The organism is Nonomuraea salmonea (assembly GCF_042428605.1).
Classification (GTDB): domain Bacteria; phylum Actinomycetota; class Actinomycetes; order Streptosporangiales; family Streptosporangiaceae; genus Nonomuraea; species Nonomuraea salmonea.
Map to the genome: position 1 here is coordinate 1 of NZ_JBHMCF010000021.1, position 53804 is coordinate 53804.

39 protein-coding genes, 1 pseudogene and 1 CRISPR repeat array are annotated in these 53804 nt (G+C 68.2%); of the genes and pseudogenes, 16 read left to right on the forward strand and 24 right to left on the reverse strand.

Annotated elements, in window-relative coordinates; all coding sequences use genetic code 11:
• Positions 1-146 precede the first annotated feature (146 nt).
• The 8 genes and pseudogenes from ACFFR3_RS21940 to ACFFR3_RS21975 all read left to right on the forward strand — a co-directional run bounded on the left by ACFFR3_RS21940 (position 147) and on the right by ACFFR3_RS21975 (position 12109).
• Positions 147-752, forward strand: a complete 606-nt coding sequence (locus tag ACFFR3_RS21940; protein ID WP_345408425.1) for an NADH-ubiquinone oxidoreductase-F iron-sulfur binding region domain-containing protein — start codon at positions 147-149, stop codon at positions 750-752.
• The gene (gene fdhF, locus ACFFR3_RS21945) at positions 749-3442 is read left to right on the forward strand and encodes a formate dehydrogenase subunit alpha (RefSeq protein ID WP_364382451.1); all 2694 of its coding nucleotides are present in this window, start codon (positions 749-751) and stop codon (positions 3440-3442) included. The genes ACFFR3_RS21940 and fdhF overlap by 4 nt, the downstream gene beginning before the upstream one ends.
• 88 nt (positions 3443-3530) lie before the next feature.
• Complete coding sequence (locus tag ACFFR3_RS21950) at positions 3531-4436, forward strand: universal stress protein (RefSeq protein ID WP_364382448.1); 906 nt, start codon at positions 3531-3533, stop codon at positions 4434-4436.
• A gap of 49 nt (positions 4437-4485) precedes the next feature.
• Positions 4486-5328 carry a universal stress protein gene (locus ACFFR3_RS21955; protein ID WP_345408429.1) on the forward strand — a complete coding sequence of 281 codons (843 nt, stop codon included), beginning with the start codon at positions 4486-4488 and terminating at the stop codon, positions 5326-5328.
• A 283-nt stretch (positions 5329-5611) separates the two neighbouring features.
• Complete coding sequence (locus ACFFR3_RS21960) at positions 5612-8326, forward strand: cation-translocating P-type ATPase (RefSeq protein ID WP_364382444.1); 2715 nt, start codon at positions 5612-5614, stop codon at positions 8324-8326.
• Between the two features lie 440 nt (positions 8327-8766).
• Positions 8767-9501, forward strand: a complete 735-nt coding sequence (locus ACFFR3_RS21965; RefSeq protein ID WP_345408435.1) for an SDR family oxidoreductase — start codon at positions 8767-8769, stop codon at positions 9499-9501.
• Between the two features lie 83 nt (positions 9502-9584).
• The gene (sigJ, locus tag ACFFR3_RS21970) at positions 9585-10553 is read left to right on the forward strand and encodes an RNA polymerase sigma factor SigJ (RefSeq protein WP_345408437.1); all 969 of its coding nucleotides are present in this window, start codon (positions 9585-9587) and stop codon (positions 10551-10553) included.
• Between the two features lie 371 nt (positions 10554-10924).
• Positions 10925-12109: pseudogene (locus ACFFR3_RS21975) on the forward strand (IS3 family transposase).
• A gap of 572 nt (positions 12110-12681) precedes the next feature.
• Here the strand turns inward: ACFFR3_RS21975 and mobF are convergent.
• Positions 12682-17835 carry a MobF family relaxase gene (mobF, locus tag ACFFR3_RS21980; protein ID WP_379483750.1) on the reverse strand — a complete coding sequence of 1718 codons (5154 nt, stop codon included), beginning with the start codon at positions 17833-17835 and terminating at the stop codon, positions 12682-12684.
• 177 nt (positions 17836-18012) lie between these two features.
• On the opposite strand from mobF, the gene ACFFR3_RS21985 reads away from it, so the two are divergent.
• Positions 18013-18234, forward strand: coding sequence for a hypothetical protein (locus tag ACFFR3_RS21985; protein WP_379483751.1), 222 nt, complete (start codon positions 18013-18015; stop codon positions 18232-18234).
• Positions 18235-18246: 12 nt separating this feature from the next.
• On the opposite strand, the gene ACFFR3_RS21990 is transcribed toward ACFFR3_RS21985, so the two are convergent.
• Positions 18247-18624 (reverse strand): hypothetical protein, encoded by a 378-nt coding sequence (locus tag ACFFR3_RS21990; RefSeq protein WP_379483752.1) that lies wholly within the window; start codon positions 18622-18624, stop codon positions 18247-18249.
• A gap of 126 nt (positions 18625-18750) precedes the next feature.
• Between ACFFR3_RS21990 and ACFFR3_RS21995 the strand changes: the two genes are divergently transcribed.
• A complete protein-coding gene (locus tag ACFFR3_RS21995; RefSeq protein ID WP_345408452.1) occupies positions 18751-19137 on the forward strand; it encodes a hypothetical protein in 387 nt (128 codons plus the stop codon).
• 113 nt (positions 19138-19250) lie between these two features.
• Positions 19251-19613 carry a hypothetical protein gene (locus ACFFR3_RS22000; protein ID WP_379483753.1) on the forward strand — a complete coding sequence of 121 codons (363 nt, stop codon included), beginning with the start codon at positions 19251-19253 and terminating at the stop codon, positions 19611-19613.
• A 306-nt stretch (positions 19614-19919) separates the two neighbouring features.
• Here the strand turns inward: ACFFR3_RS22000 and ACFFR3_RS22005 are convergent, their stop codons facing one another.
• From ACFFR3_RS22005 to ACFFR3_RS22060, 12 genes are all read right to left on the reverse strand, one after another.
• Positions 19920-20210 (reverse strand): hypothetical protein, encoded by a 291-nt coding sequence (locus tag ACFFR3_RS22005; RefSeq protein WP_379483754.1) that lies wholly within the window; start codon positions 20208-20210, stop codon positions 19920-19922.
• Between the two features lie 60 nt (positions 20211-20270).
• Positions 20271-20735, reverse strand: a complete 465-nt coding sequence (locus tag ACFFR3_RS22010) for a single-stranded DNA-binding protein (protein ID WP_379483755.1) — start codon at positions 20733-20735, stop codon at positions 20271-20273.
• 76 nt (positions 20736-20811) lie between these two features.
• A complete protein-coding gene (locus tag ACFFR3_RS22015; protein WP_345408456.1) occupies positions 20812-21012 on the reverse strand; it encodes a hypothetical protein in 201 nt (66 codons plus the stop codon).
• 315 nt (positions 21013-21327) lie between these two features.
• Positions 21328-22500 carry a Rossmann-fold NAD(P)-binding domain-containing protein gene (locus ACFFR3_RS22020; RefSeq protein ID WP_379483756.1) on the reverse strand — a complete coding sequence of 391 codons (1173 nt, stop codon included), beginning with the start codon at positions 22498-22500 and terminating at the stop codon, positions 21328-21330.
• 308 nt (positions 22501-22808) lie between these two features.
• Positions 22809-23903 carry a DUF4192 domain-containing protein gene (locus tag ACFFR3_RS22025; RefSeq protein WP_379483757.1) on the reverse strand — a complete coding sequence of 365 codons (1095 nt, stop codon included), beginning with the start codon at positions 23901-23903 and terminating at the stop codon, positions 22809-22811.
• Between the two features lie 20 nt (positions 23904-23923).
• Complete coding sequence (locus tag ACFFR3_RS22030) at positions 23924-24583, reverse strand: hypothetical protein (RefSeq protein ID WP_345408460.1); 660 nt, start codon at positions 24581-24583, stop codon at positions 23924-23926.
• Between the two features lie 76 nt (positions 24584-24659).
• Entirely contained in the window at positions 24660-25523 is an 864-nt protein-coding gene (locus ACFFR3_RS22035) for a hypothetical protein (RefSeq protein WP_379483758.1), read from the reverse strand.
• Positions 25520-25975 carry a hypothetical protein gene (locus tag ACFFR3_RS22040; RefSeq protein WP_345408466.1) on the reverse strand — a complete coding sequence of 152 codons (456 nt, stop codon included), beginning with the start codon at positions 25973-25975 and terminating at the stop codon, positions 25520-25522. Before ACFFR3_RS22040 ends, ACFFR3_RS22035 begins: the two co-directional genes overlap by 4 nt.
• 20 nt (positions 25976-25995) lie before the next feature.
• The gene (locus ACFFR3_RS22045; protein ID WP_379483759.1) at positions 25996-27138 is read right to left on the reverse strand and encodes a DUF932 domain-containing protein; all 1143 of its coding nucleotides are present in this window, start codon (positions 27136-27138) and stop codon (positions 25996-25998) included.
• 19 nt (positions 27139-27157) lie between these two features.
• A complete protein-coding gene (locus ACFFR3_RS22050) occupies positions 27158-28000 on the reverse strand; it encodes a hypothetical protein (protein ID WP_345408470.1) in 843 nt (280 codons plus the stop codon).
• 153 nt (positions 28001-28153) lie between these two features.
• Positions 28154-29704 (reverse strand): ParB/RepB/Spo0J family partition protein, encoded by a 1551-nt coding sequence (locus ACFFR3_RS22055; RefSeq protein WP_345408472.1) that lies wholly within the window; start codon positions 29702-29704, stop codon positions 28154-28156.
• A 107-nt stretch (positions 29705-29811) separates the two neighbouring features.
• On the reverse strand, positions 29812-30273 hold the full coding sequence (locus tag ACFFR3_RS22060) for a hypothetical protein (protein WP_379483760.1): 462 nt from the start codon (positions 30271-30273) through the stop codon (positions 29812-29814).
• 772 nt (positions 30274-31045) lie between these two features.
• On the opposite strand from ACFFR3_RS22060, the gene ACFFR3_RS22065 reads away from it, so the two are divergent.
• Together ACFFR3_RS22065 and ACFFR3_RS22070 are read left to right on the forward strand one after the other, a co-directional pair.
• Positions 31046-35662, forward strand: a complete 4617-nt coding sequence (locus tag ACFFR3_RS22065; protein ID WP_379483761.1) for a hypothetical protein — start codon at positions 31046-31048, stop codon at positions 35660-35662.
• A 9-nt stretch (positions 35663-35671) separates the two neighbouring features.
• Positions 35672-39154, forward strand: a complete 3483-nt coding sequence (locus tag ACFFR3_RS22070; RefSeq protein WP_379483762.1) for a hypothetical protein — start codon at positions 35672-35674, stop codon at positions 39152-39154.
• Between the two features lie 557 nt (positions 39155-39711).
• Here the strand turns inward: ACFFR3_RS22070 and ACFFR3_RS22075 are convergent.
• From ACFFR3_RS22075 to ACFFR3_RS22120, 10 genes are all read right to left on the reverse strand, one after another.
• Positions 39712-40977 (reverse strand): lanthionine synthetase C family protein, encoded by a 1266-nt coding sequence (locus ACFFR3_RS22075; RefSeq protein ID WP_379483763.1) that lies wholly within the window; start codon positions 40975-40977, stop codon positions 39712-39714.
• On the reverse strand, positions 40974-43814 hold the full coding sequence (locus ACFFR3_RS22080) for a lantibiotic dehydratase (protein ID WP_379483764.1): 2841 nt from the start codon (positions 43812-43814) through the stop codon (positions 40974-40976). The genes ACFFR3_RS22075 and ACFFR3_RS22080 overlap by 4 nt, the downstream gene beginning before the upstream one ends.
• Before the next feature lie 42 nt (positions 43815-43856).
• Positions 43857-44042: a hypothetical protein gene (locus ACFFR3_RS22085; RefSeq protein WP_345408490.1), complete on the reverse strand. Its 186-nt coding sequence runs from the start codon at positions 44040-44042 to the stop codon at positions 43857-43859.
• Positions 44043-44114: 72 nt separating this feature from the next.
• The gene (gene fxlM, locus ACFFR3_RS22090) at positions 44115-45353 is read right to left on the reverse strand and encodes a methyltransferase, FxLD system (RefSeq protein WP_345408492.1); all 1239 of its coding nucleotides are present in this window, start codon (positions 45351-45353) and stop codon (positions 44115-44117) included.
• A gap of 101 nt (positions 45354-45454) precedes the next feature.
• Complete coding sequence (locus ACFFR3_RS22095; RefSeq protein WP_379483765.1) at positions 45455-46348, reverse strand: M48 family metalloprotease; 894 nt, start codon at positions 46346-46348, stop codon at positions 45455-45457.
• A gap of 84 nt (positions 46349-46432) precedes the next feature.
• Positions 46433-47527 carry a methyltransferase gene (locus ACFFR3_RS22100; protein WP_345408496.1) on the reverse strand — a complete coding sequence of 365 codons (1095 nt, stop codon included), beginning with the start codon at positions 47525-47527 and terminating at the stop codon, positions 46433-46435.
• On the reverse strand, positions 47524-48528 hold the full coding sequence (locus ACFFR3_RS22105; RefSeq protein WP_379483766.1) for an ABC transporter substrate-binding protein: 1005 nt from the start codon (positions 48526-48528) through the stop codon (positions 47524-47526). Before ACFFR3_RS22105 ends, ACFFR3_RS22100 begins: the two co-directional genes overlap by 4 nt.
• A 269-nt stretch (positions 48529-48797) precedes the next feature.
• Positions 48798-48968, reverse strand: coding sequence for a hypothetical protein (locus ACFFR3_RS22110; RefSeq protein WP_379483767.1), 171 nt, complete (start codon positions 48966-48968; stop codon positions 48798-48800).
• A gap of 159 nt (positions 48969-49127) precedes the next feature.
• The gene (locus ACFFR3_RS22115; protein ID WP_345408502.1) at positions 49128-49439 is read right to left on the reverse strand and encodes a hypothetical protein; all 312 of its coding nucleotides are present in this window, start codon (positions 49437-49439) and stop codon (positions 49128-49130) included.
• A complete protein-coding gene (locus tag ACFFR3_RS22120; protein WP_379483770.1) occupies positions 49436-50263 on the reverse strand; it encodes an SAM-dependent methyltransferase in 828 nt (275 codons plus the stop codon). The genes ACFFR3_RS22115 and ACFFR3_RS22120 overlap by 4 nt, the downstream gene beginning before the upstream one ends.
• A 314-nt stretch (positions 50264-50577) precedes the next feature.
• Here ACFFR3_RS22120 and ACFFR3_RS22125 point away from each other — a divergent pair, with 314 nt between their 5' ends.
• The 3 genes from ACFFR3_RS22125 to ACFFR3_RS22140 form a co-directional block, all read left to right on the forward strand.
• The gene (locus ACFFR3_RS22125; protein WP_345408504.1) at positions 50578-51795 is read left to right on the forward strand and encodes a helix-turn-helix domain-containing protein; all 1218 of its coding nucleotides are present in this window, start codon (positions 50578-50580) and stop codon (positions 51793-51795) included.
• 26 nt (positions 51796-51821) lie between these two features.
• Positions 51822-52670: a bifunctional diaminohydroxyphosphoribosylaminopyrimidine deaminase/5-amino-6-(5-phosphoribosylamino)uracil reductase RibD gene (ribD, locus tag ACFFR3_RS50260; RefSeq protein WP_446686052.1), complete on the forward strand. Its 849-nt coding sequence runs from the start codon at positions 51822-51824 to the stop codon at positions 52668-52670.
• 178 nt (positions 52671-52848) lie between these two features.
• Positions 52849-53144: a CRISPR direct-repeat array (repeat unit 30 nt; unit sequence GTTGCGATCCCTCCAGGGGTGATGAGCGAC).
• A gap of 138 nt (positions 53145-53282) precedes the next feature.
• Positions 53283-53804: transposase (locus tag ACFFR3_RS22140; protein ID WP_379483769.1), on the forward strand; the 522-nt coding region annotated here is incomplete at its 3' end.

Here is a 53804-nt window from a genome sequence, read left to right on the forward strand (position 1 = left end):
CCTGCCATCTCATGCAGCGCAAGCGATCAAAGGGACATCAACTCGCGAACCGCCCTCTCATATCAGGGCTCGAAGGCGAGCGTGGCTGCGCCCGGCCACGCCCGCCGTACCCGACGCGGCACGGTCTGTGGGACGCCCCCACCGTCGTGAACAACGTCGAGACGCTGGCGGCGATCCCCTGGATCGTCGAGCACGGCGGGAACGCCTACGCCGCACGCGGCACGTCGTCGGAGACCGGCACCAAGCTCGTCTGCCTGTCCGAGCGCTTCGCCCGGCCCGGCTGCTACGAGGTCGAGCTCGGCACGCCCGTGCTCAGGATCGTCGAGGAACTCGGCGGCGGCCTGCGCGAGGGCTCGGACCTGACCGTCGTCCAAGTCGGCGGCCCTCTCGGTGGCTTCCTCGCCGCCGATCAGCTGGACGTGCCGCTGTCGGAGACGGATCTGGCCGCTCGCGGAGCAGCGCTCGGACATGCCGGGCTCGTCGCCTTCGACCAGCGGATCGACCCCGCGGACGTGCTGCGCCACGTGTGGGAGTTCGCCGCCGCCGAAAGCTGCGGGGCCTGCTCGCCCTGCCGGGTCGGGTCGCGGCGCGGCCTGGAGGTCGTCCGGGACAGCCGGCCGGGCGAGGAGTACGAGCGGCTGCTCCGCGTCATGGGTGAGGCCAGTCTCTGCGCCTTTGGGCGGCGCGTCCCGGCAGCCGTGCACAGCCTCGTCCGTGCCTTCGGCGACCGGCTCGCGGGGTGGGACGGATGAGAGTACGGGTCGGCGCAACGACCGCGCACGTGGCCGAGGACGCCTCGGTCCTCGACGCCGTGCGCGCGGCCGGGATCAGCCTGCCCACCCTGTGCCACGACGACCGCCTGACGCCGGCCGGCTCCTGCCGCGCCTGTCTGGTGAGGGCCGGCGGCAAGGTGGTCGCCGCGTGCGTGACCCCGGCCGCCGAGGACGCCCCGATCGAAGTCGACGCCGACGATCTGCGCGGCCTGCGCCGCGAGGCCGTGGAGGTCATCGTCTCGGTCCTGCCGCCGCGCGCCCTGGACGACGAGCACGGCCGCAGCGAGCTGGCCGGGGTCTGCCACGACCTCGGCGTCGCGCCGGACACGGCCCGGGGAGCCGGCGGCCGGGGCCGCGACGACAGCCACCCGTACGTCCGCCTCGACCGGGACCTGTGCATCGCCTGCGGCCGGTGCGTGCGCATGTGCGCCGAGGTCCAGGGCACCTTCGCCCTCACCCTGGTAGGACGGGGCTCCGACACGGTGGTCGCGCCCGGCACGGGAGGGCCGTGGGCGGAGTCCGAGTGCGTCGCCTGCGGCGGCTGCGTCGACACCTGCCCCACCGGCGCGCTCACCGAACCCGGCCTGTCCGGCGGCGACCGGACACCGGAGCTGCCGGGTACCCGCACCACCTGCGGCTACTGCGGGGTCGGCTGCTCCCTGGACGTGCTCACCGGCGGCGATTCGGTGACCGCCGTGCTGCCCGCCCGCGACGGCCCCGTCAACCGCGGCCACGCCTGTGTCAAAGGCCGCTTCGCCCACGGCTTCCTCCGCTCACCCGACCGGCTCACCCGGCCGCTGCTGCGCCGCGACGGCCGCCTGGAACCGGTGAGCTGGGAGGAAGCCCTCGACCACGTGGCCCGGGAGCTGCGCGCGGCGGTCGCGGCGGGCGGCCCCGGCGCGGTGGCGGCGATCTCCTCGGCCAGGGCCACCAACGAGGAGAACTATCTGCTGCAGAAGTTCATGCGCACGGTGATCGGCACCAACAGCGTCGACAACTGCTCACGGCTGTGCCACGCCCCGTCGGCGGCCGGCCTGACCGCGGCGTTCGGCCTGCCGGGCGGGACCGACCCCTTCGAGGACGTGGAGAGTGCCGACTGCCTGCTGTTGGTGGGCGCCAATCCGGTCGAGGCGCATCCCGTGGTCGGCGCGCGACTGCTCCAGCGTGTGCTGCGCGGGGCGCGGCTCGTCGTCGCCGACCCGCGCGCGGTGGGCCTGGCCCGTCATGCCGACGTCCACCTGCGTCCCCGCCCTGGGACCAACGTCGCCCTCTTCCACGCGATGGCCCACGTGATGCTGGCCGAGGGCCTGATCGATGAGGAGTTCCTGCGCGAACGGTCGGCCGGCCTGCCCGAGCTCACCGCGCTGCTCGCCGGCTACTCCCCCGAGCGCACGGCCGCCGTCACCGGCGTGCCCGCCGCCGATGTCGTCGCCGCCGCGCGCCTGTTCGGCCTGGCGGAGAGACCGGCGATCCTCTACGGGCTGGGCGTCACCGAGCACCTGCACGGCACGGACGGCGTACGCGCCCTGTCCAACCTGGCGATCCTTCGAGGAGCGGTCGGAACCGGGCGGGGCTTCGGCGTGAACCCGCTGCGCGGCCAGAACAACGTGCAGGGCGCGTCCGACATGGGCGCGCTGCCGGACCTCCTGCCCGGGTACGGCAAGGTGACCGACGCCGACGCCCGCCTCCGCGCGGAGCGCGTCTGGGGTGTCCTCGTCCCGCCCCGGCCCGGCCTGCGGATCCCGGAGATGTTCGCCGCCGCCCGCTCCGGAGAGCTGCGCGCCCTGTGGATCCTGGGAGAGGACGTGTGCGCCACCGACCCCGACAGCAACCAGGTCGTCCAGGCCCTGGAGAGCTGCCCGCTGGTGATCTGCGACGAGCTGTTCCTGTCGGAAACCGCGCGCAGGGCCGACGTCGTGTTGCCCGCCGCGTCCTGGCTGGAGAAGGACGGCACGTTCGTCAACTTCGACCGCCGCTTCCAGCGGGTACGGGCCGCGCTCGCCCCACCGGGAGCGGCACGGCCCGACTTCGAGATCATCCACGCGGTCGCCGCGGCGCTCGGCGCCGACCTCGGCTGCGCCACGCCCGCCGAGGCCCTGACCGAGTGCGGCCGGATCGCCCCCGTCTTCGCGGGTCTCTCGCACGAACGGCTCGACCGGGAAGGAGCCGTCCCCTGGCCGTGCCGCCATCCCGACCGGCCCGGCGAGTCCTCGCTCTACCGGGAACGGTTCGCCACGCCGGACGGGCTGGCGCACCTGAGCGCCGCACCGTACCTGCCGCCCGGAGAGGAACCCGACGACCGCTACCCGCTGGTCCTGGTCACGGGACGGCGCTGGGCGCACTACAACTCCGGCGGCATGACCCGGCGTACGGACAACCTCCTGCTCGACCCCACCGACCGGCTCGACGTCCATCCCGTCGACGCTTCCCGCCACCGCCTGGGCGACGGCGACCGCGTCACCGTGCGCAGCCGCCACGGGGAGGCGCACCTGACCGTCCAGGTCAGCGACGACATGACCCCGGGCCAGGTGTTCTGCGCCTTCCACTTCCCCGCGAGCGGCGTCAACGCCCTCACCTCGGATCGCGGCGATGCCGCGACGTCGTGCCCCGAGTACAAGGTCACGGCGGTACGGCTGCTCGCGGGTGAAAGGGCAGGGCAAGCGAGATAGACCCAGAGTTTTCCGGTGGGTGAGGCTCATCCCAAGGAGCGGCGGGAAGGCTCACTCGGCAGAGACCATTCCTCTCCTGGAGGCGGCGGTGCGTGATGACCAGGCCGACCGGCCCATCCTGGTCGGCTACGACGACTCGCCCGAGAGCCGTGACGCGCTGCGCTGGGCGGTCGAGGAGGCACGTTTGCGCAAGCTGCCTGTGCTGGTCTGTCACGCCTTGCACTGGCCCTACGCCCTGAGGCCGGTTGCCCGGGAGGTCATGACACAGATCGAGCAGGCCGCCCTCGGTGTCGTCGACGAGGGCGTGCGCCGCGCCAAGGAGCTGGCTCCGGAGGTGGACCTCCAGCCGGTCCTGGGGAAGGGCACGCCCGCGGCGGTGCTGCTGGAGGTGGGGCGCGGGGCGGAGCTGACGGTGCTCGGATCCCGTGGGCAGGGTGGGTTCGACGGGCTTCAGGTGGGATCGGCCGCCGTGCAGGTGCCCGCCCACAGCGTCGGGCCAGTCGTCGTCGTACGTCCGTCCCTCCAGCCACCCGGCGGCCAGGACGCCCGCGTCGTCGTCGGCCTCGACGGCTCGCCGCCCAGCCTGGCGGCCCTGGACTTCGCGCTGGACGAGGCGGCGTTGCGCGGCGGCAGCGTGACGGCCCTGTGCTGCTGGTCCGACTGCGGGTCGGCGTCCTGGCCGGAGCCGCTCCCGTTCGTCGACTCCAACGCGCTGCGCAGGGGCGCGGAGGCCCGGTTCAGGGAGGTGGTCTCCCACCTGGCCGCCAGACGCCCCGAGGTGACGGTGTTCACCGAGTTCGTGACCGAACGCCCCCAACGTGTCCTGGTCGACTCGACGAAGGACGCCACGCTCCTCGTCCTCGGCAACCGGGGGAACGGAGCTCCCGCCTGCCTGCTGCTCGGCCCGGTCACCCAGACCGCGCTGCTCGAATCCTGGTGCCCGGTCGCGGTGACCCCCGCCGAGGTGCTGAACCCACGACTGCCGCCCGGATGAGCGGCGAGCAGGGCGGCGGTAGGTGAAGGGCTGAGGGGAGACGGAAGAGATGGCCGGACGGATCGTGGCGGGCGTGGACGGCTCCCCGCCCTCGATGGCGGCGGTCGAGTGGGCCGCGGCTGACGCCCGCAGACGCTCGCTGGAGCTGCGCCTGGTGCACGTGTGCGAGCAGTGGGCCCGCGACGCGGGGACGGCCGAGTACTGTGCCGGGATGCTGGAATCGGCGGCGGACCGGGCACGCGGCCTGGCTCCGGAAGTGGAGGTCGGCACAGAGATCCTCGCGGGCCCGGTGGTGGATGACCTGGTGATGGAGTCGGCGGGAGCCGACAGCTTGGTGCTGGGCAGCAGAGGGCTGGGCGGCTTCGCCGGAATGGTGCTCGGCTCCACCAGCCTCGCGCTGGCCGGGCACGCCGCGAGCCCGGTCGTCGTCGTCCGCGAGGCCGCCACGGTGCGGCACGGCAGAATCGTGGTCGGCTACGACGGAGGGCGGTCCCGGGCTGCCATGGAGTACGCCCTGGCGCAGGCACGCGCCCAGGACGCGGAGCTCCTGGTGCTCTACGCCTGGCGGCCGCCGATCCTGTCCTCGTACGCCACCGCCTACAGGGTGCTCAGCGAGGGCTTCGAGCAGGAGGCGCGCGAGGCCGCCGAGCAGGTCGTGCCGTGGCGGGAAGGAAACCCTGACGTGCGGATCCTCGACGATCAGGTCTGCGACCACCCCGTGGCCGCCCTGCGGAACGCGTCCTCTACGGCCGACCTCGTCGTGGTGGGATCGCGCGGGCTGGGCGGGTTCACCACCACGATGCTGGGCTCGGTCAGCCATGGCGTGCTCCACCACGCGGTGTGCCCGGTGGCCGTGGTGCCTCCTCCCGGGGGCGCCCACGAAGCTCGCTGAAAAGCGACGGTCCGGGCCCTTGCGCCGTACGGCCTGGTCAGAAGTTCACGGCACGACCGTGCGGCCACTGCCACCCGTGGGCAAGGGTCAAGGGCAGTCCCCTCAGTAACGACGCACGCCCGTGGTTCGCCGTCCACTGCCGCTTCTTGGCGCGACGAAGGTCTTCGCCCTTCTACCTGGGGGCACTCATCCCTGTGAGGTGTCACCCGACGATCAGCCGGCCTCGCCCGGCCCGTCATCGGGGGAACGCCACGGCACCGGCCGCGCGACACTGGGGCGAGGGATGAGCCAGGCGGAGGAGCCGCCTTCGGCACGACAGGTCGATCCGACCGAACGGTTGGATCTGCTGCTGCGTGACCTGCGCAGCAGCCGTTCAGGGCTGTCCTCACGCGAGGCGGCACGGCGCCTGATCCACTACGGCCCGAACGAGCTGCGCCGCCGTGGCGGCCGGCGCTGGCCGCGTGAGCTGGCCCGGCAGTTCACGCACCCGCTGGCCCTGCTGCTGTGGGTGGCCGCGGCGCTGGCCGGGACGGCGGGGATCACGACGGTGGCCGTGGCGATCGTGATCGTGATCCTGATCAACGCCGCCTTCGCCTTCGCGCAGGAGATCCAGGCCGAACGTGCGGTCGAGGCACTGGCCGCGTACCTTCCGGTCCAGGCCAGAGTCCTGCGGGACGGGCGGCCGCAGACGATACCGGCCTCCGGGCTGGTTCCCGGGGACGTGCTCCTGCTGGAGGAGGGCGAGCGCATCTCCGCCGACGCCCGGCTCATCGACGGCGGCATCGAGGTGGACCTGTCGATGCTCACCGGCGAGGCCGTGCCGGTGTTCCGCTCAGCGGACGCGGTGGACACGCAGGCGCCGCTGCTGCAGGCTCGCGATCTCGTGTTCTCGGGCACGATGTGCACCGAGGGCCAGGCGCGTGGGGTGATCTTCGCCAGCGGGATGCGTACCGAGCTCGGGCGGATCGCGGCGTTGTCGGAACGCGTGGAGCGCGAGGAGAGCCCGCTCGAGCGTCAGGTCCGCAAGGTGGCGTGGCTCATCGCGGTGATCGCGGTGGCCACGGGGGCGGCGTTCATCCCGGTGGCGGCCTTGGGCGCTCATCTGCCGCTGCCGGACGCGGTGGTGTTCGCGGTGGGACTGCTGGTGGGGAACGTGCCGGAGGGACTGTTGCCGGTCATCACGCTGGCGCTGGCCCTCGGTGTACGGGACCTCGTACGGCGCGGAGCGGTGGTGAAGCGGCTGAGCGCGGTGGAGACGCTGGGTTCGACGAGCGTGATCTGCACCGACAAGACGGGAACGCTCACGGAGAACCGCATGCGGGTCACGACGGTCTGGACCACGGCCGGAACCTACGACCCCGAGAACGGCGGGGACGCCGGCGACGAAGCCCTCGGCGACCTGACCGCCGTCATCGCGGCCTGCAACAACGTCCAGCGTGACGATCGCGGCACTTTGAGAGGGGACCCGACCGAGGTCGCGATGCTCAGGGCGGCGGAACTGCTGGCCCCCGCCGGGCACGCCGGAAGCAGGGGCACGCGGCTGTGCCAGTTCCACTTCGATCCCGTGCTGAAGCGGATGTCGACCGTCGACGACCGCGACGGCGAGGTGCGGGTGAACACCAAGGGAGCCCCTGAGGCGGTCCTGCCGCTGTGCGGAGCCGTCATGGAAGGCGGCCGGACGCTGCCGTTCTCCCCCGAGCGGCGGCGCGACGTCGAGCGGGTCGTCGACCTCCAGGCCGGCAAGGGCCTGCGGGTGCTCGCCGTCGCCACCCGCCCTCTCGGCGCCCGCGAGACCACGCCTCGACGCCGTGAGGACGTCGAACGCGACCTGACGCTGCTCGGCCTGGTGGCGATGCACGATCCGCCGCGTCCGGAGGTCGCCGAAGCGGTGGCGCACTGCCACGCGGCCGGGATACGCGTCATCGTGGTCACCGGTGACCATGCCCTGACCGCGGCGGCGATCGCCCGGCAGGTGGGGATCGTCGGTGATGATCCCGTCGTCGTCTCCGGTGAGCAGCTCGACCGGATGAGCGAGGACGAGCTGGACACGTTGCTGCGAGAGCACCGCGAGGTCGTCTTCGCGCGCAGCTCGCCCGAGGCCAAGCTGCGCATCACCGACGCCTTGCGCGCCGAAGGACACGTCGTGGCGATGACCGGTGACGGGGTCAACGACGCGCCGGCGCTCCGCCGGGCGGACATCGGCGTGGCGATGGGCCGCGCGGGCACCGACGTGGCGAGGGAGGCCGCCACTATGGTGCTGACCGACGACAATTTCGCCACCATCGTCGCCGCGGTCCGGTCGGGCCGCCAGGCCTACGACAACATCCGCAAATTCATCTGCTACATCTTCGCCCACACCACGCCCGAGATCGTCCCGCTCCTGGTGTTCGCCCTCGCCGGAGGAGCCGTACCCCTGCCGCTCACAGTGCTACAGCTCCTGGCCTTCGACGTGGGCACGGAGACGCTGCCCGCGTTGGCGCTCGGCCGCGAGCCGGCCGAGCCCGGACTCATGCGGCGCCCGCCGCGCAGACGCTCAGAAAACGTCATCCGCGTGTCGATGCTGCTGCGCGCGTGGCTGTTCCTCGGCGTGATCTGCGCTGTCCTGTCCATGAGCGGGTTCTTCTTCGTGCTGTTGCAGGCCGGGTGGCGTCCCGGTGCGCCCACCGGTCCTGGCAGCCCTCTCCACCACGCCTACCTCCAGGCCACCACGATGACCTTCTTCGGCATGCTCACCGGCCAGATCGGCACGGCCTTCGCGGCCCGGACCGACCGAGCCTCCCTCCGCTCGGTCGGCGTCCTGTCCAACCCCCTGCTGCTGTGGGGCATCGCCTTCGAACTGCTGCTGGCCGCCGTACTGATCTACACCCCGCCGTTCCAGGCGCTGCTGGGCACCGCCGCTCTGACGCCCGGCATGCTGGCCTTCGCCGCGCCCTTCCCGCTGATCGTCTGGGGGGCGGACGAGGCGCGTCGCTGGCTGCTGCGCCGGCACGAGCGCTGACCACGTCCACCGCGCAGGGCTTCAGCGCCTGCGGAACGCCGGACGGTGACGCGTCGCCGTGCTGAAACGATGGGCTCTGCGGTGCGTGGAGTGAGCGGCCGTGCGCCCTCCACCCGGGAGGGCCGCGGGGCGGGCCCGGTAGAAGTGGCTCCACGGGCCCCTGTACGCGCTGGTCGACGTCAACGAAAGGATCTAGGCCAAGCTAGAACGGACCCAGCTGCCACCGCCGAGGGAAAGGCTCTCAGTCCGAACACTCCCTCCACAGAGGGCCGACAACTGGCGCAGATGGTTGCGCAGCGCCCTGATACCGACCAACCCGCCCGCGAAGAACCTTCTCGTACGCGACACCTGAGCACCCTGCTACGCAACCTCACATTTGTCCGGCCTGCGTCGTCATGTTGGTGAGGGCAGCGACCAGTGCCCCGGAACGGAGTGCGGAAATGAAGGTTTTCATCGCTGGTGGGCGCGGCCGTGTGGGGTCCCGCCTCGCCGACGACCTGGAGGCCAAGGGCATCGAGGTGGTCCCAGGAGGGCTTGAGGACGGAATCGATGTGATCTCTGGCAAGGGGCTCGCCGAGGCTCTGGTCGGAGTCGGCACCATCGTGAACGTCCTCAACACCCCCCTCTTCGATGCGGAGGGGGCGATCTCGTTCTTCGAGGGAACGATCGACAACCTGACCGCGGAGGGCAAGCGGGCGGGTGTGCGTCATCACATCGTGCTCTCCATCGTCGGCGTCGGAGAAGGTGACGCATCTGAGGTCGGCTACTACCTCGGCAAAGTGGCGCAGGAGAAGGCCGTGCGATCGGCTTCGATCCCCGCCACCATCATTCGGGCCACTCAGTTCCACAGCTACATTCCTGTCCTCATCGACCAGCACACCGTGGACGGAAAGGTGCTCGCTCCGAGGTCATTCATCCAGCCCGTCGAGCTGGACGAAGTCGTCGATCTGCTCACCGAGGCCGTCACGACGCTGGAGCCGGGAAGCGTGGTCGAGATCGCCGGACCCGACCGCTTCTACCACGACGACCTCTTCCGTGCCACTCTGGCCCATCGCGGAGACCATCGTGAGGTGGTGACCACAGACGGACAGGAGCCCCTCGATGCCATGGTTCCGCGCGGCGCGTACCGGACGGGCACCGTGCGGTACCCGATTGCAGGGATCCCCACCGCCTGAATGCGATGATGAAGGAAGGGGGGAACGTCTGGCCGCCGGCACATAGGTCAGGCGTGCTGCGCTCCGATGGGAAAGGTTGCCCCATGCCGGAGGATACTCCTGCCGAATCAGCGGAGTTCGGAGGAGCCGAGCGTGACGAATCACGGGCTCTCGATTCGGTCATAGCGGAGCGACATCGTCTGCTGTCGCTGGCGTTCCGCATGATGGGCACTTTGGCCGATGCCGAGGACGTCGTGCAGGAGACATATGCGAGGTGGTACCGCCTCGAACCCGAGGAACGCGACGAAATCGCCACACCTGCGGCATGGCTGATGCGAGTGGCTGGCCGCATCTCACTCGACCTGCTGGGTTCCGCGCGTGCACGGCGGGAGACGTACGTCGGGCAATGGCTACCGGAGCCGGTTCCAGCTGACCTTTTCGCAGGCACCGCACAGGCGCCACTGGATTCCAGTCAGTTCTCCGCTGATCCGCTTGAACGGGTCACCCTCGATGATGCCGTCAGCATGGCTTTGCTGACGGTCCTCGAGGCCATGACCCCGGCAGAGCGACTGACGTTCGTGCTGCATGACGTGTTCGGGGTCCCGTTCGACGAGATCGCTGGTGTCGTAGGTCGTTCAGCCGCAGCAACAAGGCAATTGGCGACGTCCGCTCGCCGCCACGTTCGACGAGGAAGACGCGCACAGGTTTCTCCACGCCAGCATGATGAAGTGGTTCGGGCATTCCGTGATGCGACTGTCGGCGGAGACATCGAGGATCTGCTCCGCTTGTTGGCTCCAGACGTCGAACTACGAGTAGACGGCGGCGGCTTCGTCAACGCCGCACCTCAGGTCATCCGTGGGTCCGATCACGTAGCCCGGTGGTTCATGGGAGTGCTGCGCAAACAGCCCGCCCTCCGTCTTGAGCGACGCGATACAGCTGACGGTCTCGGTTACATCATTCGAAATGAAGGACATCGATACGGCCTAATCACCTTCGACGTCGGTGACGAGTGCGTCACGAACGTGTGGTTGATGCTCAATCCAATGAAGCTGACGTATTGGTCGCTCGACTGACAGGTCATCTCTTTGGTAAGCCGGCGGTGTGATGCGCCCGTCACGCAGCCATCGCCGCAGGTGGTGGTATTGGCGGCGCCATCACCGAGCAGGTTACCAAGCCGCGCTCCACCTGCCGCCGCACACGGTCGGATCAAACGTCGCGGCAAGTTCGGGATCAACTCGCGCCTCGAGCCCACCAGGCTCCCCCTCGAACACTGCTGGGACCGGTGGCCGCCGGCGCTGTCCATCGATCCACGGGCCACGCGGGTGATTCGTCACAGGGAGCTCGGGCGCCATGGCGGGGCGGCGGTTGAAGGGCACTTCCCCCTGGTTGGTGGACACGCTGATACTGGATCTTGCTTGATCCAGAGGAAGCGAGAAGACCGCCGATGGCGTTAAAGCACTACTCGGATGAGTTCAAGGGCGATGCCGTGGCCTTGTACGAGTCCACTTCAGGCGCGACCTACAAAGGCATTGCTGCTGACCTGGGCGTGAGCCGGGGCAGCCTGCGCATGTGGGTGCTGCGGTCGGGCGCCCTGCGCGGTGAGGAGCCGACCAGGCCGCCGACCGGCCCGGATACCGGCCGCACCCGGCACGTCGCCGGGGCGGACGGTGAGGACGGTGAAGCCACGCAGCGGATTCGGCAGCTGGAAGAGCGTGTGCGGGCGCTGGAAGCCATGGAGAAGAAGCTCACCACCGAGCGCGACATTCTCCGTAAGGCGGCCAAGTATTTCGCCGGGGAGAGGCACTGGTGAACCGCTTCCAGTTCGTTGACGACCACCGGGACACCTTCGGGGTGAAGCGGTTGTGCCAGGTGATCGGTCTCAATCGGGCCAGCTACTACAGGTGGCGCGCGGCCGCCGGCCGCCGAGCTACGCGCCAGGCCGCCGATATGGCCCTGGCGGCGCGGATCCGCGCGGTGCATGCCGAGTTCGACGGCACTTATCGGCTCTCCGCGCGTCACCGCCGAACTCCGCGGCCAAGGGATGGTGATCAACGCCAAACGCGTTGCTCGGGTGATGCGGGCCTGCGCCAGCGCGTGCGCACCACCATTCCCGAGCCGGGCCGCAAGTACATGGGCAACATCACCTACCTGCCGCTCGGCGACGGGACCTTCCTCTACCTGGCCACCGTGCTGGACTGCTTCAGCCGTCGGGTGGTGGGCTGGCCGATCGCGGGTCACATGCGCACCGACTTGGTCGCCGACGCCCTGGAGATGGCCGCGACTACCCGGGGCGGCCTGGCCGGCTCTCTGTTTCACAGCGATCATGGGGCGCAGTACACCTCCAAGGACTACGCCACCCTGTGCCGCTGGCTGGGCGTCACTCAGGCCATGGGCACCGTCGGCACCAGCGCCGACAACGCCGCCTGCGAGAGCTTCCACGCCTCTCTCAAACGGGAGACACTCCACGGCTCCACTACGGTGACGCCACCACCTGCCGACGCACGGCGTTTCGATGGCGGACCCGTTACAACACCCGCAGAAGGTATTCGGCCAACGGGCACCTCACAGCCCCATCGCCTACGAACAGCTACATCATCGAAGATCGACTAGCTTGACGCTGGCTGCATGACATCCCACCGCGCGTCCACTTCCGTGGGGAAAGGCCCCGCCTGTCCTCCCCACGCGTCGAACACCTGTTAAAGACCGCCTCGGCCGTGCTCTGATCCGCACAGCGAGGGATGAATCCCGCATCAGTTGCGCCACAGCGCGCTGACCCCATCTGGTCCAAAGCCAGCCGGACCGCGCCTGAGCTCCAGGCCAAGTCCCGCCACCAGCACCTGGCCGGCCTCGGCCGCTACATCCGCCTGGGCGGGGAGATCTCCGTGAGCGGGCTGGCACGGTCTTCACCGACGATGTCGCGACGCACTCACCGCGCGGGGGCGAACTCGCCGCATCGACAAGGTCCTCAGCTTCATGCAACAGAGTGAGGTCCAGGGGCCGCAGGCTCAGCACCTGATCACTGACCTGCTGGTGGAAATAAACGGCGATCAGGCGGCTGCCTCGTCGTACTCGCTCGTGCTCTACTACCGCGACGGCCAAACACCCCACTTCGTCGGCGCGGAAAGAAACGCCGACGGCGATCGGTGGTCATGGCGCGGCGGTTTCAGAGATCGGCGGGTGATCAGCTGGCCTCCGCAGCACTTACAGTCCCCGGTCGCGATCGGGATGATCTGCCTGCCGTCCTGGTGGCCGACGGCCATCTACGCGGGTTCGGCTCCCCACTCGGCCCGCCGCCTCGAGGGTCTCTCGCGAATCGGCGGGCAGCCTCTGCTGACCTTCGGTACGGGCAGCTTGTTCGGCCTGGCGCCGGTCGTCAGGCAGCTGGCGGCGCCGCTCAGTCTCCTCGAGAGCGGCCCTCAGGAGGCGGTCGTGGCGGCTCTCATCGCGACGCGCCTCTTCGACGTGCCGTCGCAAGGCTTCGCCGTCGGCATCACAGGCCTGACGCAGTTGTTGTTCCCAGCTGTGGTCGAGTTCGGCGGCGCGTTGGCGGATGCGCGGCCATACGCCTGGAGGAGGTGCGTGTTCGGCGGCGGTGCGGGCGGCCTGCTCGGCCGCCGGGTGGCTGCGCCTCACATTCCCAATCTGCTCCTGCAGGCGTGCGTGATCTTGCTGGAGCTGGCCGAGTTCGTTTTCGAGTGCGGTACGCCGGGCGCGTGAGCTGGGCAGCAGGCGTCCAGTGGTATCGAGTTCACGGCGGATCTGGTGGGCGCGCTCGATGAAGGCGTCGCTCTGCCGGGTGAGGTCTCGCAACCGCTGGGCCATGTGGTCACGGTGCTGCGCGGCCTGGAGTGCGGTGTCGATGTGGTGGAGTCGTTCTGTCAGGTCAGCGCGGCGCTGGTGGAGCTCTCGTTCGCGGGGGCCGCCGCCATGTTCCGTCCAGCGGGCGAGGTTCTCCTCTGCGGTGATCATGGCGGTGTGCAGGGCTTGGCGACGTTGATACAGGTCGGCCACGCGGGCGGCGAGGTGCTGGTCGCTGAGCAGGCCGATCCCGTCCGGAGTGGCGGCGAGGGTGGCGATGAGTTCTTCCCGGCGCTGCCGGGCACGGTGCTGGTCACGGGCCATCTGCTCGACGTGCCGGCGCTCTGGCGACAGAGTGGCGCGGCGCGCGATCTCCTGCTGGACCGCGTCCAGCTCGGCCCGGATCTCTTGCCGAGTGGTGCGAGCTGTGACGATGTCCTGTTCGGCGGCGCGGATGTCGGCGCGACGACTGCGTTGCAACAAGTCGTCCCAGTGGCGGGTCAGTTGGGCGTGCTGGTGGCGGATCAATGGCCAAACGGTACGCGGTGGCACCTGGGTCTCGGCGTGGCGAGCCTGCTCCCGTACCGGCCGGTACGTCTCCTGGCTGCTGTGCTCCTCGGCGCGGGCCTGCCCGGCGTCCTGGGGCTGCTCTTGTGCGGTGGTGGCGGCGTCGATGCGCTGCACGAGTCTGGTGAGCTCCTCGCGTTTGGCGATGAGCTCGCGTTCGGCGGGGCCGCCGCCGCTGGCCGTGTAGGTGCGGACGCGCTCCTCGGCGGTGACCAGGTCGCGGGTGACGGCTTCGGCGCGGGTGAGCAGGTCGGCCGCGCGATCGGCGAGCTCCGCCTCGTCGCGCAGGCCGACCTGGTGGGGGGTGTGGGTGAGGGCGAGCAGGGCGCCGGCCTGGCGCATCTCGGCCACGGTGTCGTCGCTACGGGACGGGGCCGGTGCGTGGTCGCGGCTGGTTGCCGAGCGTTCGGTGGACGGGGCACGCATGCCCAGTGTCTGCTGTGCGGCCCGCCAGGCCAGGTCGCGGTCCGTGACGAGGGGGCCGGGGCGGTGGTCGGCGAGGAGGGAGGTGCCGTAGGCCTCTCCGTAGGCGGCGATCACTCCGGCGCGGGCGATCCATTCGTGGCGCAGTAGCGGCTCGTCGGGGACCTCACCGAGCTGGCGCAGCGCCCACTCGGGTGGGGCTTGGGCGGCACGCCGGCCGAGGTATTCGGTGCGCTGGTCCATGCGGTCGGCCACCTCGAGGGCGCAGCTGGCCAGTTCGGGGTCGTCGATGTGCGGGGTTCGCTCGTGCCAGGTCTGCGGGACGTGGTCGGTGCCGCGGTCCTCGTCGCGCATCAGGCGGGCGATGCGGTGGCGCAGGACTTGCGCGATGGATCTGGCGGTGTCGAGAGGGCGCAGACGTGCGGCTCGGCTGATCAGGTCGGCGGTGTCGCGACCGGTCAGCTCGGCCTGATGCAGCGCGGTGTAGAGGGTGCGGCGGGCCGGATCCTGCTGGAGGCGCTCGTACAACTCGGATGGGAGTGCGGTGGCCAGTTGTCGGTGGTGGTGCTGCCGGGTGGCCAGGGCGACGATGTCGCGCCAGATGGCTGCCAGGTGCGCCATGTGGGTGACGCGTTCACCCTCCTCGCGGAGCGCTTCGACGGCTGCGGGGCTGGCGTCGTCGCGTTCGAGCACGTGGGCCAGGACCGTACGGGCGCCCAGGACGGGTGCGCCCGGGGCGGGATCCGGCTGGGCCAGCTGCGGGGTCTGCTCGGTGCCGGGCCGCAGGTCGGCGGCGGTCAGCACCCCTACATCGACGTAGCCGACGTTGGCGGCGCGGCCCCGGGTGAGCATCACGTACAGCATCTCGTGCGTGACGCGACCGTCGATCAGGGCGCGGGCGACGTCCACGGTGCGACCCTGGGCGGCGTGCGCGGTGCCGGCGTAGCCGAGCTCGAGGTGTCTGGCGGCGTAGCGGGCGGGGATGTGGACGCGGCGCTCGGGGTCGCCGCCAGGGTGCGTTCGGGTGACGAGGTGGGCGGTCAAGCCGCCGTCGGGCAGGATGCGGTGGATGCGCAGGACGTCGCGATTGGAGAGGGTACGCCAGGTGCCGGCGACGTTGACCCGGCGGGTATTCGCTCGGGCCATCACCAGGTCGCCGACGCCTGCCGTGGTGCCGTCACGCAACCGGATGCCATCAGCGGTGACCTCGCCGCGGGTGACGAGTTCGGCACGTACCCTTGCCGACAGCTCGCGGGCGTCGGCATTGGACATGGTGAGCATCACGGCTCGCCGGCCGGCGTCGCGGTCTGACAGGTAGTCGGCGACCAGTTGGGCCATTACCTGCTCGCGGTCACCCTCCACGAGGCGGCCGTGCTCCTCGTACGCCGTCACGACCGAGACGTCGCCGGCGCGCAGCCGCAGCGACGCCTCCCTCTCCCAGACCGCCTCCATCCGCTCGACCACCGTCAGCGCGTACGAGCCGGCGTCGGCGGCCAGGACCCGCATCAGCCCTCCGGCTTCCGGGGCGGACAGCTGCGCCGTGTCGCCTGCCCACACCACCTTGCAGAACGCCCCGTCGGCGACCTCCTGGATCGCCGCCAGGTCTGCGGTCGGCACCATGGATGCCTCATCGACCACGATGAGCGTGCCAGGCTCGATGCGCAGGCGACCGGCGCGCGCCAGGGTGAGGAAGCGCCGGATGTTGAACGTCCGCTCGAAGCCCTCATCGGCCAGCACGTAGGAGGCGTTGCTGGACAGCGTGAGCCCGATCGAGCCGACGCCCTGAGCTGCCCGCCACAGACCCGTCAACCGGCCCAGCGTGTACGACTTTCCCGACCCCGCCGGCCCCTCGAACACGTCCACGGCACGACCGGACGTGGCGATGCCCAGGATCGCCACAGCCTGGTCCTCGCGCAGCCCAGGCCTGCCTTCGGGGCGGCAGCGCGGCGCCAGCCACTGCTCCACCCGCTGCCTCGGCACGGCCGGAGCCGTCCGCTCCTGCGCCGACCTCAGCAGCCGCCTCTCCACCGCCAGCTGCTCATCGGTCGTGAACCGCTCCGCGCAGGGCGCGACATAGGCGCTGCTGCCATCGCCCCGGCGCAGTTCGTCGGGCACCTCGACGACTTCGGGCAGGTTGAGCAGCCGCACGCCGAACGCGTTTCCCGGGCCCGCGGCCCGCTCCGTCAGTTCCTCCAGCAGCCGCCGCACCGACGCGGCATCGAGCCCGCCCAGCCAGCCGGGCAGGTGCCGGTTGATCGCGCGCATCACTTCGTAACGAGTGAAGACCGCCTTGGCCCGCTGGACATCCGCGACCGCTGCCTGAAGGACGTCGTCGAGCAGCTCGTCGCGGCCGGGCTCGTGAATCCCGCCGACGCCGGTCGCGCCGGCCAGGACGTGCTGGGCCATGGCACGCGCCCGTTCACGATGAAGGGCCGTCTCCGGGTCGCGTTCGCGATGCAGGACCTGGTCGGGGACCTCGGCGAGGGTGCCCGACTCGGCCTGCCGTGACTGCCTCATCCACTGTTCGAGCTCGTCGGCATGCGTCGGTGCGGGTGCCTTGCTTTTTCTGGCCTTGGTGGCGCGGGTCGCGTACTGCGCCATAGAGAACAGCGCCCGGGCCGACGGCTCGCGGCCGTGCCGGGCGACGTAGGCGGCGCGCAACTGCGCCAGCAGGCCGGAGACCTCGACCCGTCGCGAGGAGAACATGCCGATCAGGTCGTCGGCGATGCCCTCCACCTCCAGCCCGTGCCCGTCGGCCCGAACTCGCGTGTCCACCGGGAGGGTACGGGTCAACGTCTCCCACATGACGCGTTCGGCGATCGCCGCCGCGGCGGGACGGACGGCGTGGATGGCCCGGCTGTCCAGCGCCCGCCACTTGCCGTCGACGTCACAGGGCACGCGGTTGAGCACCGGGTTGTGCACGTGGAGCTGGGGGTCGCCATTGCGGGAGGTGTGCTGCCGGAACGAGGCGACCACCCAGCGGGGCGCGTCCACCCAGCGGCCGGTGGAGCGGCCCGCCACTTTCGGGCCGTGCCGGCCGGCCCGGCTCACCCCGCACACGTCCTGGTAGTACTCCAGCATCGCGGTGTTGCCGGCCATGACCGCGTCCCACACCAGCCCGGCCTGGGCACGCAGCGCCGCAGCCTGATCGAGATGGCCGTCGCGCTGCTCTTCTGCGGCTTTGGCGAGCAGGCCGGCGTGTAACAGCGTGATGGATTTGGGCGGGCTGAAAGTCAGATCCAGGAAATAGACGGGCTTACGGCCCGTCTCCTGGGTGAATTGCGCGGGTCTGCTGCCCAGGACGGGCTTGTGTTTCTCCGGAACAGCCGGGTCATAGAACGTGGGATCGCGCGGATCGGCGAAACTGCGATACAGCCGCTCGAACGTCTCGGCGTCAATCTGTTCCCCGGCGACGAATCCGAGATCCGCGCACGCCTTTCCGCTCCACTCCCCCGGCGGCTCGCCACGCTCGTCGTCACCGACGGATGACAGATAGTAGTTCTCCGCGCCCTTGCCGACTTGCCGTGTCAGATAGCCCGGGTCGTAACCGAGGCCGATGCTGAGCATCGAGGGCGCTCACCTCCGATCGCGAACGGATTCACCCAAGACAGGAACCGAAGCGACGAGCGAAGATCTTGAATGTGACCAATGTAGCAACTGCGATAGAAGATGCCTAGGTGTGAACGGCGGTTCGGTGGGGCGCGGCTATTGTGTTGGCTGGTGCCGTGTGGAAGGGGTGTCGGTGTGATGGGTGTGGAGGTCACGGTGTTGTTGACGGTCGGGGATGAGGCTGAGTTGATCACGCCGCGCCATGATGTGAGCGCGCCGTTGCGGGTGCCTGCCGAGCGGATCGCGTCGCAGGCGGGTTTGCCTGCGAATGAGTTGCCGGGTAGGCGTTTCACGGTGGAGCGGTTGACGGCGTCGGACGCGGACGGTTTCGCGCTGGTGGTTGATCCTCGTCGGTGAGGTGCTGCCGTTTCAGGACCTCTTGGGTGGGCGGCCGACTCGGCGGTCCCATGTGCGGTTGAAGGCGATGATGTCTTGTCGTCGCCAGAGCTTGGCGGCGGCGAGATGGGGATAGCGCTGCGGGGGGAAGTCGGGCTTTTTCTCGGCGAGCAGCAGGAGGCGGGAGCGTGATATTCCGAGGATCTCTGCTGCTTCTGCCGCGCCGATGAGGTCATGGCGTTCGGGTTCGCGTCGGGTGAGTTCGCCGAGTGCGAGGAGGAGTATCTCGCCTTCGCTGCGGTCGGCGCGAAGGTGGTCGTCGAGGATATCGGCGATGTCGGTGAGTTCATCGAAAGTAGTGCCCAGGGCTCGGGCGACGTCGGCGGCTGCCTGCTGAATGGGGTCGTGCATGGGGCCAGCATGCCATAAACCATTGAAGATCTCCAACGATTTATGGCATAATCGAAATATCGGCAAGGGCGTCGAAAACCCGAACCGATGCGGCACATTGACAACTCAAGAAAGGACGCCACCACGATGGACGACGGCGAACACCGGGCGCGGATCGAGGCGCTCATGGAAATGCTGGCAGGCATCTACCTGCGCATCATGAAACTCCTCGCGCTCCTGCCCATACCGATCGCCATTCCGCCGATCGTCGACGACGGGGACATGCGGGACGCCGCGCGGGCTCTGGCGCGGGCGCGGATGCTCGTTCTCGACCTTCCCGTCGACGACATGACGAAAAGTCTCCTCCTCATGATGCTCACCGAGTGGCTCGCGGCGCTCGACCTGTGCGCAGTGTCCCTCCACGAGGACGAGCAGGAGGGATATCGGATCGATGCCGTCTGGCTCATGATTCAGCGCATCGGCTCGATGACGGAGATGCTGAGCCTGCACCTCGGGCTCGACCTGGACGTTTGATTCCCGGTGGCCGTCCGGTTCCTTCCGGGCGGCCTACCGGGTCGCCGGTTCGGGAGGTCGAAACTTGCGGACCGGCACGGCGAAGTTGACAACTCCAGAAAGGCAGTCAGTCCATGGAAGATCTGGAAGAACTGGCCGAACTGCTCCTCGGGGCCTATGCGCTCACCGACAAGCTTCTCGGGCTTCTGCCCATTCCGATCCGTCTTCCGTCCATCCACACGCAGGAGTCGGGCAGGCTGTTGGGGGCTCAGGCTCTGGAACGGGCGCGCGTCGCGATGCTCGACCTTCCGCTGGAGCCGGAGCTTAAGGCCCTGCTGCAGGATCTCATCTTCCAATGGCTCATCGCCCGTGATCTGTGCGCGCTGGCGGTCTCCGTCGCCCCCGATGCTCATCGTCTTCATGGTCTGCGGGCGGCGCTCGCGAAGTTCAGTGAGCTGTCCATGGAGGCGGAGCGGCAGCTCTCCCCTGGCGCGTAGCTGACCCGGAGTGTTTGAGAGGACCGGCAGGGCGGAACCCCGAGGGGTTCTGAATCGAAAACCCTGCCGGTCCCGGCACAGTGACAACTCCCGAAGGAGCCGCGTGCATTCTATCGTTCGTGGCTCGGCGGACCCCACACGTCGTCGCGGGCTGCCTGCGGGTCGCGGGGTGGACGTGGCGGGCGGGCGGGCCGCCTTGTCCGATGAGGTGTTGCGCGCCCGGTGGGCGGCCTGCCCGCCCGCGGCGCGGGGTCTGGGGCCGCGAGGCCCCAGACACCCCGTGCCAGAGCCCGGCCACTTCCCCGGCTACGGGCCCGCAGGTTGGGCGCGGTCGCCGCATCCGCCCATGATCGCTTGGGCGGCGTGCTCGGCGATGTCCGCGGGACTCGCTCGTAGCAGCGTGTTGATCCGGCGGAGGTTGATGGGGCGGGCTTTGCCGAGGCCGGGGCCGGTGATGAAGGCGGTTCGCGGGACCATGCCGGTGAAGGTGACAGTGATGTGCCAGGGGTGGCGCTCGAGGGTGATCGCGGGGGCGGCGTCTGTGGTGACCGTCCAGCCATGGTGGCGACCGCGTCGGATCAAGGCATCGGGGTGCATGTGCGGTGTCCTTCGTGGTCGGTGGGCGGAGCGGGGTGGCGTTCCGCCCCACCGATGCGGTCAGAAGTCGGAGGCCGTGGTGGCGTGTTCTAGTTCGGGGCGCTCGGGGAAGGTGCCGGCCCACGGGTCCTCGGTAGGTGCGGGCGTGACCGTCCGGCCGTTCTTGGCGGGGGTGACCGTGGCGGTCGCGTTGCGCAGGGACGGGCCGGCTTCGATGACCTCCAGCTCGTAGACGGTCCGCTTGTCGCCCTCGCTCGTTTCGTAGGTGCGCTGCTTGAGACGGCCCTCCACGATCACCCGCATGCCGCGCTGCAGCGATTCGGCGACGTGCTCGGCTTGTTGCCGCCAGACGTTGCAGGTCAGGTAGAGCGGGCGGCCGTCCTTCCACTCGCCGGTGTGGCGGTCGAGGTAGCGCGGGGAGGAGGCGATGCGGAAGCGTGCGACGGCCTCGCCGGTGGGCGTGAAGCGCAGTTCGGGGTCGTCGGTGAGGTTGCCGGTGATGGTCAGGGTGATGTCGTTGGCCATGGTGGCTCTCCTTCGATGGTGAGTGGGGGCCTCGATGCCCGGGGGTGGCCGGGACGCTTGTCCGGTCACCCGGGAATCAGGGCCGCCGGGACGGGTCCTCGTGGTCGGTGACCGTGGCGAGGCGGTGGGCTTCGACGGCTTCGGTCACGCAGGTCGGGCAGATCCGGCCGCCGCCGACGAGGGGCCAGCTGTCGCCGAGCAGGACGGGTTCGCCGCAGCGCGAGCAGGCGGTCAGGTCGGTGGCGTACGGCTGGATGTCGAGGTTGAGGTGCTGCATCGAGGCTCCTTTCCGTGGGCGGCCGGCTGGTGGGGGCCGCTCGGTGTTCCGGTGCCGGCGACCACGCAGGTCGGGAGGGAGGAGGGCAACCGAGCGGCCCCGCGCGCGCAAGATGTTTTGCCGCGCGGCTCTCAGAAGAGCTGGCTAAGGGAGCTGGCGCGGCAAAGGATCTCTGGCGCGCGGGGTTGAGCCGCTTGGTTGCCGGACGACCGGACGCCTGCGAGGGTGACTGGTCCGGAACACGTAGGTGGCCCCCCGGCGCCCGCGCAGGGGGCCTCGGTGGGCGCCGGGGTCCAGGCCGCCGCTGGACTCTGATCAGGCGGGGATCAGTGCTGGTGCGGTGTGTCCGAGGCCCATGGCCGCTGCCAGTCGTGGGCCGAGGCGGAGTGCGTCGTGGACGGCGGGCAGGTAGCGCTCTTGCCAGCCGGTCAGTGCGGCGTTGAGATTGGCGCCGTGGTGGAGGTGCTGGCTCAGGGCGATGGCCAGGCCCTGGGCCTGAAGGATGCCGTGGTTGGCGCCGCGTGCGGTGTGCGGGCGGACCGGGGCCAGCGCGTCGCCGAGCAGGAGCGCGTGGGCGTTGGCGATGGAGTGGCCCATGCGGTGGGGCGGGTCGATGTCCAGGACGGGGGCGGCGTTCCAGGAGTCGGTCGCGTCGATCATGTCGGCGGCCGGTGCGGGCAGCAGCCTGCGGGCTTCGGACAGGACCAGAGTGCGGGCGGCCGTGCCAATTTGGTGGGGCAGGAGGTAGGTGCGGTGGGTGGGGTCGTATCCCGTCAGGTTGGTGAACTGTTCGCGGCTGAGGTTGAGGTAGAAGGTCCAGTCGACGGCGGTGGTGGCGTCCTTGCGGAGGATGGGGAAGATGTTGAACTGGCCGGTGCCGGGTTCGTAGCGGGTGAAGGCGCACAGGTCAGGCAGGTGGCGCGGGTATTGCCCGCGCCAAGCGACGTATCCGGCGTAGTGCAGCCGCCTGGTGGGGTCGAGGAGCTTGCGGCCGGTGGAGCGGCGGCCGTCGGCGAAGATGGCGAGGTCGGCGGGGATGCTTCCGCCGCCGGCGAGCTCCAGCACTGCTTTGCCGTCGGGGCCGGGGTGGAGGGCACGTACTTTGTGGCCAGGATGCAGCCATCCGGCAGGCAGGCGGTTGAGCAGTGCGGTGTTGAGCTGGTGCCACGTGGTGTTGCGGCCGGGGTAGATGGAGTGGGTGCGGCCGATCTCGGTGCGGTCGGTGAGGTGGATGGCGGTGACGCGTTCGCTGGGGAACGTGATCAGCTCGTCCTGGTGGATGCCGAGGGTGTCGAGCGTGGCGAGCGAGAGGTGGTCCAGGCCGATCACTCCGCCGGCCTGGGCGAAGGTGGCAGGTGAAGCTTCCAGGACGGATACGCGGGTGAAGCCGGACTGGTGGAGCAGCAGGGCGAGGGTGGGGCCGGTGATAGAGCCGCCGACGATGGCGATCGAGGGCTGTGTCTGACCGGGTGCGGGTGGAACGGGCATGGCAGCTCCTTCGCGGTGCGGTTGATGGGCTGCCGGGAGGGGCGGTCGGGGCGGTCGGGGCCCGCCGTGGTGACGGCCGGGTCGTGGTGTCCCCTTCCGGCAGCGAGCCGTCAGCGGCACGGCGGACTGCCTGCGCAACCGTGTGGTTGTGGCCAGGTCGAAGATGTTTTGCGCCAGCAAAAGATCTTCGACCTGGCCACAACTCGCCCACCCCGGATGGTGGAGCGGGGGCGAGAGCGCGGTTGCGCGGGTGGGAAGCGGTGCCGCAGGCTGCGTGGGCCGGAAGGGGGCCACGGTCTCGGGGCCGTTCAGGCGGTCGGCTCGGCCGAGGCGTCCGGCAGGACGGGCTTGGCCGTGTGGGGGTGCCGGGCTGCGTGTTCGGTGATCGTTTGCGCCAGGTCGTCGGTGATGCCGTCTGTGAGGGCGGGGATGCCGAGTTGCAGGGCGGTGAGGATGAGTCGGGCGAAGGAGCAGTCGGGGTCGGCATCGAGCGCGCGGTTGGCGGCGAGGCGGGCCAGCGCGCCTTGCCCGGTGCGGATGGCGAGGTGGGCGAGGTTGGTGGCAGGGGCGGCGGCGTAGGCGGGGTCGATTCTGCGGGTGGCCTCGGTCCAGAGCCGCTGGGCGAGGTTGGTGCCGTACTCGCGGGACAGGGTGTAGGTGATGTCGCGGATGCTGACTGCGGTGAGGAGCACTCCCAGCCACGCCAGTTCGTCGGCGGGGATGGCGCGTGCGGCGCGGACGTGCTCGAAACACCTGCGGGCGCAGGCGAGGCCTTCGCCCAGCCAGTAGGCCACATCGAGGGTGGTGTCCTTGAGCAGGGTCTCGGCCCGTGCGCGGGCGGCCGCCGTGGCCGCTGTCATGGTGTGGCGGTCCTGGCCCTGGACGGGTCGCAGGGTCTGCTCGAAGGCCTGTCTGTCGGGCAGCGCGACGAGGCCGGCGACGACGGCGCGGGCGGCGGCGGGGTTGCTGGTCGTGTCGTACGGGATGCCTTCCGGTGGGCAGCAGGCCGGGTTGCGGCAGAGGTAGGACCAGCAGCGCCCGTTCTCGTAGCGAATCATGTCGAGGACGGTGATGCCGCGTGCGGTGAGTGCCGGGGCGAAGGCGTCCATGACGGGGGTGACCCGCTCCCCCGGGCCGTGGGCGATCAGCACGACCTGTGTCGCCGCGTTGCGGATCAGGACCTGGACGGTTTCGGTGACTGTCGGAGTCAGATCGTCGGTGGGCTCAGGCAGCGGGCAATGCAGGACGGCGTCGACTTCGTCGCCGTTGATGGTGAGGAGCTGGAGGTCGTCGGCGGGGTGGTAGCCGACGAGGTAGGGCAGGAGGGCGACGATGTCGGCCGGTGAGGTCAGCCGGATCGTGGTGGGCAGGTTCTGGTGGGGGTCGGATGTGTGGAGCGACATGTTCCCTTCCATGGGTGTGGTCAGGCGGCGGCGGGGTTTGTTCCGTCCGGGTTTGCCAGGAGTTCGGTCATGCGGGCCAGCTGGGCTTGGTGGGTGTCGAGTTCGTGCTGGCGGGCGGCGATGAGGGCCTGGAGTTCGGCGATGATGGTCTGTTTCCTGCGCAGGCCGGTGTGCTTCAGCAGGGTGCGGGCTGCGGTGTGGCGGAGCTGGTCGAGATCGGGGCGCTGGAGCCAGTAGGTGGCCAGGGCGGCGATGATGGCGTGGACGTGGCGGGCGACTCGTTCGGGGACTCGTGCTCGGCGGTGGCCGCTGGTGGTGTCGCGGTGGTAGATGCGCGGGCCCGGCGGCGTGCGGCCGTGTGGGTTGCGGGCGTCGATGAGGCTGTGGTCGACGAGCTGGATGGCGCCGCTGATGAGGGGGCGGTGTGGCCGGTAGGTGCCGGTGTGGGCGCCGGTGGGGAGTTCGTCGCCGTAGTGGATCTTGAGCTGGGTGGTGTCGGGGTCGATGTCATCGGGGTCGAAGTGGGGTTCGAGGGTGAAGATGCCGGTGACCGTGGCGCTTTCCACCAGGCAGCGCAGGGCACCGGTGGCGGGGTTGGGCTTGGCCAGGACACGGAGGTCGCCGTAGGGAGCGACGGGCAAGGTGACCGTGTCGGTCGCTGGTAGCTGGCGGTCGGGCAAGGACTGCCTCCTTTCAGGGCAAAGGGGGCAGGGCCGGCGCTTCCGGGAGAAGGAAGCGCCGGCCCTGGCTCGGGGGTCAGGCTGGGAACCGGTTGGCGGCTTCCGCCTGGCTCATGCGGTCGTGGATCTCGCTGTAGGGCAGCCGTACGGTGGCGTGGGAGGGCTGACCGGCGAGGTCGGTGGTGTCGGCGCGACGCAGGATGGGGCGGCCGACCTCGATGTGGCCGGTGGGCACGGTCAGGCTCTTGGCGTTCACGCAGAGCACCTCGCACCAGGTGCCGAGGTGCAGGACGAAGTCTCCGGGCTGAAAATCCTGCGGACCCCAGACCTTGACGCCTTGTTCGGCCGCCTGGGCGACGATGTCCTGCCAGTAGGCGATCCTGGCCTGCAGCCGGGCCTGGTCGTGCTGAAGGCGGTCTCGGTGGTCGCCTGTGGCGGGGTGCCACTGCAGCAGCGGCCTACCGTCTTCGGCGAGCACCGGTTCGCCGTCGTGTTCGACGGGTTGGGGGTATGCCTGGCCGTTCAGGGCACGATCGATATGCCGGAGTTGTTCTTGCAGGCGTTGGATGCGGCGCAGGGTGGCTCGGGGGTCGCGGCGGTGCTGTTGGAGGTGCTCGGCGATGCGGGTTCGGGTGACCCAGTAGGGGCGATGGCCGGTCTTCGCCTTGCGGGTGGGCCTGGAGGCTGTGCCGCTGACGTCGATGGTGACCGGCGAGCCGGCGGCTCGCAGGGTGGCGGCGATCTCCGCGATGCGGGCGCGGTGCTGCGCGAGGGGCTTGTGGCGGGAATGGGGCTCGTACCAGGCGCCCTTGCGGCCGTCGTGTTCGGACCAGGTGAGGCCGAGGCCGCCGTGGTCGCGGTCGCCGAGCAGGTTGTGATGGTCGGGGCCGGCTCCGGTGAGAACGATGCCCTGTTCGGGCGAGACGTGGATGGTGATCATAGGTCCTTGCGTCCGCATGGGGTGTTGGTGTTGCTTCTGATGTCGGCGGCGCTTTCGGCCGGAACGGGCGTGTCGAGGGGCAGGCCGTAGACGACGTGGCCGTCGATGAGGACGCGCAGTCCTTGGCGTGCGGCGATGTCGGCGGGGAACAGGTCGACGCACGTGCCGCCGTCGGGTGCCTGCCGGATGAGGGCGGTCAGCAGGCCGGTCTCGATGCGTGCCATGGGCCAGTCCCAGCCGTCGTGTTCGACCTCGGCGGAGATCGGCTCGGGGGTGAGGAGTCTGCGGCCGGTGGCGAGGATGACGTTCTCGATGGCGTCAAAGGTGTCCGCGTTCCAGTCGGTGTGCTGGCTGAGGACGCGGTGGATGGCTTCGATCGCGGCGCCGTCGGAGATGATGACGTCGTCGCGGGCGATCGGAAGCGGGGTGGGCCGCTGGCGGGGTGTTGTCACTCGTAGCTCCTTGAGTTCGGTTAGAAGGAGGCGGCCAGTCGCATGGCGTCGATGCCGCGGCTTTCCATCTCGTAGGCCTTCTCCGCGTCGTCCAGGACTTGGGCGGCGCTGGTCACGGCGTGCATGACGCCGCCGGCGGTGATGGCGCCGCCCTGGTAGAAGTGCTGGAGGATGAGCTGCTGCTGTTCCTTGGTGAACGACAAGCGGGTGGCGACGTGCTCGATCGTCTTCTCGGGCTCGGCGACCTTGACGCCTGCCTGCTCGCTCAGCTCGCCGACCTTGGCGCGTACGTAATCGACGTCGAGGAAGGTGCGTACGGCGTCGCGTGCCCGCGCGGTGATTAGTGCCATGCTCTTGGCGAGGGTGTCCTGGCTCCATCGCACGACGCCCTCGTCCATGCGGCCGCCCAGGTGGACCTCGCGCAGCACGTCCCGGTTGATGGTCATGCCGTTGCGGCACACCTGCAGCGTGAGCCTGGGTGTGATCGTGAAGGCGCCGTCGCCGGTCTCCGAGTTCGCCAGCAGGAACCCGGCGAACACCACCGGGCAGTCGGCACCGGCCAGGCCGGAGAAGGGGCTACGGTAGCCGGCGACCAGTTCGGGAGCGTACGCCTGGATCTGCTCGCATGCCACGCGCAGGTACATACGGCGCTCGGTGAGGTCGGCGCCGTCGATCTGGACGGCGGCGCCGGTCTCTTTGATGCCTGCCAGGGCGGCCATCAGAACGTCGAGATTGTCGATGACTTTGTAGCTGTTGGACAGCAGGGCTCGTGCGATGCCGATGTGTCCGTTTCCTGCCAGGCCGCGGAACATGAAGCGGCGGCGGGGGTCGGTCTCCAGCCAGCCGTTGACGTTGGCGTCATACAGGCGAGGGTGCTCGGTGCGGGTGCGCCGCAGGTAGGGGGTGGGGATGCCGAGTTTTGTGGCGATGTCCTGGTCGCAGGGGGTGGTGGGCAGGTAGAGGCCGGCGGTTGCGGTGACGCCGTCCTCGGTGACGAGAGGTTCGGTGCCGAGCAGTTCCAGGTGGGCGCCGGTGGCGTGGAGCCGGTGGGCCGGCACGATGACGTCGATCTTGCGGGCGTGCTGGGCGCGGAGCACCTCGACCAGGTCGTCGAGGGTGGCGTTGCGGAGGGTCAGGGGTGGGAACGGGGATGCGATCGTCATGCTGTTGTCCTTTCGTTGGTCACGCGACGTGCAGCCGGGGTGCCGTCTGGTGGGCGGCGTGGGCCGGTGCGGCGGTTGTGTGGAGGTCGAGTCGCTTGATGCGGACCGCCTGGGCGGCGTTCGGCCTCGTGGAAGGCGGGAGGTCGATGAGGGCGACGGTGAGGTTGCCGAGCGCGCCGCGCTGCTTTGCCGCGTGGATGAGTTCGGCGCAGGTAATGGCCGCGGAGGTATCGCGGCGCATGATCCGGGTGAGGTCGGCTGTGCCGAGCGGGAGAGTGAGGCTGTCGGAGCACAGCAGGAAGCGGCGCAGGTCGAGCACAAGGTCGTCGTGCTCGACCTCGCCGGGCGGTTCCCGCCACACGTGCCGGCGGCGGACGGGCGGCACGGCGTGGTAAGGGTGTGAGCCCTGAGGATGTGCCTGGACGAGCGTGTGCACCATCTGTTCGGTTGTCAGGGCGAACGCCCGCACGCTCTCCCCCATCCAGCACAGGTCGATCGTCCAGTCGGTGATCACGGCGGTGGCGACGGAGGTAACGATGCTGACCGTGTCCGGTGGGAACGGCAGATGGTCGTCGGCGAGGCTAGTCTCGAGGGCGGTGCGGGCCGCGTACACGCCGGCGGCGGGATTGGCGGTGTGGGCGGCGGCGGCCGCGCTGACCTCGGCGGCGATTCGGGCGTGGGCACCGGCTCGGCTGGCGTCGTTGTCGAGGGTGTCGCCTTCACAGATGGATACGGCGGTACCGGTGTGGTGGGACGCGATGCTGACGTGGTGCAGGTTATGAGGCCGTGGGCCGGGGTCGGAGAGCACGGCCACTTCACCGCCGGTGGGCAGCGGGTGGGTTGCGGCGTAGGCGTGAGACATGGGCCTCCTTTCAGGCATGACGAAGGCGCCGAAGTTGTGGACTGTGCGGCGCCGGGGTGAGGGTGCCGAGTGCTGTCGCGTACGGCGTGTCTCTTTCGCGGGCAGGCTGGTCCGGCCCTGGTCCGCAGCGCCCAGGGCCGGAGTTTGTGGAGGTCAGGCGGCTTCGTCCTGTACGTGCTCGGGTCCGGCTTCGTCCGTGGCCTGGTCGCCCTCTCCCTCGTCCAGCTCCGCCGGCATGTCACCGCGGTAAGGGGTGCCGTTGATGAGGGCTCGTTCGATCGGGGCAGGCTGGTAAGGCTGCAGCGTGCGGGGGCCCAGCTCCGGGCCGAGGGTGTTGACCAGGAAGCGCAGCCACAGGGCCGCGTCCTCGGTCGAGCAGGGGCTGTAGCGGTCCGGCCGCCAGGTGTTCTTGCAGTCCGGGCCGGCTTTGGTCATCTGGTGCTCGAAGGCCACGGCGATGAGGCGCAGCAGCAGCATGGCTTGCTGGCCCATCGAAGCTCCCTCCAATGCCTTATCGAGCTCAGTGGGACCGCTGAACTCGGCGTACAGCGGACTGGTTTGGGCTGTCGTGAGCTGGTTGCGTACGGGGCCGGGCATGTTGAGGAGCATCCGGGTGACGAACGGCAGGACAGGCTTGGGAGCGGTCTTGCGTTGGAAGAACTCGGCCAGCCACTGCTGGCGCAGGGCTCCGGCTCGGGGCCAGGCGTTGCGCCCTTCGATCACGATCCTTCTGGGCGTCGCGTCCGATTGGGGTTCGGCCGGTCTGCTGAGCGGTGTCAGCGTGGGAGGGGCGTAGCTGTGCTCGCCGGGAGTGGTGCAGTAGTACTGCGGTCGGGTCTTGTCGTAGCTGAAGAAGAAGGCACCGTGTCCGGGGCAAGAGGCGTGCGTGGCGGGGTCGGGGTCGAAGCCCTCGACCAGGCCAGCCAGGCTGTCCAGCAGGAGCGCCTCTGGTGGCCGGGAGTCGGTGACGCGGACGCCGGTCTGCTCCAGCTCGGCGACGATCTTGTCGTGTGCGGCTTGTGCGGCCAGCTCGTCCCGGACGGTCTCGACGGCGTAGGCGACTGGTTGGCCCCAATCGACGCGTTGCTGGATCTTGGCCAGCGCTGTCTCGTTGCCGTCGAACTCGGCGAGCAGGGCGATGTCGTCCAGCGTCCAGGCGTAGTCCATGGCGCGTGCGGCGCGCCTGGTCTGCTCGCTGAGCTTTCCGGCCTCGATACCGGCCGTGATCTGCTGTTTCGTACGGCCGGTGCGCTGGCGCAGCTCCGTCCGGCTGGCGCCTGCCTGGTGGGCTTGGAACAGTGCTTGGGCCTGTTCGAACGCCGACAGCGGCAGCCGGAAGTCGCCGTCGTTCTCGACGAGCTGGTCGATGAACAGCCCAGCCTTGTCGCCGGCCGTGGTGAGGTCGATCAGGCACAGCATCGAGTCGAGCTGCAGCTTGCGGGCGGCTTCCAGGCGGCGGTTGCCCTTGGTCACCCAGAAGAGGAAGTCCTGTTCGCCCTCCTGGCGCTCGTAGTCGTCGGGTATGGGGATGGCGGTGAGCACCACCTGCTGCTTGGCCAGCAGTGATTTGCAGAAGGCGGCGGTGATGCCGTAGTCCTCCCGGACGTTATCCGGGAAGTGCGTCAGGTACTTCAGCGGGATGCGCCGCAGGAGCAGGTTCTCCGGCGCGACGACGTCGGGCAGGTCAGCGGGGACAGTGGACACGAGATGAGCTTCCCTTCGGTAGCAGTGATGAGGGCCTTCGAACTGCGGGCACAACGGCGACGAGCGGCCCCCAGGCCTGGGAGCCGCTCGTACTGGTGTGGGTGTGATCAGGTGGCGGGGGCCGGCGCGGTGAGGTCCTCCTCCACGGTGGGGGTCGCCGCGCCTTGCACCATGCGCGGCGAGCCGGCCGGTGGCCAGTCGCCGGTGTGCGAGCGAATCGGGTCGTAGCGGGTGGACATTGCCAGCGTCTTGGCCACCACCTGGACGACGCCGCGGACGACGGGCCTGTCGTGGCGATCCTTCGTCTCGTAGGCGCGCGCGATCAGGTCACGGCCCTGCACGGTGATCACGTGACCGACGTGGAAGGACTGACTGGCGCGCACCGCGTCCAAGCCGTGCGCGACCACCTCGACCCGGCGGGTCGGCACGTAGGTTCCGTTGCGCCCGGTGGTGGGCGGACCGGCCACCTCCAGCAGCGCTGACCACATCGCCGGCTTGTCGTCGCTGGCGGCCCAGAACTTCGGGTCGTACGCGATGCGTCCCGTGAGGCTGATCTGCATGTCGTCCATGTGCGCTCCCTTCACCTGGTGCGGCTCGAGGGCCGCACCGCCTGCGCCTTGACTGGCTGGGCGCCTGAGTGCGTGGGGACGCCCCGTCCCGGCGAGCCGATACCGCGACGGCGGGACCGGCCCTGGCAATCCGGGCGGTTCTGGGGGTGTGAAGATGTTTTGCGCAGCAAAAGATCTTCACACCCCCAGAACTCGCCGCCGAGATTGCTGCTGGGCGAGAGCCCGTATTGCCAGGGCCGGGCACGACGGCGCACGATCGGTCGCCCGGGAACGGGAAGCCCCACCATTCAGGCAACGCCAGCTGCAAGATCGCTGAGCGCGCGGTTGGCCGAAGCGAGGGAGCGCTACCGTATGTGCTGACCAGCCACTGTCCCGTTCACACCTAGGCATCTTCAGGCTGGGACAGCTTCTGGCGTATGGGGGCACGCGTCCGTACTGGAACCACCAACACCAGCCGTGCTCGGTCCCACGCGTGCCGAAAAGTCGCACGTCGAGTTGTACCGAATGAGACGGCCCGCCGACGCCCGGAAGGGCCGCGTCCAAGATCGTGGTGTATGAGAAGGAAGCCACTCTGCGATCTGGTGCTATTTAAGCAGCAATAGCATCTATTCATCCCGGCCGCTGTGTGCCGGTTCAGCGGCGCGCGACGTCCTGGAACAACCTTGGTGTCGCGATGCCTGCCGCCTTCTTGCCTCACGATCCCCTGACACCGAGACTGATGGTGTTTGTGCTGGTAGAGGGGCCATAGCGGCGTCTCTGGTAGGGAGCGCCGATGGATCAGGAGAGCCTGGCTAAAGCCTTGGCATGGCTGACGGGTCGCCTGCGCCCGGCTGCTCTTTCTTCCGAGGAGGACTTGAGGACGGCGCGTGAGTCGCTGGCCGTCAATCTCGCCACGGCCGCCGTTTCTTTCGTGCCCCGGCCGTACAACTTCCCACCGGAGTTGATGGAGGAACTTCGGGACGTCGCAGCGCACGCGCTCAACGCGGTGGCGAACGTCGGTATCGACCGCCTTCCCTTCGCAGTGCTGACAGCGGCCGACCGCGACGACCGTGACAGCCGCGTGAACGGCCGCGAAGTCGCTGAGACGTACGGGCCGTTCGTCGACCCTTCGGCCGTTCAGCACTGGTGCGAGTTGTACGCTCCTGCGCGCTTTGTCAGCTGTAGGAGGGAGTCAGCGACGGCGCCTTTCATGCTGGCAGAGGTGTCCGATGAGGACATGAGCCAAGACGGACTTGTGAACGAGGTACCCCTCGGCAGGAGCACCATCTGGTTGGCCCCGGAGTTCCTAGGTGTCGCTTCGTCCGGCTGGGTAGGACTACGCATCGTCTCGGGTTCGTTGAGGTTCACCCTTCCCGGCATCGTCGCGTTTCCTGGCGCCGAGGTCTCAGGCGGCGAGCTGATCGTCAAAGGTAATGCGGAATGCCATATCCAGCTCACTCTCGACCCGCAGCCCGGACCACCCGATGCATCGGGGGATCTCGCCACCACAACCGTCCGCTGCCCGGCAGAGCTGTCGATCAAGACGCGGATGTTCCTGCCTCCGGAGGTGCGCATCGGCGAGGTGGGGCTGGACGTCTACGGCGCTCACCTGGACGTCGAACAGTTCTCCACCGCGGCGACGACACACGGGGACATCGCCGACCAAGCCCTACTGATACCCATGCGGCCCGCCGGAACAGACGTCTTCGCCCCCTCGGACGTACGCACCGAGGTTCTGTCCCTCACCGGTGTCTCCTCCGTGACGGAGGCGTTCTGGGCGCTGCCCATCACCGAAGCGGTGAACCCGGCCGAGCTCGGCGTGGCTGCCAATTCGGGTGACCTCGTCGTCGTCCTGGGTGAGGGCTTGCGCCTCGGATGGCCGGGTCTGACTGATACCGAGTACATCGCCGACAAGGCCATCCTGCGCGTGAGTTCCTCAGCTCTTCGCCTCGACGCCGTCGGCGAGCCACGCCGGCAGCTTGAACGCAGCATCACTCTGGGCAACACTCGGTCGCAGCTTGAATTGCGCTTCCACAAGCCGTCGCCCCTGCTCCATGTCAGCGACGTCCGCCGGGAAATGACGCGTGTGCGAGGCTACGCCGACGGCGTCGTCGATCCTCCCGTGTACGCCGATGGCACCGCCATGGCGTTTTGCGCCGATACCGAGGCCATCTTTCTTCATACCGGCGAGGGCCTGATGCTGGCACTCCTTGGGGAGGACGACGTGGCTCTGGAGCAGCCGCGCTCCCTGGCTCTGGCCAACGCCCTGCTTGGCGTGACTCAGCCTCGCGGATTTCGACTCACGGGCATGATGGCCGACGATGCGATCCCGGCGGGGCGGCTGGAGCTCAGCACCGGCCTGTACTGGATTCTGCCGACGCTCCCTGACCCGTACGCCGCCAACTTCTGGCCGTGGCAGTACGACAGCGGCGGCAGAGGCGACATCATCCGCCTCTTCGTTGAGTGGCAACCTGACGAGGCGCCCACCGTCGGCTTCGATCTCGGGTGGCTCGACAGTGACGCCGTCCAGCGCCGGCTCCCCCGTGGCCCTGCTGGGCACCAACCGGTCGGCTGGCCCGACCGCGAATCGCCAATCATGCTGCTGGACGTATCCACGAACGCCGATCAGTTTGGCGTGGCTGCGACGTTCCAGGTGCGGCAGGAGCATCAGAATCCGCTCCTGGCCGTTGACACGCTGCACCTGTGCTCACCGGTGAGCCTTCTCCGCGTCATGACGCTCCCGCCAGTGCAGTGGGAGACGGTCTGGAACGACCCAAACCCGCTCACTGCCCCCTTCCCCACAAAGCTGCCGTCGACGACCAGCGGCGGTCCCGCACTACTTTGGGGCGACAGTGTGCGCCTGCGACCAATCACGCCCACCTGGCTATCCGAAGAGATTGTCAGCGCCTATCGCACGGGGACGGGTAAGTTCACTGCTTTCTTCACGCTGCCGTTCGGCATTCACGCGACCACATCGGTGGACGGGTCGACGGACGAGGTGGAACTCGACTGGGTTCGGCCGGCATTCGGCGATCTGCTCGGGGCCAGGCAGTTCAGCATCACCGCTGGTGAGGGCCGAGGGCTACCGGGTGCCTCCGCACAGACAAACAATGGGATCGACGAGCTGGGCGTGACACGTAACGTCCTCGAACCGGAGATCGACGACTTCTACACCCACAAGTTCGGGCCGAGCGCGATAACTCCCGAAGTACCCGTCTCACGAATCGACATGACCGGTTACGGCTTGAGCTGCTTCAGCCGTTGGAACAACCCCGATCCGGCCGCCGTGGACGTCATGAAGGTGTACTTCGACGTGCTCTTGGGGCGGACTGCGCATGAGGTCGTCCAGGTCCGGAGCATCCTCTGGCCGTGCCAGGCGGTCGTCGTACGAAGCGTCACCATGACCCGGGCGGGAGGCGGCCGGGTGATCCGCCGGGACAGTGGCTGGCAAGCCGTGACGCCGGGCATGTTCCATCACCCTCAGTCGCATTGCGTGTTCCATACCGGCGCGGTGAAGGGGTACCACGACATCAGGGAGATTCGCGACACCAGCCAGCGAATCACGGTCACCGACCCCGTCACTCACGCCGTGGCGGAGCTCGTGGCGGTCTTTTACGACTGCGATGTGGCTTTGGACAACGTGGTCAAGGGCCATCACGAGACCGTGATCGCCGACCAGCCCGTACGGCTGGCCAGGAGCAAACGGCAACGTGGGTTCGTACAGGTTTGGCCTGAGGGCACGGTTGCCCCGCCGCCTCTGACCCCTGGTCAGCTCGCCGAGTTGTTCGCCAGGCAGGGCACGCTAGGAGGTCCGCTCGACTGCGAGCTGGATATCGGCGAATCCGGCCAGCGCATGCGGTTGAACGGAGTGCACGCCGACACCGCCCCTCCGGATACGGGGGCGACACAGTTCGCGGTAGCGGTGACGGGAGCACTCAGGTTGCCGGGTGCCGGGCAGTGGAGCGCGATCCGGGTACGCGAAGCGACGGTCCCGGACAAAGCCCTGCCCGAAGCGATCGACCGCGACCATGGCCTCCCGCTGGTCAGACAGAACGGCGCAGGTCAGCCGTACCGGTTCGCCGATCCGCGTGACCTCCTCACCAGCGTCCCGGAGGCGGAGTACGGTCTGCTCCTCGCCACTCCTGCGCACAGGCTTCTATTCCGCGAGCCCCGCATCGAAGCGGGGGCTCAAGCGCTGACCAGCACGAAGGCACCGCAGCTTGCCGACACCTACGGTCTGGCGGCGGCAGGCAACGGCCTGTTCCCGCGCTTTAGCGACGCGATCCCGCTGCCATCGAGCGCCTACGCCTTGGACGTGGCTGGAGAAGCTCAGCTCAGGCTTCGCCCTAATCCGCTCCAATTCACTTACACCGGCTCGCGACCACTCTCTGGCGGGCCAGGGCAACGTCTGTTCGTGGAGTACGACAACACGGCGTTCCGGCTGACGTTCGACTCCACCCACCTCAGGGAGACGTGGACCTATACGTGCGAGAATCCCAAAATCGTCGCCGAGGACGGCAAGCTCGGCCGTGTGGTGAGCGCGTTGACAATCCAAGAGGGACGTACCGCGACAGGCCTCATGGCGCAGGATGTCGAACTGAAATTCGGAAACTCCTTGGAGAATGTGACCAGACTGATCACGGTTCTGAAGAAGTTCGGCTGCAAAATCAAGCCCGCCATATACCGAATCGACGACGATGTCGTGATCAAATTGAACGTCTCCACCGAGCGCGACACCAAAGCGCGGCCGGACTCGCCGCCTAGCTTCAAAAAGCGCGTAGACCTTGGCATAGGTAAGTATTCCGGCGAGATCGACCTGGAAATTCGCTGCGGATCCGACCACGGTAAGTCAGGTATTAGCCTGGAACTCAAGGGAGAAATACAGCAGGAGACACCGATAAAAAAGGTCTACGCCGGTGGCTTCATCGAACTAATGATCAAAGCCGAGCAGGACCACAAGTCCAACGACTCTCAGAGCGTGCGCGCCTTGACCTCGGGATGTGTGGGTTCGATCGGCGGAGCGCTCATCCGAGACTTGTTGGATGCCGAGGTCACGGTAAGACGCGGCTACACCTTCCAAGTCACAGATGATTCGGTGGCAGTGAGCAACGTGAGCATCGGCATGGTTATGGGACTAGAAGTCCGGGCCGTGCTCAAGGCTCCGGCCCTAGATGATCTAATCAGGATCGAATTCGAATGGGAGGGACGTGCGATCATCCAGCGCCTCGAGCTTAACGGCATTCTCGAAAGCAAGGTCTGGATCAAGGCAACCGTGAAAGCCGCCGTCACGGTCGGCCTGCTTTTCTTCGACGGCGAGTTCGAGCTCGAAACCGAGTATCAGGAATACGTTCCCATGATCGCCGTAGCAGGACTTGCCGCTGCGCTCGCATTTGGGATGCCACTGCCTTAGGGGGACATCGTGCCAGCAGCGGACGCCAAACTCATACTTCTCGCCTTTCCGCAGCGCTGGGAACATGCGCGGCTCAGCGTGCGCTTTCTCGTGCTACCGCGCGGTAACCCGTTCGATCCTCTTGTCGGGACGTCACCGCCGTTCGCGGATGCCGCGCCACGCTTCGCCGCGGTGCTGATCCCCGGTGCGCGGCACCTGCCCGATCCTACTGCCCCAAGCGTGCGAATCGACCTCGCCAGCACTACATGGCCGCACAAGAAAAGGCTTTTCGAGACCCTCGCGTCCAGCTTCGAGATCAAACCTGCACCAGTGGCACCACCCACGCTGCCGACCAGCACCGCCTTCAAGAAATACCTCACTACCAGCTACCGGGATGCCTTTCCTTTCCGCGGGCCACGCACCCCATTCGCGGTGGCCGACGACAGCTACGCCTGTGCCGTGTCCAACGCGGTTCCCGCGGAGCCAGCCGCTTCGCCCAGTCGCGCGCTGAGCTGGGGGCAGTTGTACAGCTTCCTGCTCAAGCAGCCGAAACTGGCCGAGGAAGCCGGCTTGGTGCAGGCTGCGTCGTTCACGCTGGACGATCCCGCTTTGCTGGCCGACGGCGGCTGGCTGTACGTTGACCTGCACCCTGACGGCCATTACGGCGCGGCGGCGGCTCACCCGGGCATGCTGGCGAGGTTCGCCGCCCGCTTGCCACCTCTTGAACCGGCTGAGAGTCGGCCTCTGTTCGGCGCCGTGCAGTTCCCTGTCATGCCGCCGCCGCTGCCCGGACCAGGCGAGGAGTACGATCGGGCGTCGAGTGAAGCGCTCAGCTACGACGACGGCTTCGCGAAAATCGTGCACGGCTATCAGCCACGTCTCAGCGAAGTGGTTCCAGGAATCGAGGCCGCTCCGCTCTCCAAGGACTTCGGTATCCGCCTCGGCTGGGACGACGAACAAGTCCTCATCTGGATGAACCGCCAGATCAAAGCCGACCCGGCCGACCCCACACGGCCGGAGGTGGACGTCCCCATGGGAGTGGCCGGATACCGAATCGACGTACGCGAAGAGGGCGAGACGATCTGGCACTCCCTGACACGGGCACGCGGACCGGTCACTGTCGGCGCGCAAGCACTGGGCACTTTCGACGGCGAACTCGGCGTGGAGGCCGTGCCCATCCAGCTGGACAGCAAGAAGGCGGGAGAGTACTGGCTGCCCTCGTACTTCACCACATGGCGCGGCTCGTCGCTCGTCTTCCCAGACCATGACGAGTTCATACTGGCCGGCCTCGGCGACGTCCGCGAGGGGCGAGTGCTTCAACCCGTCGACGACCGCGCCGTATCGCTGCGCTACGGCCGCACCTACGAGTTCCGAGTACGGCTGCGCGACCTGACCGGCGGCGGCCCTACCCCGGCCGACACGGAGATCAACCCGGGACCCGCACGCATCACGAGCATCCCCTTCCGCCGGTTCGTGCGTCCCCAGCAGGTCATCGCAGGGCACGTCGCCGAGCTACCGCCCGGAGCGACGACGCTCACCATCCCGATATTCCGTCCTCTGCTGTCGTACCCGGCAGCTATGTACACAGGTCTGCCCGATGCGCGCGACAAGCTCCTGGCGGACGTCGAGACCGCTAAGAAGGACGAGCGGGAGCCCGCCATTCCCGATCCTAACGTGCAGTGGCTAGAGATCCAGGTGACGGCGGAAGACGTCGACCTTTACACCACCATGCGCGCCTTCCCCACTGACGCGGCAGCCCCGCTTCCACTGAAGGTGGAGTTCAGCGACGTACACGACATAACCACAAAGTCATGGCCCGTCGACGAGCCCGGGCCCGTCATCGTGCCGACGGCTCGGCGGGTGCGGCTGTCTCTGACAGCCGTGGGCAGAGCTGATGAGGCCCTCGAGTACTTCGGTACGGAGGAGGCACGCCGCAGCCCGCAGGCCGTGTCACTTGAGCTGCGCGCGCCCTCGCGGAACGAGCTTGAACTCTTCATCCCCGGCGCCTCGTCCCCGATCAAGGCGTTCTATGCCCGGCTCGATTCCATGGACTCAGCCGCCCAGGAAGGTGGGGGGAGGCAAACGCCGGGCGATCTCGTGGGGAGGCTGGCTGCTGAACTGTCGTTGGCTTCGACCGGCCTAACGCTCCACGCACGGACCGGGCAGCGTACGGTGTTCGGCTGCTCGGCGGCGCTCCGTCATACGCTGGCGCCGGACAGCTCGGCGATCACTTTCGCCGCGAAGGCCGACCTGACCAGGCGCTGGATCGTGGCGATCCGGCTCACGCTGAGACGGGACTGGACGTGGGACGCTCTAGACCCGCAAGGACTGGAAATCATCCGTGATGACACGGAGGTGGTCGGCTTCGTCTCCCTTCCCCGGGGGCCCGGCCCGAGCGGTGCCGACCGTTCCCGTACGGAGGTCGTGTTCTTCGACGCGATCGACCCCACCCCTGAACCCGGTGCGTTCCCTGACGAGATGAGCGTCGGCTACAAGGTTCACAGCCGCTTCAGGGAGGCGCCCGCACAAGCCGATCAAGACCTCGCCTGGACGCTACGACTGCCCGTGGCCACTGCGCCGACTCAGACGCCACGCCTGCGCTCGGCCGGCGTGGCGCTCAGTCCATACGTGCCGGCGCCGGACTACTCCTCGACTGAACAGCGGCAACGCCGGTTGTGGCTGGAGTTCGACGAACCCCCGCTCGATCCTCTGGACCGCCTCTATGCCCGGGTGCTCGCCTACGCGCCCGATCCGATGCTGTTGGATGACCAGGTCAGCGTGCCCGACCCGCAGGAACCGCCGCTGCCCGTCGATCCCGAGCAGCTGCGCATCATCGTGCCGGGCCAGCCCGCAGACGACGCCGGCCTCGGAATCATGCAGGAGCTCGTCGCTTCCGACCTCTCACCGAACCACTTCATCCTGCCGCTGCCTCAGGGGCTCGACCAGAATGCCGAGGAATTGTTCGGCTTCTTCGTCTACGAAGTCAGAGTGGGACATAATCGCGATCGTTGGTGCACGGCACAGGGCCGCTATGGTCCGCCGCTCCGTGTGAGCGGCGTGCAGCATCCCGCCCCGCCGCTCACCTGCACTGTGGTACGCGTAAAGGAACGCGTCATGGCGGCGGCTCCCTACGCGGCCCCTTTGATCGACGGCTGGAGCCAGCGGCCGAACCGGCCCAAAACCGAGCTCTGGGGCCTTCTTTATACGCGGGTGCTGCAGGCCGATGGAGCCTCCTTCCGCAACGTACTGCTGGGCAGCGCCCAAGCCGACTGGCAAGTTGACGAAGTCGCACCTCACGTCCAAGGAGTAAGCACCTTTTCGGAGAGAAGCATCAGGACAGCCTTGCAAATGCTGAACCTGCCACTCGACGCCCCTCTGAGCGTGCTCATGGTGGAACTGCTCCCGGAGGAGGAACATGCGGAAGAGCAGCGGAGGGACCCGTTGGGCAACAATTTGGGCCAGCTACGCATCTTGCGGACATCGCCTCTGCGACCAGTGCCGACGATCTGCTGAGCGGCTGGGTGTTATCCATGCAACCGTACAGTCCCACCATCGGCTGGGAGATCACCGCTCCGAACCACGACGAGGGAAACCAACAGCGGTAGCCGTCGCTCTCCGCCACGGCCCCAGAGGTCGCGCGGCTCGGAGCTGATCACTTCCGACGATCAACGTAAGAAAATCAGACGCACTCGGCAGACACGCGTTGATCACAAAACTGACAGCAGCCTTATTTGGTACGTTACTCTCCGTAAGAGTGGTTTGCCCAGTAATCGGCTCTGGCCCCGCTTTCCGTCGAAGACGGAGGGTGTCCAATCAACTGGACACCCTCCGAAGTCTGCGCGGTGGCCGTCTTCAGTTCGCGAGTAAAGCCGCAGACGTAGACGTCGAAGGCTACCGAGACGTCCGGGTAACACATCACGCTCAATTCCGAGCTTCTAGAGGAGGGGACCGTGGGCCGTCCAATAGACAGTAACCAGGTCAAACCGCGCAATGAAGTAAGCCACTTCAGAATCGCCTGCCGTCCGTTCGGCCGGTCCGGATATGACCCTTTGGACTAACTGACGCGCATTCTAGGATAGAAGCAAGACAGCGTCCCACTGAGTGGTCGTCGTGGGGGTTGGTAAGGTGCCGAGATCGGCGAGAGCGAGAGCTACCCCGGCCACCCCAGTCAGCAGGCCAGGATCATCGGGCACCGTCCCTTCCCTAACGTGTCGTACGGCGAACAGATTCGAACCGTCGAACGCCGATACGGCTGTCGCCGCCGCAGCATCGGCGGTGGTCGATTGGCGAGTTGAGGCACATTGAAGAACCCCGGAGCTGCCATGGCACAGGGTGAGGCCCTCGGTGTCCCATAGGTTGGCCGGGCGGCTGGCCAGGGAGGCGATGGCGAGGTCGCCGGCCTGGGTCAGGTGCGGGTCCGATAGGGCGTGGCCGGCGAGGGTGAGGGCTCGTCCGATGCCGGGGGCGCCGTAGCACCAGGCGTCGCGTCGTCCCGGCGCTGGCGTCAGAGTGGGCGGTCCGCTGTCGAGTTCGTGTCCGGTGATGTAGGGCGGCCAGGTCGTGGTGTCCGGGGTTCGCCAAGTGACGAGCCAGCGCGCGGCGGCGCGGATCGCAGCGGCCTGGCCGTTTACTTCCCAACCGGCGGATGAGGCGATGGACAGCAGGGCCATAGGGCCGGCGATGCCGTGGGCCATGCCGGTCTCGGCTACACCTGAGGGTGGGACACCAGTGCTCGAGGGGTGGCCTTCTGCGGGTAGCCACCAGCCGGGGCGGGTTCGGCTGGCCGGGGTGTTGATGAGGGTGGTGAGGGTGGTCAGTGCGGCGTTCAGTCCTGGTTCGGCGTGGTGGTGTCTGTTCGTGAGGGCGGCGAGCAGGATGCGGCCTATGCCTGCGAGGCCGGTGATGGTGTCGTAGACATCCCAGGTCGGTGGGGTGGGGCCGTGGCGTAGGCGGTCGTGGTGGGTGGCGGCTTTGATGGTTGCCTGGTCCGATAGCCAGCGGACGGCTTGGTGGACGGCCGGCCGGTGCGGTTCGGGGTCGGTGAGATAGGCCTCGGCGAGGATCATTGAGGCCGCCATGCCTCCTGGGGCGGCGAACACGCCGGGAGCGGCGTGTCGGGGAGCGTAGGTTGCGGCGGTTGACCAGTGGGTGTGGGCTGCCTTTTCGAATTGCGGGTCGGTGTGGCTGAGGCGGGCGTGGAGGAGTGCTGTGCCGGCGAGGCTTTGCAGGCACGTTGCGGGCCGTTCGGGGGTTGCGGCGAGGACGGTTTGGGGGTTGAGGAGGCGTTCGGCGATGGTGAGTGCCTGGTTGGCGGCCTGGGTCTGGGTGGTGTTCATGGGCTGTTCGAGAAGAGCAGGTCGACGGCGAGTGCTCTGATCAGCGGCTCTGGGGTGGTGGTGCCGAGTATCCGGTTGTGGTGCATGTGGATCAGTGATGAGGCGCAGGAGACGCGTCGCTCTGGGGGCAGTACATCTCGGTAGGCGGTCAGGGCCTTTTCCCGGGCTGTCCATGTGGGGTCGGCGGGTGGCAGTTTGGCTGCCGCTCGGGTGGAGGGCCGTAGTTCGGCTATCTTGCGGCGGAGGTGTCGGTCGACGTGGTGACCGGCGAGCGCTTCAGGGGCGCCGTCGGTTAGTGCGCGGGTGATCGCTGCTGCGGATACGGCTGCGGCGACGATTCGCTGGTCGGAGTTCGCTTTGGTGGTCAGGGTTGTCAGGACGAGCTGGGAGTCGGCTGCGAATATGTCTTCGGCTGCTTGCATGGCCTCGAGGCTGCCTCCGTAACGTTCGATCTCTTGGTCGTACGGCTCGACGGACATGCCGCTGGCCAGGCGATGGTGGATGAGATTGTTGACGAAATCGTTCATGGTGGGCAGGACGTGGCCATTCAGGTGTTTGAGGTCACCGTGGAAGCGGACTCGCAGGTGAGGGCCGGTGTGGTCGGCGTACCGCAGCCAGAACCATCGGCCGTCATCGTGGTAGATGGCGGCGAGGCGGGTGAGGACCTCGTCCTGGCAGGTTGCGGGGGTGCGGATCACCAGGGAGAGCCATTGGCCGCCGGGCAGGTGCAGGCCCTGATCAGGGCGTCGAGACGTTGCGAGGAGCCGTGGCAGGGGTGGTGGTGTGTGTGCTCGCGTGAGCGGTACGACGAGTTCCAGGGCGTGCGGTCCGGCCGGCCCTGTCACGATGCCTTGGACGGCAGTGGGGCCGCCGGACTCCTCGGTGACGGCCGTTCCACCTCGGTTGATGTAGCGGCGCAGCAGTGCTCGGTCGTCGGTTCGGCGCAGGTCCACGGGGAGGGCGCGGTCGTGTTCGGTGATGACGACGATGTCGGGCGGGCTGGGATTCGTCGAGGTCCGCCAGGCGTCCAGGGCGGCATCCCAGTCGGCTGCGGAGGCGGTGGTTACTGCGGGTGGCAGGGTCCAGCGGGCGGGGGCGAGAATCGTCGATTTGTAGCGGACGCGTGGGAGGTACGGCAGCGCGGCGAGCGGTCCCCATGACCATGTCCGCCAGGGGCGACATGTGTGCAGGCCGAGCTGTCGTAGGAACTGGGCGAGAGGTGGGAGCAGGCGGGATGACAGGCGGGAAAACAGTACCGGGATGACGTGCCGGTCCAGGGTGGAGGACCAGAGCAGGAGGCGCTGTCCGTCGGATACCAGCAGGAGATCTTCGGGCTGTAAGTCGCCGGGGCGGGTCGGGACGCCGAGCGGGATGCGATGTGCCGCGAACCCTGTAGGCGGGGCGAGTGTCGCGCCGGATGGCGTACGAGCCTGGACCACCAGTTCCGCGACCACCGCGTGCTCGTCCTTGTCGTTCATTTTCAGCTCGGGTAGGAGCGAGGCGAATCGGCCGAAGGTCGATCCCGCCTCCTGGGTGCCGCCAGCGGGAGTCACCGCCAGGCGCAGCCGTCCGGCAGCGGCGTCCTGCGGTGAGTTGGCGAAGACCCGTACGTAGATTTCGGCGGTTCGTGGCGGCAGCGCGGACTCGGTGCGGTTCGCCGCGGCCAGCGCCTCTACAGTTGCTGGGTCCAGCTCGACCTCGGTGCGGCGTGTGATCAGTGAGGCGAGGATACGCGTCGAAGCCGGCGGCATTTCAGGCGGCGTGTCGGTTATTTCGGCGCTGATCCCGATTACGGGGTCGAGTGCGTCGAGCAGTGGGACGAAGCGGTGTCGCCCGTACCGATGCAGGAACCGGTCGTGGAAGCCGGCCAACGGGTCGGGGCCGCTGCCGATGCGCCACAGGACTCCTGCAGCGTCGGCCGCTTCCCGCGCGAGGTGGGCGGGCAGGGTCAGGTGGGCGTCGGCGGCTACGTCGACGCGGATGGGCCGCTTCTGGTGGTTGAGCCGGTCGGCGGTTTCCCGGGCGGCGGTCAGCATGGTGAGGCGTTGCGGCGAGCCTGGTGGTTGGGTGTCGGCATCGGTGAGGTGTTGGCGGATGGATGTCAGTTCGTCTCGGAGCGCACTGCCGGGTGGGAGTTTGGTGAGGAGATGTCCGAGGGCGTCGTCGTTGTTGCTGTCGGGGGTCAGGTCGGTCAGCAGGAAGCCGTGCCGTACGACTTGCAGGACCATGCCGCGGGTCGTGTCCTCAAGTGTTCCGGGCCAGGTGCGGGTGAGGGCGTCGAGTACGTCGCGGCCGGTGGCTCCTCGGGCGCACACTTCCATGATCAGGTTGGTGGCGGCGGTCGCGCGGACGGTGACCCGCTGTACTCCGGTGGTGCCAGGTTCTGCCGGTTTTTCGCGTTCGAGCCGTTCACCGCGATAGACAACCAGATTGTTAGCAAACAGGGTGAGCCGCGATAGAACGTCCGGATTGGTTACGAAATGGTCGGCTATCGCGGCGAGCCAGCCGGGGTCGGGGGCGCTGCGTGCCTGATGGCGGCCGCCCATGGTCACGTCGTAACCGGAGTCGGAGAAGAACGCGGCGGCGACGCCGGCGAACACGCCGTGTGGGGTGGGCCGAGTCCGGGCTCGGATCGTGTAGCTGCGTACCGTCTCACGGCCGCGACCCCGCGGTGGGGCCGCGGCGGCGAGAGCGAATGCCTGCCGGGAAGCGAGGAACATGCCCTCGCGGACCAGCGGTTCCACCGGTTCGTCTGGTCCGGCGGTGTCGGCCAGAGGGAGGAGTGGGATTCGCGCCAGCGCAGGGGCGGCGGAAAACGGGATGAAGACCTGCGCCATGTTCCTACTCCTCCCTCTGGGGGCATGGTCGTGGGCTGCGGGTCAGCTGCAGCCGCAGCTCGCGCAGCTTGCGGTGCAGCCGTCGTCGGTGCAGTCCCCGGATGCCAGCTTGTCGGGCAGTTCGTAGGTCGGCCCCACCTGAACTTCCAGATCGAACAGATTGGACACGTCGAGCGGCTCGGTTTGGGTGGTCGGGTCGAGCGTCGGTGTACGGGTTGCGGAACTCATACGACCTCCAGTCGTGGTGGTTGTCCCAGCACCAGGCGGTGAAGGGAGTTTCTGATGGGCGTGCGTGCGGCGTCAGCCACTGGTCACGATCACCTTGCTGTGCGTCTTGGTCGCGGCGATCAAGGCGGTCGAGTCATCGACGCTGTCCTTGGGGTGCACTTCGATCCGGAGCTTGTCGAGGTCGCCGCAGGCCCGGGCCGCGCCCCAGGTACGAACTCGGTCGGCGACTTCATCGGCCAATCGCTCCCTGCCGGGTCCGTAGGCGCACGCTCCCAGCTCGACCGTCTCCTGGCCAGTGTCGTTGGGTGCGGGGCGGCGGATCAGGTACGCGAAGGTGCCGTCGTCGATGTAGCAGCCCATGCTGCCCCAGGGATAGATGGGCTCGACCAGCCCCGCCTCTCGAGCCTGGTCCGACACGAGGACCCGGCACATAGGCTCCGCGCCGTTCAGCCAGAAGTCCAGGTGCGTCACCGCTGTGGCGGTCCACGGCACCACCACCCCTGACCAGGCCAGAGCCGGCGCGTCGGCCAGGGCGGTGGCGAACGTGTCCGCGTCGATCGGCTGCCCGTCGTCGACACGTAGCCAGACGCCGCTACCCTCACCGAGCTCGAGGGTGGTCTCCCCCACCGCCGAAGGCCCCCGCATGGGCATGAACCCGCATTCATTGATGGACTCGCTTCGCCATACGTCGCCGTCGAGTGTCAATGCCACCGACCGGGTGACACCGCGTATACGCAGCGGTACAACCAGGCGTCCGCCCGGGGCGAGCTGCTGGCGCCACGCGGGCGGCACGTCCCACGCGCCGGCGGTGACGATGATCCGGTCGTAGGGTGCGTTCTCAGGATGTCCGGCGGCGCCGTCCCCGTGGACGACCTGCACACGGTCGTAGCCCGCCACGGCCAGGTGGCGCCGGGCTCCGGCCACGATGTCGGCTCCGATGTCGACCGTCGTCACCTGTCCCCGTGGTCCGGCCAGCTCGGCGAGCAGTGCGGCGTTGTAGCCGGTTCCCGCGCCTATCTCCAGGATTCCGTGGCCGGGTTGGACGTCGAGTTGTTCCAGCATCGAGGCGACCACTCCCGGGGCCGACGCGGAGCTGATGGCCCTTCCGTTCTGGTCTCGGTGGGTGACGACCGAGTCGTTTGCGTATGCCTGCTCCAGCGACGCCTCGGGGACGAAAACGTGTCTTGGTACGGCACGCATCGCGGCCTCGACGGACGGCGTGCCGGCACCTCCCCAGTCGCGCAGCTTGTCGACCATTGCATCACGGAAGGCACGTCCTGCATCGCCGTCCTCACGTTCGGTGTTGTCCACCGGGCGGAGCGTACTCACTTGGGTCTCCTCGTCTCTTGCAAATCGCTGGTGTTGATCGGCCCGGCAGATGACCGGTGGGCCGCGACTCCAGCGGAGCGTCGTCACGGCATTCCTTGTGCGAGCGTGCGGACGTGGGTGCGGCGGCACAGGTGTGCGCGCAGCCATGCCGGCGGGTGGGTGCGTCGCGCGACCGGCCACAAAACCCGCTGCCACCACGGCTGCGAAGCTCGCCGCCGAGCCGATGGACGTCGGGTGAGCCCCCAGTAGAGGTCCGCGGCGGCCCCGTGCAGCCGGGCGGCTCCCCGATCGCAGGCGATCTCGGCGGCCCATCCCCACAGGAGGTGAAGCAGCAGCAGAGCGGCCGCCACCGGTACGAGAAGAGCGGTGGGGGTGAAGATCCCGGCCACCATGGCCCCTTCGGTGGCGATGGTCATGCGCAGCCAGAATGCCCGTCGGTGCTGTAGGTGGCCTCGCTCATGGGCGAGGACGAAAGCGAGCACCGAGTCCTGCCGGTCGATGAGCTGGTCGCCGGCGACGATCACGACGTTCTTGGTTCCCGGGTAGGTCGAGGCGGCCGCCGACCACCGCATGGGGCACCTGCACACGTCGATGTCCGGGCTGCCGCAGCGGCATTCCGCCCGATACAGGTAGGGGACGTAGCCGAGCTTCTCGATGGAGGTGAAGGTGGAGCGGACGAATCCGGCGGCCGGACTGGGCAGGGCCGGCAGGGTGTCGCGCTTGTAGGCTTCGGCGTCGTCCCAGGCGACGGCGGTGGCGCTGTCTCGTCGAATTCTCGGCATACGGATGAAGCCGAAGAGCAGCAGGCCGACCTGGAGGCCCAGGGGGATGTAGGGCCCGAACGCGAAGCTGAGGACGGCTCCGACCGCGAAGATCGGCAGCGGCAGGAGCACTTGGATCGTCCTGAGCGCGGGGTTCTCTGCGTTGCAGGCGAGCTGGTCGCCAAGCTGCGTGAACGTGCGCGGCTTTCTGAGCATGGGCGAGGAGAGGCTTTCTTGTTTCGAGGATCGATCGGAGAGCGCGGCTTGTCGGCTCCTCCGGAGGCCTTAATGCACGGCTGGTCACTTATGTGCCAATCGGGCGATCATGAGGGTCTGGCCGCAGGGCAGTGGCTTGATCTTGCGGACGCGGAGCCCGGCCTGGCCTATCAGGCGGTAGTAGTCGTCGGAGATGCGTACTCCGTCGCCGGGGAACAGCGCGAGCATGCGCATGTCAGTGCTGTACCAGCGGCTGCGGGCGCCGGGCAGTCTCGGCAGCATGCCTTCGACGATCCACAGCTCGGCGTCGTCGCCGGAGCTCGTCATGGCCTCGGCGATCTTGTTGAACAGGGTGGTGACCTGCTGGTCGGGGAAGTTGTGGCAGACCGATGACAGCAGGTAGATCTGTGCGCCGTCGGGGACGGTGTCGAACAGATCGCCGGGGGCCAGCTCGACCCGGTCGGCCAGCCCTGCGCAGGTCAGCCGGTCGTGGGCGCGGGCCAGGACGTCGTGGCGGTCGGCGAGGACGCCGTGCAGATGCGGGTGTGCGGTCAGGATGGTGGCGAGCACTCCCCCGAGGCCCCCTCCGAGGTCGGCGATCGTACGTACTGTTGCGTAGTCGTCGAGCGCGGCCAAGTCCTGACCGAGGGCGCTGCTGCGGGCGTCCATGAACATGTCGAACGCGGCACCCAGCTCGGGATCGCGGGCGAGGTGGTCATACAGGCCGTTGCCCGGCCAGGTGGGATGGCCGCAGCGGATGACCTCGGTCAGGCCGCCGGTCGCCTCCCACCAGTAGGGGGATCCGGTGACGAGGACCGCGTGCCGCATGGACGGCTGGGCGGCGGCGGTGAGGATCTGACCGAGTTCGGTCAGCTGGTAGCGCTCGCCGTAGCTGGAGACGAAGTCGCGGCTGTGCAGCCAGCGCATCAGCCGGCGCATGGCCGCCGGGTCGGCCTCGCAGGCGTCGGCCAGTTCCTCGCTGGTGAGTTCGGCCTTGGCCAGGAGCTCGAAGATGTCGAGTTCGACCGCGGCGTGCAGGGCCATGAAGTCCGGTACGGCGTCCATCATGAACTGGACGAGTGCGGCCGGAGGGATGTCGAGGTCGTCGAGCTGGTGGGCGGGGACGGCGGTTGATCGGTGCCGCTGGGGCAGGGGCGTAGGCTGGTCTGTGGTGGTCATCGGGGCTCCTGCTGAGTCTGGTCGAGGGGTGAGAGCGACGCGGCTGGCTCGGATATCAGCAGGTTGTCCACGTTGACAGCACCGTTCTGGATGTAGCCGTACTCCACCATGAGGTCAACGACTCGCTGGAGCCTGCTGCGGGCGAGGCCGACGGGGAAGGTGCCGAGCACGATGTTGGCGGCGGCCTGCTTGTCGATCTTGGTGTAGGTGGGCAGGATGTCGGTGACGAGTTGCCGGTCGTCGGCGACGTCGTTCTGGGCGCGGAGCATGGCTCGCTGGAACGCGCGGACGGTGCCGGGGTTGTTCTTGGCGAAGTCCCCGGAAGTGGCCCATCCGGCGATGGGCAGGTCCGCGGTCTGGCCTTGCATCATGTCGGCGATCTTGCGGCCGCCTCGGATCGCGAAGGCGGTGATGAAGGGCTCGGTCATCCATGCCGCGTCGATGCGTTTGCTCTCGAGGGCGTTGATCATGTCGGTCACCTTCATTTCCGACACCTGTACGTCCTTGTTAGTGAGGCCGTGGACTTTGAGTGCGGCGTCCAGGGTGAGGGTGCCGACCGAGTTGAGTGTCAGCACCGAGACGTGCTTGCCTCGCAGGTCACCGACGGTGTCTATGGGGCTGTCCTTGGGGACCATGAGCACGAACGCGCCCGGTGCCGCTTGATAGGCGTCCGTGACGAGTTTGATCGTGCCGGGTTCGCGGGCCTCGTCCTGGATGGCGGCGACGTGGTTCATGATCGAGAAGTGCAGGGCGCCGCTCTTCAGCATGGGCAGGGCGATGCCGCCGCCTTGGACGGTCACCGTCTCCACGCGCAGGCCCTCCGCTTCGAAGTATTTGCGTTGTTGGGCTACGGGGACGGTGGCGCAGTCCGGGATGGTCATGATTCCGACCTTGATGGTGGTGAGGGCGCGGCCTTGTTGCTCGCTTTCGGTGGTTGTTCCCCCGCAGGCCGCCATGGCTGCGAGGAGCAACGTGATGATCGCTATGGGTAATAGGTGCATGGATGGCTGGTTTCTTCGGTTGATGGGTTGGTCGGGCGGTGGGCGTGCTCGCGGTCGCCTTGGCCGCGTGACGCCGTCTCGGGTATCGCTTTTGGGTGGGGCCGCGAGGCAGGTGCAAGTGTGCGGCCGGCCCTGCCTCGCGGCCATGTGGGAGCCGGGCTTGGCTCCCGAGGATGCGGCACAGCGTGCGACGGGGTAGGACGTGTGCCGCGGAAGGTCACGTCACGCTGGTATCCGTGAGCGAAGCCGCTCGTGAGCTGCCGGCAGTGTCACGGGGGCCGAAGCGGGTCTGCTCTGCCGTCCTGCTGTTGCTCACCGCTTCCCTCGGATGTCGGCGGTGTGGTGTCGAGCGGCTCGGTCTCGTCGGCGGTGACCGGTGATTCGGGTACGGCCGCCTTCCGCATTTCGAGGTTCAGGTGGGCGTAGTAGAGGGCGTTCATGGAAGTGGCCTTTCGCCTGGACTGTGGCGCGTTGTGCGCGCTCGAACGGAAGCGCAGAATGTGGGCTGCTCCACTCCTCCAGACGAGTGCGCTGGGTTCGTTGCGAGACGTGGAAGCCGCCGGGGGGAAGGCCGCCGAGCCGGGTCTGCTGGTGACGTGTCATGGTTGGCCCGCCCTCGAGAGGAGGGACTCGGGAAGCTGCTCGCTGAGCACGGGAGGGACCGTGACGTGTGCGGCCATGGCCTGCCGCCGCCCCTCCTGCTGGACCTCACGCATGCGGGCCCACAGCTCGTGTGGTGTCCGGCCCGTACGGCAGACTCCGCCCTGCTTGTCCCAATGCCCTCGGTAGAAGGCGGCGAAGTGCTGACCGTGGGTCGCCCATACGATCAGCCACCAGTGGCCCACCTCCTGCTCGATTCTGGCCGCCCACCAGCGGCCCAGCGCGGGGTCGACGATCAGGCTCCGGCTCATGCGACCTCCCGGATGGGGTGGAAACCGGCGTCGGAGTCGAAGCGCCCCACCGCGACGACGAAGTGGGCTCGGCCGACGTCGTACGGGATGGGGCTGTCCGGCCGCCATTCCGATGCCTCGACCAGGCCGGGTTCCAGGAGCTCCAGGCCGTCGAGGAACGAACTGATCACCTTCAGGGGGCGCGCGTAGATGCTGGCGGCCGGCCTGTAAGCCGCGGTCAGCTGCTCGAGTTCCTCGGGGTCGAGGAGGTCGCTCCGGGCGTGGCTGAAGATCAGGTAGCCGGAGGGGAAGGCCTCTATGTAGCGGCGCAGGATGGCAGCCGGGTCGCATGAATCCGGCCAGAAGTGGGCCAGCGCCGTAGCGAGGATCCCCACGGGCTTGTTGCGGTTGAGCAGGTCGGCTTCTTCATGGCCGAGGACTTCGTCCACGTGACGGGCGTCCGCCTCGACTACACCCGTCGCGGCCGACACCTCGAGCAATGCCCGGCCGTGAACGGTGACGTGCGGGTCGTGGTCCACGTACACCACGCGGGCGTCCGGATGGAACTCGGCCACCGTGTCGTAGGTGGCCCCGAACCCCTCGGGCGGCAGTCCGCAGCCGAGGTTCAGCCACTGCCGGATACCGGCTTCGGCGACGACGCGCGTAGCTCGTGCCACGAACTCGATATGAGCCCTCGCCGCGGCGCGGAGTCCGCCGGCGGTCTGCAGCATGGTGTCCACCACGTCCCGGTCGTAGGCAAGGTTGTCTTTTCCACCGGTGAGCGCGTTGTAGACGCGGGCGGGCGACGGGCTGGTGAAGAGTTCCCGCGTGGAGCGGTCGGACATCAGCACCCTGCCTCCCGTCGATGTGTAGGCGTTTGGCCGGAAGCGGCTCTACGCTTTCCCATGGGTCAGGACCTCGATTCCTGATCAAGGCCCCGGAGCCCCCGGTGTTTGCCCACCGGGCCGGGGCCGACTTAGTTCTCAGGAGAATCAGCGCCGAGAGGTCTGGTGGCGCGATCTGCTTCTTGAGTCATGGAATCGCTGTATGCAGTTACTGTGGGAGATGTTGGCCGTTGCCCTTCGGTCGTGGGCAACATCGGTCAACAGGCAACAGCGGTCAAACTCGGTCAATATGGTTTCGAATGCGCGGGCAGGCGATGACGACCTTTGGCGAGAAGATGCGAGCGCTGATAGAGGAACGTGGTGTCTCGTTGCGCGGGCTGGCCAAGGCCACCCACTACGACGCCGGATACCTCTCCAAAGTCGCTAATGATGTGAAACGCCCCTCCGTGCCACTGGCGCAGCAACTGGAAGCAGCGTTGGACGCCAATGGAGAACTGGTGCCGCTGGTGCCGAAACGCGCGGCTGAGCGGCCCGAAGCACGAAGTGCGAGGACGCCAGCTCAGTCCGACCCTCCGGCGCTGCCCGTACCCATCGTGGATCCTCTGGTGGATCGCCGGATGCAGCGCCTATCGGCTGGCCATACCGAGGAACTTCTCGCGCATTTGGGCGAGCAGTGGCACGCGCTGGTGCGGACGGACAACCTACTGGGACCGAGGCATGCTCTGGGCGGCGTTTGCACGCAGCTCACCATCTTGACGTCATTGCTTCGCCACGTCCGTCCACCCCTTCGCGATGACGCCCTTCGCCTTGCCGCGCTGTACGCCGAGTCCGCGGCGTGGCTGTATGAAGACGCGGGAAATCTGACGGCGAGCCGTCTTTGGACGGGACATGCGATGGAATGGGCGCTGGAGGCCGGCGACCGGCCGATGGTGGCATGGACCTTGTTCCGGCGCAGCCAGCAGGCGCAGTCCCAGGGCAACGGCGCCGAGGTGGTCGGCCTTGCCGAGGCGGCTCGCCGGGAACAGGGAGACGTCGCTGATCCGATGTTGCCTGCGATTCTGCAGCAGCAGGCACACGGGCTGGCACTCGATGGGGCCGAGGTTGCATCTCACGACCTGCTTGATCGCGCGCGGGAGTATGCGACAACCGATGACGCCGGAGACGCACGGTTGGGGCACGGCTCTTTCTGTACGCCCGCCTACGTGGAGTTGCAGCGCGGCCGGGTCTGGCTGGCATTGGGTCACCCGAGGCGCGCGGTGCAGGCGTTCGACTCCGCGATCAAGAATCTCTCGCCAACGTATCAGCGGGACCGCGGCCTGGCGCACGCCGGCCTGTCGATCGCTTTGGCTGCGGAACGCCAGCCGGAGGCCGCTGCATCTGCGGCCGTTCAAGCTCTGACTATTGCCCAAGACAGCGGATCGACCAGAATTCTCTCCATGGTCACCTCGGTTGCGCATCGGCTTGCACGTCACGCTCACCTCGAACCGGTCGCTGAATTCCTGGCTGAGCTCGACGCTACGTCTGCGGTCTGATGGCATCCGACATAGAAATCACGGCGATGCGGCGTGCGATCGCCCTGTCGGCACTGGGGCTCGGCACGACGAGCCCGAATCCCTCTGTAGGCTGTGTGATCCTCGACGAGGACGGTCGCGTGGTCGGCGAGGGCTTTCACCGTCGTAAGGGTGAGGCCCACGCGGAGGGCAATGCTTTGGCAGCGGCCGGCCCGGAGGCGCGTGGCGGTACAGCGGTGGTGACGCTGGAGCCCTGCAATCATGTGGGTCGCGCTCCTGCCTGCCGAGCGCTGCTGATCGAGGCCGGTATCGCGCGAGTGGTGGTTGCGGTAATTGATCCCACGTCGCGAGGCGAGGGCGGTGTGGCCGCGCTGCGCCAGGCGGGGGTCGACGTTGAGGTGGGGGTTCTAGAAGACGAAGCCGAACTGGTGCTGCACTCCTGGCTGACCGCGCTGACCCGAGGTATGCCCTTTGTGACGTGGGCGTATAGCGCTGGCACCGAGGACGATCGCAAGGAGCCATCCCTCGACGTACGGTGTTACGACGCCGTGTTGGGCCCGGACGGACAGTTGCGGGAGGGAGCGCTCGGCGGGCACGGCGAAGCATTCGTCCTGCCTGACGAACTGCCGCAGGACGATCCAGAAAAAACGCTGCGGACTCTCTACGCGTCGGGGGTTCGGTCTCTGCTCGTAGTCGGTGAACGAGGATTCGCCGAGCAGTACGCCGCAGCAGGCCTCGTTGACGAACTTCATCTTCGTTTGCCCGAGCGTGCTGACTTCCCGCCGGACGCGCAATTGTTCCCCGTCGACTTCCGTATTGCGGCCGTTCATCGGCTGCAGGACCACGTGTTGGTTCATGCTCAGCGGTGCCCTGCGCTGCGATCCCTCCAGGGGTGATGAGCGACCAGGCTCGTCGCCGTAGCCGAGGGGGATGAGGCCGGCGTTGCGATCCCTCCAGGGGTGATGAGCGACTTCTACCTGCGGTCGGGGACGACGGGCGCGCGCATGTTGCGATCCCTCCAGGGTGATGAGCGACCGGCGGCCTCGCGCGCAAGGCCGTAATCGGGCAGCTCAAGTTGCGATCCCTCCAGGGGTGATGAGCGACTTGTCGCGCCACCGGTCCACCGCCCGGATATAGCGTTGCGATCCCTCCAGGGGTGATGAGCGACAGGCGAGCCCGAGGTCCTCGGCGGCCACCTCGAGCACGCGTTGCGATCCCTCCAGGGGTGATGAGCGACGGACGGGAGGAGGGGCGGCACGGCCGGCAGGCCAGTTGCGATCCCTCCAGGGGTGATGAGCGACTGGACACCGCCTGCAGGTGCGGCGGCAGATGGCCGTACTGTTGCGATCCCTCCAGGGGTGATGAGCGACTCGAACGCCTTGCGAATCGTGGGTTGCGTCCACGGAAGTGGTGTACGAGTTTGACCTGGTCAGCAGGTGTGGCGTCGTGAAATGAGAACGGTCATCGCGTGATCCTTCGTAGCAACGATTCCAAGAAGGAGAACGGCGATGACCGCGGACAACAGTGTGACGCCTGAGCGGTGGCTGGCGCAGCAGATCGAGACCGGTGACCCGGACATGTTGCGATCCATGGTGAAGACCATGGCCGAGACGTTGATGTCGGCCGAGGCCGACAGCCTGTGCGGGGCCGCCTACGGCCGGCGCAGCGACGAGCGCACCAACTCGCGTAACGGCTACCGGCTGCGTGAGTGGGACACCCGCGCGGGGACGATCGAGCTGGCGATCCCGAAGCTGCGCCAAGGCTCGTACTACCCGGACTGGCTGCTGGAGCGACGCCGCCGGGCCGAGCAGGCGCTGATCAGCGTCGTGGCCACGTCCTATCTGCTCGGCGTCTCCACCCGGCGCGTCGACAAGCTGGTCGAGCAGCTCGGCATCAAGCACATCTCCAAGAGCCAGGTCTCACAGATGGCCAAGGCGCTGGATGAGCAGGTGGAGGCGTTCCGCACCCGCGCGCTGGACGCCGGCCCGTACACCTTCGTCTGGCTGGACGCTTTGACGCAGAAGGTGCGC

What these genes read in the sequence shown, in the direction of transcription:
- sigJ (WP_345408437.1), top strand. Translation starts at nt 9,585, where the DNA reads ATGCCGGAGGATACTCCTGCCGAATCAGCGGAGTTCGGAGGAGCCGAG.
- ACFFR3_RS21990 (WP_379483752.1), bottom strand. Translation starts at nt 18,624, where the DNA reads ATGCACGACCCCATTCAGCAGGCAGCCGCCGACGTCGCCCGAGCCCTG.
- ACFFR3_RS22010 (WP_379483755.1), bottom strand. Translation starts at nt 20,735, where the DNA reads ATGGCCAACGACATCACCCTGACCATCACCGGCAACCTCACCGACGAC.
- ACFFR3_RS22100 (WP_345408496.1), bottom strand. Translation starts at nt 47,527, where the DNA reads ATGACCACCACAGACCAGCCTACGCCCCTGCCCCAGCGGCACCGATCA.
- mobF (WP_379483750.1), bottom strand. Translation starts at nt 17,835, where the DNA reads ATGCTCAGCATCGGCCTCGGTTACGACCCGGGCTATCTGACACGGCAA.
- ACFFR3_RS21995 (WP_345408452.1), top strand. Translation starts at nt 18,751, where the DNA reads ATGGACGACGGCGAACACCGGGCGCGGATCGAGGCGCTCATGGAAATG.
- ACFFR3_RS22025 (WP_379483757.1), bottom strand. Translation starts at nt 23,903, where the DNA reads ATGTCGCTCCACACATCCGACCCCCACCAGAACCTGCCCACCACGATC.
- ACFFR3_RS22085 (WP_345408490.1), bottom strand. Translation starts at nt 44,042, where the DNA reads ATGAGTTCCGCAACCCGTACACCGACGCTCGACCCGACCACCCAAACC.
- ACFFR3_RS22075 (WP_379483763.1), bottom strand. Translation starts at nt 40,977, where the DNA reads ATGAACACCACCCAGACCCAGGCCGCCAACCAGGCACTCACCATCGCC.
- ACFFR3_RS22005 (WP_379483754.1), bottom strand. Translation starts at nt 20,210, where the DNA reads ATGCACCCCGATGCCTTGATCCGACGCGGTCGCCACCATGGCTGGACG.
- ACFFR3_RS22020 (WP_379483756.1), bottom strand. Translation starts at nt 22,500, where the DNA reads ATGCCCGTTCCACCCGCACCCGGTCAGACACAGCCCTCGATCGCCATC.
- ACFFR3_RS22105 (WP_379483766.1), bottom strand. Translation starts at nt 48,528, where the DNA reads ATGCACCTATTACCCATAGCGATCATCACGTTGCTCCTCGCAGCCATG.
- ACFFR3_RS22045 (WP_379483759.1), bottom strand. Translation starts at nt 27,138, where the DNA reads ATGACGATCGCATCCCCGTTCCCACCCCTGACCCTCCGCAACGCCACC.
- ACFFR3_RS21965 (WP_345408435.1), top strand. Translation starts at nt 8,767, where the DNA reads ATGAAGGTTTTCATCGCTGGTGGGCGCGGCCGTGTGGGGTCCCGCCTC.
- ACFFR3_RS22115 (WP_345408502.1), bottom strand. Translation starts at nt 49,439, where the DNA reads ATGAGCCGGAGCCTGATCGTCGACCCCGCGCTGGGCCGCTGGTGGGCG.
- ACFFR3_RS22050 (WP_345408470.1), bottom strand. Translation starts at nt 28,000, where the DNA reads ATGTCTCACGCCTACGCCGCAACCCACCCGCTGCCCACCGGCGGTGAA.
- ACFFR3_RS22120 (WP_379483770.1), bottom strand. Translation starts at nt 50,263, where the DNA reads ATGTCCGACCGCTCCACGCGGGAACTCTTCACCAGCCCGTCGCCCGCC.
- ACFFR3_RS22065 (WP_379483761.1), top strand. Translation starts at nt 31,046, where the DNA reads ATGGATCAGGAGAGCCTGGCTAAAGCCTTGGCATGGCTGACGGGTCGC.
- ACFFR3_RS22015 (WP_345408456.1), bottom strand. Translation starts at nt 21,012, where the DNA reads ATGCAGCACCTCAACCTCGACATCCAGCCGTACGCCACCGACCTGACC.
- ACFFR3_RS22080 (WP_379483764.1), bottom strand. Translation starts at nt 43,814, where the DNA reads ATGGCGCAGGTCTTCATCCCGTTTTCCGCCGCCCCTGCGCTGGCGCGA.
- ACFFR3_RS21955 (WP_345408429.1), top strand. Translation starts at nt 4,486, where the DNA reads ATGGCCGGACGGATCGTGGCGGGCGTGGACGGCTCCCCGCCCTCGATG.
- ACFFR3_RS22035 (WP_379483758.1), bottom strand. Translation starts at nt 25,523, where the DNA reads ATGATCACCATCCACGTCTCGCCCGAACAGGGCATCGTTCTCACCGGA.
- ACFFR3_RS21960 (WP_364382444.1), top strand. Translation starts at nt 5,612, where the DNA reads ATGAGCCAGGCGGAGGAGCCGCCTTCGGCACGACAGGTCGATCCGACC.
- ribD (WP_446686052.1), top strand. Translation starts at nt 51,822, where the DNA reads ATGCGGCGTGCGATCGCCCTGTCGGCACTGGGGCTCGGCACGACGAGC.
- ACFFR3_RS22125 (WP_345408504.1), top strand. Translation starts at nt 50,578, where the DNA reads ATGACGACCTTTGGCGAGAAGATGCGAGCGCTGATAGAGGAACGTGGT.
- ACFFR3_RS22000 (WP_379483753.1), top strand. Translation starts at nt 19,251, where the DNA reads ATGGAAGATCTGGAAGAACTGGCCGAACTGCTCCTCGGGGCCTATGCG.
- ACFFR3_RS22095 (WP_379483765.1), bottom strand. Translation starts at nt 46,348, where the DNA reads ATGCTCAGAAAGCCGCGCACGTTCACGCAGCTTGGCGACCAGCTCGCC.
- ACFFR3_RS22110 (WP_379483767.1), bottom strand. Translation starts at nt 48,968, where the DNA reads ATGAACGCCCTCTACTACGCCCACCTGAACCTCGAAATGCGGAAGGCG.
- ACFFR3_RS22060 (WP_379483760.1), bottom strand. Translation starts at nt 30,273, where the DNA reads ATGGACGACATGCAGATCAGCCTCACGGGACGCATCGCGTACGACCCG.
- fdhF (WP_364382451.1), top strand. Translation starts at nt 749, where the DNA reads ATGAGAGTACGGGTCGGCGCAACGACCGCGCACGTGGCCGAGGACGCC.